This window comes from Mesorhizobium sp. L-8-10, from assembly GCF_016756635.1.
Classification (GTDB): Bacteria; Pseudomonadota; Alphaproteobacteria; order Rhizobiales; family Rhizobiaceae.
Genome location: NZ_AP023263.1, coordinates 5001812 through 5059482, shown reverse-complemented (window position 1 = coordinate 5059482; position 57671 = coordinate 5001812). Strand labels below are relative to the sequence as shown.

The following is a 57671-nucleotide window of genomic DNA, read 5'->3' as shown; positions in this document are numbered from 1 at the left end:
GTCACGTTGAAATTGTCGTCGGGCTCGGGTGGCGTCCGGTTCTTGATGTACTCCACCCACATCTCGTCGGTCACGTTGCCGCTCGTCGCGGCCCAATAGCCCCTGGCCCACAGGTGTTGGCCCCAATAGCGCTTGCGTAATATCCCGAACTCACTCAGCAGCTTATGCGAACTGCGCCCTTTCAGGTGCTGCACCGCACGCGATACCGACAGGCTCGGCGGGACCGACACCAGCATATGCACGTGGTCGCGATTGACCGACCCGGCATGAATGACCATCTCGTGTGCCCGCGCCGTCTCGCGCAACAGTTCCCGGCACCGGTTGCCAACGTCGCCGCCAAGCACCGCGTAGCGCTACTTCGTCACCCACACCAGATGATATTTACAGTCCCAGACCGTGTGGCCGCCGCGCTTGTACGCTTCCATCCGGACAATCTACACCGGAAGTGTCGCCATCCCAGCCGCCTAAAGGCGTGGGGTTTCCTGATCCCCTATCGGGGACTCTAAAAAAACGACGGCCAGCCGTGCACCCGGAATGACCCTTCACTGCTTGAGGTCGCAAGCAACAGATCCGGTTTGAACCGGAAATCACAGAAGGCCTTTGGCGGCTAATGTTGTTCTGGTCGCGTCGTTGAGATCGTAATCTCTCATCTGCTCCGGCCGCACCCAGGCATGGTCCTCGAACTCGTCGTTCAGACGGACATCGCGGTTGCCGGCCTGGCAGTCGAAGATGAGGTAGACCATATAGATCTCCTCCATCGATCCATCCGCATAGGTCTTCTTCCGGATGTCGTCCCTGAACGTCCAAGGGACGACCTTCTCTATTCGAAGCCCCTCGCCCAGCTCTTCGCGGATTTCGCGAAACAGGGCCGCCTCGACTGTCTCGCCCGGTTCGAGGCCGCCACCAGAAAGCGCCCATTGTCCTGGAAATACGCCCCGGTCGCGCGGCATCTTGCACAGGAGGTAGGCGCCCTCGTTCTGAATGAGCGGGCACACGATGACCCTCTGTCTCAATGTTCTTGTCCTTCTGACGGCCCGCTTCCCCGCGACACGAAGGCAGGACGGGATTACTGCCGCAGATCCTGGATGCCGAGTTCCTCCCACATCCATTCGAAACTGTATGTCGCCATGGGGTCGGAAGGATCGGGTCGTCTGGCGTTCTGGTTCTCGAGATATTTGAGCCAGTCGGCAACCTGCCTGCGGCCGCTTGGCGTCTTCACGGCCTGACAAGGATCGGGTCGTCTGGCGTTCTGGTTCTCGAGATATTTGAGCCAGTCGGCAACCTGCCTGCGGCCGCTTGGCGTCTTCACGGCCTGACGGGGCGTCTTGTTGCCCAGCATTTCGACAGGCTCATCGAGCGTTTCGCGATAGTGCCGGTCCAGGAACTGGTGGACGACATCTTCTTCGATCTCAGGCGGAATGGCGGGTGTTTTTGGTTGCGGATTGCCGATGGGCCTCTCCGCCATCATCTGCGCGACGGTTCGAATCTCCGTGAGCGGAGTGCGGACGAGATCTCCGAGAGCCTCCCGGACGATGGCCGTCCCTTTGGCAGCTCGCGCCGACGAATTGGTGGACAGATGCAGCGAGCGGTCCTTCAACTCCAGATAACCCAGGACACACAGACCGCTGTCCATCGCGGTGTCGAGACGCACTCCTTCACCGAGCCTTGTTTCGGTCTGACTTGCTGGTTCGTCCTCCAGCCAATTCCAGAAATTCGCATTCTCCCTCGACAATGCCGGTATGGCATCCAGCCGACCAGCCACGTCCTTCTGCGTCACGCCGGCAGCGAACGGAAAGCGGACGTCGTGAAACTCGATTTCGTCGCCGTCCGAATTTTCAACGGTAGGGTCGGTCAGGACGCGATCGAGTGTGTCCGTCAGCCATGTGAGGGAGAACATCGATGCGGTTGCCCGCAGGTCCTCATCCTCTATGACGGGCAGCTTCTTGCTGTTCCTTTTGCCGAACGCGCGACGCAAGCTGTCCAACAGAATCTCGGTGGCCGTAGGCGTGAAATGCAACAGACCTCCGGCAAGAACGTTCTTCCCCATGACGGGTACGATCCTGGCCGCGAGCTTGTCCCATTGTTTCAAGGATTTGGTTGCCGATCTCTCGCTGACGGCGATCCGCTCGCCGCCTCGAATGAGGTCGCGTGCCATGAAAGATTGCCCCGGAACCACGTCGCTGACTTCGTAAAGGCTCATGACCGAAGAGCGGAGCGATTTCATATAGGCCTTCGATTGCGCGCTTTCCTTCCAGCCGCGGCGCTTCAGATATTCATCGACGATATTAACTCCGGCAACGTCGAAATCCTGGGTGAGGAAATCTTCGAAGGCGCATCCCCAGATCGCCGCGGCCCAGTCCTCGCCAAGGATTTCCGCGAGATCCTCGGCGTCGATCTCACTGACGTCAAGAACCGGCCCGAGATGCTCGTCCAGTATCTCGTCGAAGCATTCGCTCCATTCCTCGCGGCGGAGGAATTTCATCAATCCATCGAGATCATGGCTGGTGGACATGGCGTTTCCCCAGGTTCTGGCGGTTCTCGGCGAGGATGCGCGCAACGGTCGCTTCGACGGCGCTTCGTATTGTGGTCATTTCCGCGCCGGACAGACAAGACGCTCCCGGAGATTTTCGTGCGTTTCTTTGCGCCGAGCTTTCCACGGCGATCCATGAACGGAGCTTGTCCGGGAAAGCCCGCGAAAGAAGCGGGCGCTTCCCGAGTGGTCAAGACGAAGACTACCGCCCCATCGGTGATGATGCGTAGACGTGACCGGTCCGTCTCACCCGGGGACGACCTACGTTTCCCGAGGAAGCTGTCAGCCGACGGCCGCGAGGTCGGCGACAGTCGCCCCCGCGGCAGCCAGCAGTGCCCTGGGCTCGGCGGCGAACACCGCATCATGGGCGCCCGCCGCGGCCCATACGCGGTCGAAGCCCAGCAGCGTCTCGTCGGCAAAGGCGGGGATCGCGATCAGATGACCGATCGGCGAGACCCCGCCGATGGCGAAGCCCGTCACGTCGCGGATATGGCGCGGATCGCCGCGCTTGAGCGGCTCGCCGGCGAGCGAGCCAGCCTTGGCGATATCGAGCTGCCGCGCGCCTGAAACGAGGAAGAGATAGAGCTTGCCGCTCTGCTCTCCCTGGAAAACCAGCGACTTGACGATCTGCGCGACAGTCGAGCCGCATAGGGCGGCTGCTTCTTCCGCTGTCCGGGTCGAGGCGCCCATACGGCGGATCTCGATGTCCAGGCCGGCGTCGCGCGCGGCCTCGCTCACACGCTCGACGCTGCTCGATATCGCCTGTTTCCGGTGCCCGCCGTCATTTCCGTCATTCATAAGGCAGCTCCAAAACCATGCCGTCATAGGCCGGCTCGACATGGTCGGGCGTATCCGAGCGCACCGTTTCGTAGTCGAGCGGTATATGCATATGCGTGAGCACGGCCTTCTTCGGGTCGAGACGGTCGATCCATTCCAGCGATTCGGCAAGGGACAGATGGCTCGGATGCGGCCGGTATTGCAGCGCATCGATAACCAGCAGGTCGAGGCCCTTCAGCCGTTCGGCCGTGGTCGGGGGAAAATTGCTGACATCGGGGCAGTAAGCCAGGCCGCCGACGCGAAAACCCAGCGAGATGATATCGCCATGGATCTGCGGCAACGGCTCCAGCACGAGCGCGCCGCCGGCGCCTGCGATCACCACCGGTTCGTCATGGTCGATCGGATTGGCGCGCAGGATCGGCGGATAGGCGCTGCCGGCCGGTGTCTCGAAGCAATAACCGAAAGCCTCGAACAGGCGATGCGAGGTCGGCCCGTCGGCATAGACGTCCATCAGCCGGCGCTGTTCGAGCACATAGCCCCGCAGGTCGTCGATGCCGTGGATATGGTCGGCATGGGCGTGCGTGTAGACGGCAGCGTCGAGGTTCCTGACACCCGCCATCAGCATCTGCTCGCGGAAATCGGGACCGGTGTCGATGACGATGCGCGTCACGCCTCCCGACGCCGAAACGCGTTCGAGCAGCGCAGACGCCCGTGTGCGACGGTTCCTGGGGTTGGCCGGATCGCACCGCCCCCAGTCGCCCGTGATGCGCGGCGTCCCCGGCGACGAGCCGCAGCCGAGGATGGTGAGGCGGAGGCGGTCGGCGACCACGTTCAGGCGCCTTGTTCCGCAGGGCGCGGCATCTTGTTGAACAGGCGGAAGAAATTGTCGGTGGTGAGACGGGCGATCTCGCCGCTGTCGACGCCGATCGTGTCGGCGAGAACGCCGGCCGTGTGGGCGACGAAGGCCGGCTCGTTGCGCTTCCCCCGGAAAGGCATGGGCGCCAGGTAGGGAGCGTCCGTCTCGACCAGCAGCCGGTCGCGCGGCACGGTCTTCGCCACGGCCCGCAGTTCCTCCGACTTGCGGAAGGTCAGGATGCCGGAGAAGGACACATAGCCGCCGAGCCTCACGCCGGCTTCTGCGAGCTTCCGGCCGGACGAGAAGCAGTGCAGCACGAAGGGAAACGCCCCCTTCCCCGTCTCCTGCTCCAGGATCGCGATCATGTCGTCGTCGGCATCGCGCGAATGGATGACGAGCGGCAGCCCGGTCTCCCTTGCCGCCGCGATGTGCACACGCAGCCCCTTGGCCTGCGCATCGCGCGGCGCACGATCGTAGAAATAGTCGAGGCCGGCCTCGCCGATCGCCACGACCTTCGGATGCTCAGCAAGGCGGATCAGTTCGTCGGTGGTAACGTCGGCCTCCTCGCCGGCATTGTGCGGATGCGTGCCGACGGAGCAATAGACCGGCTCATGTTGTTCGGCGATCGCGCGGATCGCCGGAAAGCGCCGCACCCTCGTCGAAATGGTGACCATGCGGCCCACACCCGCCTCGGCAGCGCGCGCGATGATGGCGTCGCGCTCGCTGTCGAAATCGGGGAAGTCGAGGTGGCAATGACTGTCGACGAGCATGCTTTCTCAGGCCTGTTCCGGCCGCTCCACATAGCGGGGGAACACGCCCTCGGGCGTCGGCAGCGCCGTCCCCGGCGTCAGCGCATGGGCGTCCGAGACATGGGCGAAGTCGCGTTTCCCCGCCGGCACGGCGAGCAGGTCGAGCAGCTTCGCCGCCGAGCCCGGGACGAAGGGCTGGCACAATATGGCCAGCCGCCGCACGAGTTCGGCCGTCGTGTAGAGCACCGACGCCATGCGCGCCGGGTCGGTCTTCTTCAGCGCCCACGGCTCCTGGCCCGCGAAATAGCGATCGCCTTCGGCGACGACGGAGAAGATTCCCGCCAGCGCCAGATGGATGCCCTGCTCCGCCATCGCCTTGCGGGCAGCGACGAGCGCCGCCCCGGTCTGTTCGAGGATCGCCCGGTCGGCATCGGTGACGGCTCCGCGCTCCGGCACGACGCCGCCGCAGTTCTTGGCGATCATCGACAGCGAGCGCTGGGCCAGATTGCCGATGCCGTTGGCAAGGTCGGCGTTTGTCCGGTTGACGATCGCCTCATGGCTGTAGTTTCCGTCCTGGCCGAACGGCACCTCCCGGAGCATGAAATAGCGCACCTGGTCGAGCCCGTAGTGGTCGACCAGGGCGAAGGGATCGATGACGTTGCCGACCGACTTCGACATCTTCTCGCCGCGGTTGAAGACGAAGCCATGGCCGAACACGCGCTTCGGCAACTCGATGCCCGCGGACATCAGGAATGCCGGCCAATAGACGGCGTGGAATCGCACGATGTCCTTGCCGATGACATGTATGTCGGCCGGCCAGTAGCGCCAGCGCTCGGCCTTCTCGTCGGGGTAACCGACGCCGGTGATGTAGTTGGTCAGCGCATCCACCCAGACATACATCACATGCTTCTCGTCGCCTGGAACCGGCACGCCCCAGTCGAACGTCGTGCGCGACATCGACAGGTCCTTCAGGCCTGATTTGACGAAGCTGATCACCTCGTTGCGACGTTCCGCGGGACGGATGAAGCCGGGATGCTTCTCATAGAGCTCAAGCAGCCGGTCGCCATAGGCCGAGAGCCGGAAGAAGTAACTTTCCTCTTCCACCCACTCCACAGGCGTGCCCTGTGGGCCGCAGCGCACGCCGTCGTCGCGCAGCTCCGTCTCCTCCTCGCCGTAATAGGCCTCGTCGCGCACCGAATACCAGCCGGCATAGCCGCCCTTGTAGATGTCGCCATTGGCCGCCATCGCCTTCCAGATCGCCTGGCTGGCGGCATAGTGGCGTTCTTCCGTCGTGCGGATGAAGTCGTCGTTGGAGATATCGAGCACGCCGGCCATGCGCTTGAACTCGGCGGCGTTGCGCGTCGCGAGCTCGCGCGGCGTGAGGCCTTCCTTGCGGGCCGTCTGCACCATTTTCATGCCGTGCTCGTCCGTGCCGGTCAGGAAGAACACGTCCTTGCCGTCATGGCGCTGGAAGCGCGCGAGCGCATCGGTAGCGATCATCTCATAGGCGTGGCCGATATGCGGCTTGCCGTTCGGATAGGAAATAGCGGTCGTGATATAGAATTTTTCGCGTGACATGTGTGAAGCCGTTGGCAGGGCGGTCAATCGATCGGGCGGGAGATAGCGCATCGGGACGGCCATAGCCATCCCGCGCCGGAAGCGGCGTCACATTCGGAGCGTGTCGTGCAGGCGAAAGATCATGTTCAGCGCGTGTTGTTTCCGGTCGAGATTGTAAGTGTCGGCCTCGCTCATCGCAATGCGCAAATCCTGCCAGGCCTGCGAAAATCTCTCCGCCCGCTCGATTTCCCCATCCCGCGCGGCGGCGGTGGCCGCCGTCGCGACCACTTCCAGGGCGTGGTCGTTGAACAGCGAGAAGGCAATGGCCTGGTCGCGCGCAGCCACCGCTTCGGCAAGCTTGTGCGCCTGCGCGACCGGAACTCTCGGCTCGCGCAACAACTGGTCGAGCGCGCCGGCGATCTCCAGCCCGCCATACTGGGTGAGGAGAATCGCGGTGCGCGGGCTGCCGGACGCGTTGGCCAGGAGCTCGGTTCGCTCGGTCTCCGAAGCCGGCAGGCCCGTATCGAAGCCGCCGAGCACCGCCAGCACCTCGTTGTCGGCAAGCGGGTTGAACCTCACGATCTGGCAGCGCGAGCGGATGGTCGGCAGCAGTCGTCCGAGCGAATGGGCGATGAGCACGAAAAGCGTGCGCGCCGGCGGCTCTTCTAGATTCTTCAACAAGGCGTTGGCGGCATTGGTGTTCATGTCGTCGGCCGGATCGACGATGACGACGCGGTAGCCGCCGTCATGCGAGGTCAGCGACAGGAAGCGGCTCACCTTGCGGATCTCGTCCACGGTCACCGCGCTCTTGTAGCTCTTGGTCTTGTCGTTGAGCGGCCGCGTCAGGTGCAGGATCGACGGATGTGCGCCGTTGGCGATCTGCCGGAATAGGGACGAAGAGACGTCCGGCGAGACCAGCCGCTTTGGCGCAAGGCGGTGGTCGACATGGCTGAGCAGATGATAGGCGAAGTGGAAGGCGAACGTCGCCTTGCCGATGCCCTGCGGGCCGACGAAGAGCAAGGCATGCGGAAGCTTGCCGGCGTGATAGGCCGACGCCAGCGCGTCGCGCGCCTCGTGGTGGCCGACGAGCACCGGGTTCTCCGCGGGTTCGGGGATGCCGTCCAGCGTGTCATGCTGTTCCGGAGCTATCCGTTCGAACATCAGGCCTCCACCGCCGCCTTGCCCTCGCCCTGCGCCTCCAGCCTGGCGAATACCGTCGCAGCGACAGCCGCCTCCACCTCGTCCGCGCTTCCGCCGGCGTCGATCACCACGCAGCGCTCCGGCTCGGCCTCGGCGATCGCGAGATAGGCGTCGCGCCGCTTGCGGTGCACGTCGAGCGTCTCCTTCTCGTACCGGTCGACCTCCCCCTGCCCGCGCCGCGCCGCGGCACGCTTCAGCCCATCTTCCGGATCAAGGTCGAGGATCAATGTCAGATCCGGCATCATGCCGTTGATCGCCACCGCTTCCAGCCTGGCCATGAAGGCCTGGTCGAGGTCGTTGGAGGCGCCCTGATAGACCCGTGAGGAGTCGAGGAACCGGTCGCAGAGCACGATCGCGCCGTTGCCGACCGCAGGCCGGATCACCTGCTCGACATGGTCCGAGCGAGCGGCCGCAAACAAGAACGCTTCCATGATCGGACCGAAGGCCTCGGCAGCGCCCGACAACAGCACATGGCGCACGGCCTCGGCCCCGGGCGAGCCGCCCGGCTCGCGAGTGACCAGCACCGCATGGCCGCAGCCGCGCAGCCTCTCGGCGAGCCGTGCGATCTGGGTGGACTTGCCGGCCCCTTCCCCGCCCTCGAAAGTAATGAAGAAACCTCGCGCCAAGGCGGCCTTCCCGTTCATGCCGGTCGGCTTCCGCCGCGTGGGGCGGTAGCCAGCTTCGATGCGGAGCGGCCCGCTCGTGACGGGGCGCCCTTCCGATCGTGGTGTCTTAGTTGGATGAGGCCAAAAGGTCCACGGTCGATCTGATCGCACACCGTCGAGGCGACGATCGGAGCGCGCCCCGACGGCGCGCCACCCTACCGAATCCAACCAATGGCCAGTTCGGCGATCGCATCGAGGGCGCGCCGATGGAGCGACCCCAGCCCCACCGCTTCGGCGGTATAGAGCGGCGTTTCCTGGCTGAGACTGTCGCCGATCCAGACTTTCAGCGAGCCGACCCGGACGCCCGGCCCGACGGGCGCCGCAAGCGGGCCCTCATAGACGATGCGCGCAATGATCTTGTCGCGGTTCGCGATCGGCACCAGGATCGCGACGGGCCCCCTGGCCTTGAGCGGCACCGTGGATTTCTCGCCGCCATAGACCTGCGCCTCGCCGACCACCTCGCCATCATCGAATATCTGATTGCGCTCGAAGGCGTCGATGCCCCAATCGAGCAGTTTGCGGGCTTCCTCGGCGCGTTCACGATCGCTGCTCATGCCGCTCATGGCCGCGAAGACGCGGCGGCCGCCGCGGCTGACCGCGCCAACGATCGCGTAGCCCGACTCTTCCGTATAGCCGGTCTTCAGACCGTCGGCGCCGATGTCCATGGCCAGCAGCGGGTTGCGGTTGCGCTGAAAGATCTTGTTCCAGGTAAAATCCCGCTGGGAATAGTATCTGTAATATTCCGGATAGGTGCTCCAGATGTGGAGGGCGAGTTGCGTCAGCTCGCGAACCGTCACCACCTGGCCCTCCGCCGGCAGACCCGTGGAATTCTTGAACACCGAGGTCTTCAGGCCGAGGGTCCGCGCTCGCTCGGTCATCATGGCGGCGAAGTTCTCCTCCGAGCCGGCCATGCCCTCCGCGATGATGATGCAGCCGTCATTGGCCGACTGCACGATCACGCCCTGGATCAGATCCTCCAGCCTGACCGACGATTTCAGCGCCGCGAACATCGTGGAGGTGCCGGACGGAGCGCCGCCCGTGCGCCACGCATGCTCGCCGACGACAAAGCTGTCTTCGAGTTTGTAACGCCCCGACTTCAGCGCATCGAACGTGACTTCCATCGTCATCAGCTTGGCAAGGGAGGCTGGCGGTATCGGCTTGTCGGGGTCCTTGGAAAACAGGATGGTGCCTGTGTCGGCATCGATCATGAAGGCCTGGGTGGCGCGCGTCTCGAAGAGCTGCGCCCTGACCGGCGCGAGGAGCAGAAGCGACACGAGAAGAACAGCCAGCGCCCGGGACGCGACGATCCTGAAGAATGCCATGCGAAGTCGTGTCCTGCCCGTCGATAGACTGATAGCCCGCGCCATGTCAGGCTGGCAAGCGTGACGCGCGGATCAACGTCTTGTGGCGACGGCTCCCAGGCTTGGTCCGACGCCGGCGAGATGGTTGCCCGGATCCCGGGCCAGGGCTCGGATCAGTTGCGGATCGTCATCGCATCCGGGGCCCCGTTGGCCCATGCCGCCTCGAGCAGATCGTCTAGCGACGCCCGGCCGTCGGCATAGAGGTTGACCGTATACCAGGCGCGGCCATCGAGCTCCGACGTCTCCAGCGAAGCGCGACCATGGGCCGAGAGGGCCTTCGTCAACCTGTCCGCTTCGCCCTGGGATGCGAAGGTGCCGACCGCGACATAGGCCGCATGCCTGCCCTCGCCAGCCGCTGCACCGCTCTGCATCTTCCACGACGCAACGATCCGGTCGTTCGATGGGCCGCTGCCATCGAGCCTTGCAAATGCCTGGCTCGCCGCCTTCACCCGTTCGTCGGCATAGGACATCACGGCGAAGGCGACCTGCGTCTGCGGCTCGGCCGCGGCATCGTACGGCCGCTCGGGCGCGATCGGGCCATGATCCGGCAAGGCGAGGCCGATAGCGGCGGGCTCCTGGAGCGCGGCCAGCGCCTGCTGCGGCGCGGCGTCGGTCAGCGTTCCGGGGAAGGCCGCCGTCGAGCCGCCCGCGCCGCTCGGCGTCGTGCCGTTCATCGCGATCATGACGCCGGTCGGCAGGCCCTCGGACGGATCAGGCGCCTTGTTGCCGGGCCGGTAGGAAGCCATGAGGTACCGCTCGTCCTGGCCGTCGAGCGGAGCACGGCCGACATATTCGACCTTCACCTTGGCGATGCCGGCATGGTTGTAGTCGAGCATCTCGGCGGCGCGCCGGGAAAGATCGATGATGCGGCCGCTGTGATAGGGCCCGCGATCGTTGACGCGCACGATGACCGAGCTGCCGTTCTTCATGTTGGTGACGCGGGCATAGCTCGGCAGCGGCATGGTCGGATGGGCCGCCGTCAGGTGGGTCTGGTCGTAGATCTCGCCATTGGCCGTCAGCCTTCCGTGGAAGGCGTCGCCGTACCAGGAGGCGCCGCCGACCTTCTTGTAACTCTTGTCTTCCTTGGGATAGTACCAGACGCCGCGCACCTTGTATGGCCGGCCGAGCTGATCGCGGCCGCCGCCGCGTGGAAGGCGCGAGCGCTTGTCGGTCACGCGCGGGCTGGCCTTCACGCCATATTCGGTTTCGGAGAAGTACTCCTTCGAACGCTTGGTGTTGGTCATGCTCTTCGTCGTGGACGCAGCACACCCGGCCAGGAAGGCCGCGGAAACCGCAAATACGATGACAGACGAAGTGCGGTAGAAACGCCCGCGCGTCGATGGAATCATGCCGAAAACGTCCCCGGGCATTTCCCTTGGCGCAACCGCGAACGCGGTCCAACTCGAACACAAGCTCCTGCTGCTTGCGCTCACCCCATCTCTCTTGATGCGCAGGAATTGTTTAGCAGCCTATTAATCGACTATGGCGGGAAACCGGCAAGAATGTGGCAAGTATCGCCGCAATTGCTCCAGCCTGCCCGCGGCGACGATCCGGCGGAGGGCGCCCGCTTTTCGGCTCGCCCGAATCCAGGCGTGAAACCCGGGCTGACTACTTCGCGGTCATGCGCATATGGGCAGACAAGGTCAGGAGCTTTTTCTTGATCTCCTCGAGGTCGGACAAGGCACGCTTGGTATTGCCTTGCTTGATTGCCCTTTCGCAATTGCCGAGTTCCCTTTCGACAATGCCCTGGATCTGGTTCGACAGGAAAATAGCGTCCAATGTTCATCCTTTCGATGAATCGCCTGCCTTTCCCCTTGAAAATAACGTATGACTGTCATGTCCTTCTGTCCATGCACTATCTGCTCTATCGCCTCTGAAGAGCATGGTTTTTGCTTCGATCCTACGTCTTGGGGCCGGCATATTTCATTCGATTCATCAAAAATCTCCAAAAACGACATGCAACGCGGCGACCAAAGCAGCCTGTTAGTTGCATAAGGCACTGCGCCCAAAGCCCCATGCGTCCCGGCGCGATTCGCCCTTCACCGCTCGGATTGCAGACAGATTGCGCGACGGACCGACGCCGACGGTTGACGAAGCAATCGGGCGGGCGCTAAAGCCGAGGCCACGAGGTGCCTCGAAGGCAGACGGACATCGAGCCGACTTTGCTTCGTGTCCATGCAGCACGCGGATGACACCTTGGAGGGATGGCCGAGCGGTTTAAGGCACCGGTCTTGAAAACCGGCGTGGGGGGCGACCCCACCGTGGGTTCGAATCCCACTCCCTCCGCCACTTCAGTCCGCTTCTGGGCACGCCAGCGGCCGCCGACTGCCGCACTTGGCCAGCAGCAAGCGTCCTTAGCAGTTCCGTCTTCGATCCCATGATGCGGATCGCGTCGTCCGCGACTTCGACACGTTGCGCCAAGGCGCGCAGATGATCCCGCCGATAGCCCCCTTCGCTGCCCCGGATGCGCTCGCGGGCACGGCGGGCAAAGCCCAGGATCATCGTCGGGGTGATGGCGCTATGGCCGGGACTGTCGAGCAGCGCCTGTGCCCGGTCGGCATCGGCTCGCGCCTGATCGCGGATGACCTTGAGGCTGGCGATGCGCTCCTTGAGCGCCGGGTCGTCGAGATCGGCAACGCCGGCCTCTATGGCGTCGTAGAGGCGCTTGAGGCGCATGTCCGATTCGACCGCCCGCCGCTCCAGTTCGGCGATGTGCTGCCGGCGTCGGTCGGCCTGATCCTCACGGCGGCCGAGGACGGTCCCAAGCAGCTTCTCCAGCCGGTCGGGATCGAGCAAGCGGTCCTCGATGGCCGCCGTTGCGGATGGCGCGCAACAGCCGGTCCTGATCGTCGACGGCGAGTTCGGCCCCTACGGAGAGGAGCGTCGAGAGGCCGGCGGCCTTGGCGAGATCCCACCAGTGATAGTCGACGCCATCTTCAAGCCCGGCATAGCCCTGCGTGTCGGTGCCGGGCTGGCGTTCGAGCACGATGGAGCGGCCGTTGGGCAGAATGAGCCTGTTCCAGACGAGCAGGACACGGCGCTGCCCGAACTGCACGTTGTTGTCGTACTGGCCGATGATACGTGTGCCCTGCGGCACGAGCAGAATGCGCCCCGTGGGGCTGTCGTAGATATGTTCCGTGACCTGCGCGGTGATCTGGCCGGAAAGTCGGAACGGATGCCGGTGATGAGCGCGGCCGATATGACCGCCCCGGCCTGAAGCACGAAGGGCGATGCCGGCGGCGTGACGCGATCGGGCGTGACTGTGCGCCGGTCGGTCGCGGCGTTGAGGAAGGCGAGCTGCCTGTCCTGCGCCGTGGGTTGGGCCTGCGGCCCACCGAGATCAAACCCGGGAAGGCCCGGAATGGCGGTTCCATTGGTTCCGACTGGCGCGGGTGCCTGCCCGGTCTCCGAGAGTTTGTTGAGACGCCGCATCGTCGCTCACCCGAACCGCGCGAGCGAAAGGCTCCAGCAACTTTTACCGAAGCAGGATCGCGGGAGCCTTTCCTGGGAGGCGTAGGGGTGGGGTTCGCTCTCCAAGGATTCGATCGCCTTCAGCGTGCGAGTGTCGCCACGCGGTCTAGGGCGGTGCCGAACCCTTGGAGCGAGATGGAGAACGGCGCGGTCTCGCCATCGGCGGCGGCGCGAAACGGCAGGCCCTTGCTCGCGGCCAGCTCGCCGCCGGTGCGTTCGATCTCCCGCGCGCGCAGCTTAGCGAGAAGATTGCGCCGATAGAACGTCCCGCCGTTGGGGCCGGGCGTAGCGTCACCCCGGTCGATATGATGCGCACGGCGGCGGTCGATCGCGTCGCGCACCTGCTGGCCGAATCCGGTCGGCGCAAGGTCGGACGTTTCCGCTGACATGAGCCGCCGGTCGAGCCAGGTCGCGCCGTCCGCGCCGATCTGCTGCTCGAGCCGGGCGACCGATAGGATGCGGATATTGGCCTGCCGGTTGCGACCGGCATCATACGCAGCGGCGCGGTTCTCGAAGTCCTTGGGGATGCGCCATTGGTCGGCGTCGATCCGCTCGACGATCCCGGCGCGGCGCAAGGCTTCGAGCCGGCGCACATGCGCATCGACATAGCCTTCATAGTCGCCGCCGGAACGCGGCCCTCGAACTTTGCCTGTTCAAGATGGCGGCTCGGTCGATAGACGCCGCCCTCGGCGATGCCCGCGATGGTGCGGTCGGACGGGCGGCTCGCGTTCTCGGCCGGGCCGATCTCGACGACGCTGCCGATCCGCGCATCCTCGACGCGGGCCGGGTCGAGGCCGGCGACATAATGAGTGCGCCCGTCGATGCCGTCGACCACGACGGTCAGGTTCTCGCCCAGCTCGTCGGTCAGATATTTGTCGACGACGCGGCCGGTGATCGGGACTTCGGGCGCGGCATCGTGAATCTGGAAGGTCATCGGATCGCGCTCCGTGCCGTCGGCCTTCAGCGCCTTGTGCATGTTTCGGATGATGTCGCCGCGCTCGCCCAGCTCGCGCAGCGCCGGTTCCATCCGCTCGCTGAGTTCCCAGACGCCTGGCGCGTGCTCGGTGGCGAGCCCCATCTTCTCCAGCTTGGCGAGACGGCGCGGGCGAAGCGTCCGGTCGAACTGGCGACGATGATCGGCCAGCTCATGGCGCAGGTCGAGGAAGCGGTCCTCGGCTTCCCCGGTCATGGCGCGGTCGATGTGCGTGTAGCGGTCCTGACCGATCTCGGCCGAGAGCTTGCGGCTCTGCTCGATCTCGGTGACGGGGCCGAGTTCAAGCGTCGCCAGATCGCTCGCCCGCTCGCGGATGCCGTTGGCGAGATAGTCGCCGTTGATGACGAGGTTCTGGCCCAGCTCGTCCACGCCGCGCACGATGACATGGACATGCGGATGGCCGGTGTTGTGGTGATTGACCGCAACCCAATCGAGCTTCGTGCCGAGATCGGTTTCCACCTGGGCCATGAGGTCGCGTGTATAGGCGGTGAGGTCGGACAGGTCCGCGCCGTCCTCGGGCGAGACGATGAAGCGGAACTGGTGGCGATCGTCCACGCCGCGCTCGACGAAGGCAACGCCATAATGCATTTGCCGCATAAACATTGCCAGTTTATGCTCTTCATTCATGAACATTCAGGATATTCAAGCGTTTGTTGCGGTGGCAGAGACGGGTTCGGTCAATCGTGCTGCGGTCCGCCTCAATCTGACGCAGCCAGCAACAACGCGACGTATTCAGAATTTTGAGGCCGCCCTCGGCGGAGACCCTTTATTCGATCGCTCGGTGAAGCCAGCGATTCTGACAGCGTATGGGAACCACGTGCTCGAATATTGTCGGCGTGTTCTCGTCGCTGTCGCGGAGCTGGAGGCGTGCGCGACAAGCGCCACCAATCCTGCCGGCGAACTGAGGGTGGGCGTGGCTCACGGGTTGGCCGAAATGGTTCTGACGTCTCCGCTCGATGCCGTGCGGCGATCGTTCTCCCTGATTCGGATGCAGGTCAGCTCAAACTGGAGCGTCGGTTTGATCGAGGAAGTCCGCGGCGGCGCGATCGATTGCGCCGTTGGATTGTTGACGGACGCACATACGGTGCCAACCAGCCTGTTGCGCGTTTCCCTGGGGAGCGAGCTGGTGGTCGTCGTCTCTTCTTCGAGAACCTCGAACAGGCGAGACGGCAGCCCCTGGCGGCTGCGTGATTTGTCGGAAGAGGGCTGGTTCCTCAATCCCCGCGGATGCGGCTGCCGTGCCGCGCTGGAGCGGGCGTTTGACAGGCACAACCTCCTCATTCAGGTAGCGGCTGAAGTCTTCGGCGAAGACCTCCAGCTGTCGCTCCTTGCCCACGGTGGCGGGCTGGGGCTCGTGCCATACCGGCAATTTGAACGAAGCCCATACCGGACCCACCTGCAGGCCCTCAACGTGGCGGACTTCCAAGTATCCGCGACGGTGACATTGATCCGGAACGCGGTTCCTGGTCGCTTCGACCCAGCGATCGAGCTGCTGGCGAAGGAGATGAAGGCCAAGCTCGATCATAATTGAAGAACATAATCATAATCTGCAATATGCATTTGATTGATGCCTTTCTGCCCCCCAATAGTGCGCTTGTTGCGCAGGGAGGCGGTCTAGATCGCGACGACGCGAGCCCGCGCTTTCACTTCGTTTGCAGAGGCTAATGTTCCATGATCGTCGCAGTCTTTCGATCCCGTCTCAACGCGCAGGCTCAAGAAGAATACGGCGTGATGGCAAAGCGCATGGGTGAACTGGCGCGCACCGTTCCCGGCTACGTGTCTCACAAAGGGTTTGTCGGGGAGGACGGTGAAAGAGTGACCATCGTGGAGTTCGAATCCGAGGAGGCGCTTCGCGAATGGAAAAGCCATCCCGAGCACATCGAAGCCAAAAGGCTTGGCTTCACGAAGTTCTTCAGCAGCTTCAACTATCAAATATGCAACGTTCTTCATGCCCGCGCATGGGAAAGTAAGGTCGGCGAGAAATGACGCTCTCGCCTCACGCATCGAGTGCTTCGGGTATCCGTCGGCCAATCACCGCTTCAGGCTTGATCGACTGTCACCGTCGTCTGGCTGACGATGCGCGAGATGATGCGATCCATCGAGCCATCGGACAGGGCATGCTCAAGCTGCTGCCCTGCATGCCGCGAAAGCTCGCAAGCCGCACGAAAGGGAGTCTCCATTGCAACTCGACCACCTGACAATCATTGCCCCCACCCTGGAAGCAGGCGCTGAGCATGTCCGCAATCTGCTTGGTGTAGACATGCCGTTCGGAGGCAACCATCCAGAGATGGGAACCCATAATCTGCTCGTGCGCTTGGGCGATGATGTGTTCCTGGAGGTCATAGCCATTGATCCGGCTGCGGAAGGTCCCGGACGCGCTCGTTGGTTTGACTTGAGCGATCCGGCCGTTGTCAAACATGCGTGGGATGCCGGGCATCGTCTTCGAGGATGGGTCGTCCGGACGAGTAACATCGACACAGTCCTTTCTGCTCATGGAGCTATCCTTGGGCAGAAAATACGAGTGTCGCGCGGGGGGCGTATCTGGTCCTTCTCGATGCCTTCTGACGGATCATTGCCGATGGACGGCGTCGCACCATCAGTTATCGATTGGGGGGCGCGAGGACATCCTGCCATGACGATGACGAACCTCGACCTGACACTTGTCGAGTTCGTGATCGAGCACCCGGATCCGACTGCGGTCAAAACCCTCTATCAACGGCTTGGCCTCCAAAACCCGCCGCGTATTCGGAAGGGGGAGCAGCATCGCTACCGAGCCGTGATCAAGACCTCCGCCGGGTTGCGAGAGTTGTATTAGCCATCGCGAGGCTGTTCGGAGATGGTTTCCTCTCGCTATCGGACAGAGCTTCGACCGAGAGTCCCGGCCGTCCACGTCATCTCCTGCGCGCGACGATGTAGGGCCGGCCGTCGCTACTCCCGGTTGCGTGGCTTTCAACAGCGAGGATGTCGAAGCCCGCGTCAAGCAAGAGCTGATCCAGTTCCGTCGCCCGGAAGATGCTTACATGAGGCGCCTTTCCGATCGCTCGCATCGCGGGCAACAGGACGAGCCGGATGAGCGGGTTCATGTCCCCGAGGCACGGCGTCTTGGAAATGAACAGGCCTTCCGGCGCAAGCAGTGCATGGATGCTGCGCAGCGTGCCCGGCACGTCGCGCACCAGATGGAGATAGTTGAAGCCCAGAACCGCATCGAACCGGTGCACCTCATGCGCAAGCGCCTCTGCGGTCGCAACGCGGAAGGCAAGCCCGGCGACAGCGCCGGAAGCGTTTTTCTCTTCGGCTATCTCGATCATTCCGGCAGAAATATCCGTCGCAACATAGCTTTGCACGCTGCCTGCAAGACGGAGCGCCGTCGTGCCCGTTCCGCAACCCAGTTCCAGCACCCGGTCATCCGGTCCCAGGAAGGCGCGGGTCCGCTCCAGCGTGCGTTCATATCCGGCCTGATCCTTGATCGCAGCCTTGGCGTATTTTCCTGAAGACCGGTCCCAGAAACGGGCGTCGCTCGCTGTGCTCATGGTGAAATGCTCCTTGCTGAGCGGCTTACCATATGCACATAAGAAGAAAATTGCCGAAAATCGCACCAATGATATACGAAAACGCATGAAAGTCATCGACTGGAACCACATTCGCGCATTCCACGCGACCGCCACGGCCGGATCCCTGTCGGCTGCGGCACGCGAGCTCGGCTTGACCCAACCTACGCTGTCGCGGCAGGTCCTGGCGCTCGAGGCCGATCTTGGCGTGCCCCTGTTTGAAAGGCGCGGCCGCAAGCTCGTGTTGACGCAGACCGGGCTGGAACTGCTCGATCATGTCCGCGTCATGAGTGACGCCGCGGACTCCGTTGCCCTGGCCGCAAGCGGTCGGGTGCAGGAGATCAGCGGGCGGGTCTGCATTTCCGCAACCGATACCTACGCCGCCTACATTCTTCCCCCGATCGTCGAGCGCATCAGGTCGGAAGCGCCGCAGATCACGATCGCGATCGTCGCCTCAAATGGGCTCAGCAACCTGCACCGCGGGGAAGCGGACATCGCTATCCGTCATGTGCGGCCCGATCGGTCCGGCCTGGTCGGCCACCATGTCCGCGATACGCTGGCGTGCTTCTATGCGTCCGAAGGCTGGGTTGCCCGAAACGGCTTGCCGGAAGGCCCGGCCGATCTGGCCAGGGCGGGACTGATCGGATTCGACGACGCTGTGCGCTTTTCCGGCTACCTTCGCGAGATCGGCATTCCGGTTGAAGCCGCCGATTTCAGGCTGGTCTCGGATTCTTCGGTTGCTGTGTGGGAAATGGTCAGGCGGGGCATTGGCGTGGCGGCGATGCTGCGCGAAGTGGCGGAACGGACGCCTGGAGTGGTGAGGCTCCTGCCTGATATGACGCCGGTTCCCGTGCCGATCTGGCTTGTTACCCACCAGGAACTGCAACCCAGCCCCCGCATCCGCGTCGTCCAGAAAATTCTGGCCGAGGAACTGGCGCGCATCTAGCATCACGAGCCGGGCGGCCGACACCGCCCGACTCGGCCGGCGGATGGGCGGGGTCAGAACACGCTCGGCACGACGTTGCGGGCGGTCGTGTTCGCGACGAAGTCGTCCGGGCGCTTCTGGCGCTTGCCAAGCTTCGGCTCGTCGAACTTGATCCGCTTGTAGGGAATCGACTTCAGGATGTGGGTGATGCAGTTGATCCGCGCCGACTTCTTGTCGTTGGAGTCCACGATCCACCAAGGTGCATGCGGCGAATCGGTCGCGCGGATCATCTCGTCGTAGGCCCTAGTGTAGTCCCACCAGCGACGGTAGCTCTCGATGTCCATCGGGCTCAGCTTCCACTGGCGAACAGGGTCGTCGATACGCTGGCGGAAGCGCCGCTCCTGCTCCTCCTCGCTGACGTCGAGAAAGTACTTCAGGAGCATGATGCCGCCTTCGACGATCAGTCCCTCGAGGTGCGGGACCTCCTGGAGGAACCGGGTGATCTTGTCCTGGGGGGTAAAGCCCATCACCCGCTCCACGCCGGGGCGGTTGTACCAGGAGCGGTCGAAGATCACCACCTCGCCGGCCGCCGGAAGTTGCGCCATGTACCGCTGGAAGTACATCTGGGTCTTCTCGCGGTCGCTCGGCGAGGGCAGCGCCACCACGCGGAACACCCGCGGACTGACCCGCTCGACGAATCGCTTGATCACTCCGCCCTTGCCGGCCGCGTCGCGGCCCTCGAAGATAATGACGATGCGCGCGCCTGTCTCCTTCACCCAGGCCTGCAGGTGGGCGATCTCGACCTGCAGGCGGGCGATTTCCTTCTCGTAGGCGCGGTTCCGCTCCTTCTTGGTCAGTTCGGCGCCAGTTTCCGCATCCTTGTTCTTCTTGGCCAAAGTCTCCTCCATGTCCGGACGTTTCTTCTACGACGGTTCTATACTACCAGAGGGCAAGCGCTCCCGCGCCCGAAACGCGCGCAAGGCGTCTTCCAGGTCGTCGAAAACCATCGCGGCGCCGATCCTGTCGATCACGCCGGCACGTTCGAGCAACCCGAGCGCTTCGCTGTGGACCTCTGCGAGGCCGAGAGCGAGGCCACGCGCGGCGAACTCGTCGGCGATGCCCGACAGCATGGCGGCGCCGGTGCTGTCGACCTGGGCGATCGCGCTCGCATCCAGCACGAACCACTCGGTTCCGGACGGAAGTTCGGAGGCAATGGCGCGCAGCCGCGCCTTGACGTTGTCGCTGTTGAAGAACAGCAGGCTGCCCTGGACCATGACGAGCGCGAGGCCTGGCTCGGATCGCGCCTCAGGCGAGCGGTGGAGCTTGTAGAAGCCGTCGCGGCCGGGAATGCGCCCAAGCAGCGCGTCGCGGGGATTCGCCCACTTGTAGAGGAGGTAGACGAGGGTTGCGCCGACCGCGATCACGATCCCCTGCAGGACCCCCAGACTGAGCGGGCCAGCCAGGGCGATCATAGCGAACAGGAACTCGATCCGGCTGATCCGCCAGATCTCGCGCAGCGCCTCGACGTCGATAAGGCTGAGGGCCGCCGCCACCAGAATGGCGCCGAGCGCCGGCATGGGCAGGATGCGCAGGGCTGGTCCCAGGAACAGGAGCGCAGCCACGAGCACCGCCGCCGCGACGATCGCTGCGATCTGGCTGCGCCCGCCGACCGTAGAGTTGACGGCAGTCCGGGAATCGGAGGCGGTGACCGGAAACGCGGCGAAGAAGCCAGCGGCGACATTGGCTGCGCCGAACCCTGTCAGTTCGCGGTTAGGGTCGACCTCGTAGCCGCCGCGAGCGCCGAAGCTTCGGGCCGTCACGATGCCCGCGCCGAAGCTGACCAGGAAGATCGAGGCGGCACCGAGCACGATCAGATCGAGCGGGACGCCGGAATAGGCCGGCAGGGCAAGCCGTGGCAGGTCGGTTGGGATGTCCCCGACGACCGCGATTCCGCGTCCTTCGAAATCGAACAGGGCAGACAGCGCGACCGCCAGCACCACGACGACGACCGGTCCGGGCACCGGCAGCTTGCGAAGCTGGACCGCCTGGAGCACGAGGAACATCGCCACGCCGAGCGCAAGCGAGGGCCAATGGATGAGGCTGGCCTTGCCGACGATCTCGAGTATCGGTCGCAGCAGCCCGTCCGACTCGATCTTCACGCCGGTAAGCCGGCCGATCTGGCCGATCATGATCGAGAGCGAGATGCCTGCGAAGAAGCCGGTCAGGATCGGTCGCGAAAGGAAGGTCGCGAGCACGCCCAGCCGCAGCACCCGGGCGATGAGGCAGAGTGCCCCGACGGCGAGCGCCAGCAGTGCGGCCACGGCGACGCGGTCGGCCGTCACCGCCGGCGTCGCAAAGATCGTCGCCAGCACCGCCGCCAGCACCGTCATGGTCGCCGCGTCCGGTCCGACGATGAGTTGTCGCGACGGGCCGAAGACCGCGTAGGCCACCAGCGGCGCGATACTGGCATAGAGACCGGTTTCCGGCGGCAGCCCGGCAATCGCCGGGTAGGCGATGGCGCTCGGCAACCCCACCGCCGCGATGGCGAGCCCCGCAGAAATGTCGCTCCGGAGCCAGGCGGGTCTGTAGCCCTCGAGGCTCGTCAGCACCGGAAGCCGCCACGCTTGTCCGTCGTTGGCCATTATCTGCGGGTCTCCGATCAGTGCCCGCCCAGGACCAGCGTCTGGATCGGCAGGAGAAGCGCCTGCATCCGCAGGATCATCGCATGCACCACGCCGGTGGCGTCGATCGCGTGGAGCACGAAGGCACGAAAGGCGCCGATGTCGGGGTCCTGCAGCGCGTCATGGTTGCTGGTATAGGCGTTGGCGATGCAGCTGCTGCCCTGGGGCAGGTCGTCGAGCTGGCCCGCAAAGAGCGGCTGCATGATGACGGTGATCGTTCCGGGGCGCGCCATTTGCCCGACGTCGACGAGCTGGTCGGTCGGACGGATCTGGCCGCTGGCGATGACGTGCTGGACCTCCGTGACCACCATCGGGACGATAGTCCAGGGCTTGGCGATGCAGGCGACCTCGCCGACCATGCCGGGCCTTATCACCTGCGCCTCGATCTGCCCGAAACCGGCGACGAGGCCCGTGACCTTGCGCTCGGGCACCAGGATGCCGGCGGGCCGGAGCATCGGGTTGACGACATCGCCCGGCCTGAGCGCGAACTGCTGGACGATGCCGTCGGTGCCGGCGACGACGAGGGTCTTTTCGAGATCGACCCGCGCCTGGTGCAGCGCGGCCTCGGCGCTGGCCTTCTGGGCGGGGAGCTGGAAGTCGATCTGCGACACGATGGCCTCCCGGGAGGCTTCGGCGGCGTCCACCAGGCCTTGCTGGGTGTCGACCCTGACCAGCGCCTGCTCGACTTCGCGCTCGGGGATCGCGTTGGGATTGCGCCGGAACAGGTCGGCGCGGGTATCGTACTCGTCCTGCGCCTGCCGCAGAACCCCGCGCGCCTGGGCGATCCGGCCGTCCGCTTCCTTGAGCTGCGACCGGGCGACGACCATGGTGGCGTCGATCTCGGCGATCTGGCGCTTGGCGGTCTCGACGGCCGCCTCCTGCGCGGTGCTGTCCAGCCGGAAGAGGGGCTGGTCCTTTGCCACCTTCTGATTGATCTCGACAAAGGTTTCCGCCACGCGGCCGTTGGTCTCCGGCAGGATGGTGACGGTGCGGAAGATGGAGGTGGCGGCCTTGGTGGAGGGATGGAAATAGAAGATCGTGGTGATCAGGCTGACGGTCAGGATCAGGCAAAGGGTGATCCCCCAGCGCAGTTCATACCAGACGGAGAACAAGGTGATCTCGCGGCCGATCCGCTTGCCCTGCACGAAACGGCGGTAGAGGAAGTCCGGCAGGATCGTCAGTATCGAACAGAGGGTGAGTTCCAGCATGGCTCAGGCCCTCTTCTGCTCGAGCGGCAGTGGCTCGGCCGCTGCGGCCGCCGGAACGGCGGGTTCGTCGGCTTGCGCAGGCACGTCAGGCTCGCGGCGCCCGGCCATCCGCCCCAGCGACTGGGCCATCGAGTTCAGCGGGGTCGAGAAATCAGGCAGCGGGACGAGGGCGAGCAGCAGCGCGGCGATCCAGAACGCATGGTTGTGGGTGAAGAGCGCGATGAGCGCCAGCACCGCGACGATCTCGAACTGCACCTTCTGGCCGCGATGCGCCATCTGCTCGGGAAGCGCATGGAGCTTGAAGTAGAAGATGCCGATACCGACCACGGCGAGCAGCACCACGATGCCCGTCGCCACGAAAAGCACATCGGTCTGCCCGGGTGCCGCGATGAAGAACGGCAGGTGGTGGGGCGCCGCGGGGTTGATCGCTGCTTCGTGTTCCATCAGGCGTCACCCTTCCAAAGAACCGCCTTGGCGCGGTCCCGTGCAGCCCGGCGCGGAATGGTTCATGTCTGAATGATATCAAGAGCCCAAGCATTGATCTTTGTCAAAGGGGCACCGCGGATAGCAGCCTCGACCAGCCGCGGCGCTCCCCGGCTTTCACAATGTGGCACCTGCGCGGGGGTTATCTCTGACGCAGCAGATTGTTTTGTCCTCGGCGGGGCGAGATTTGACGCAAATCAACACCTGGTACGTGGAACGTGATACGCATTGCCTGCTCAGGATCGTTGCCATCAGCGCTTATCGGACGGAGCCGGACGTGAGACGCATATTCGGTGAGGTTCGCGCCACCCCATTGCTTTGGCTCTTGGTGTTCGTTCCGATCGTCTTCGCGGGCGAGCGAGTCTGGCCGGAGCGGCACACCCTGCTGTTCCTGCTCTCGGTCCTCGCCATCATTCCGTTGGCGGCCCTTCTCAGCCGCGCTACGGAATCGGTGGCTGAGCGCACGGGGGATGCGGTCGGGGGGCTGCTGAACGCGACGCTTGGCAACCTGACCGAACTCGTCATCGCCCTGACGGCGCTTCAAGCCGGCCAGCACCTGCTGGTGAAAGCCTCGATCGCCGGAGCCATCGTGACCAACACCCTCTTCATGTTCGGCGGCTCGTTCCTGATCGGCGGCCTCAGGCACCATGAGCAGCAGTTCAACCGCGTAAGCGCCCGCTTTCAGTCGGCTCTGCTGTTCCTCGCCACCGTTGCCCTGCTCGTACCTTCCCTCGTTGCCCAGGTGGATGGCCGGGAGGCGGTCGCCCAACCGCTCAGCCTCGGTCTGGCAGCGCTCCTGATCCTTGCCTACGGTCTCGGGATGGTCTTTTCGCTGAAGACCCACAAGGAGGCCTTCGCAAGCATCGGCCATGGTGAAGCCGGCGAGGCGCCCTGGCCCGTAACGGTTGCACTCGTAACCCTCGCCGTGGTGACACTGCTGGTCGCGCTCGTCAGCGAGATATTCGTGGCGTCAGTGCAGATGGCGGCCGAGACCCTGGGCATGACGCCCGCCTTCGTCGGCTTCGTGGTCGTCGCCCTCGTCGGCGGCGCCGCCGAGATGACGACCGCCTTCGCCGCGGCCGCCAAGGACCGGCTCGACCTCAGCGTGGGCATTGCCCTCGGCAGCGCGGCACAGATCGCGCTCTTTGTGGCGCCGCTGCTTGTGATCCTGAGCTACGTCATCGGGCCGGCGCCGATGAGCCTCCAATTCTGGCCGGGCGCCATCGTGATGATGCTGATCGCGACCATGACGGCGACGCTGATGGCAAACGGGGGACGGTCCGCCTGGTTCGCCGGAGTCATGATCCTGATGGTTTATGCGATCTTCGCGCTGACCCTTTTCCTGCTTCCGCCCGCAGCATAGTGCCGAGGACGCCGACGATCTGGTCTTGGGCCGATCACGACGCTCCCGGGTCCTCAAGTCGAACCCAGGCCACGACGAGTTCGTAGAAGACGGCGAGCACGATCGGTCCGAGAAAGAGACCCACCAGGCCGTATGTGATGGTCCCCCCGATCACGCCGGTCAGGATTACCAGTATCGGTGTGGTCAGGCCGCGCGCGATGAGGATCGGCTTCAGCACGTTGTCGACCAGCATCACCGGCACCAGCACGAGCGTGAGGATCAGGGCCGCGCCCGCGCTCATCGCCGTCCACGCCCATATGATGGTCGGCACGAGGACGGGCGCCGGGCCGATCTGGACAATGCAGAATATCAGGATCCCGAAGGCGAGCAGACCCGCACCCGGAACGCCGGCGACCACCAGAACGATACCTGCCATCAGCGTCTGCAGCAGAGCTACGCCGATGACCCCGCGCGAGACGTTGCGGATGGTGGCTCCGGCGAGGTCCACGAAATGGGCCCCGCGCGGGGCGACCAGCCGGCCGGCGAACGCCCGCGCGCCCTCCGCAAGCCGGGCCCCAGGCCGGAAGAGAAAGCCCATGATCACCACCGAAACCACAAACTTCAGGATGTCGCCGCCGATCGCAGCGATCTTGCCGAGAATCGTCCCGCCGGCGGGAAGCACCGCTGTCCCGTACCTTTTGAGAGCGTCGTCGAGGCTGGTCGAGGCGAGCGCCCAGGCCTCGTGCGCCTGCTCTCCGACCACGGGCCAGTCCGCCACTCCGGCCGGCGGTGGCGGCACCCTGAGCGTCCCCGCCTGCAGCCCGGCCGCGAGCCACTGCACCGTTTCGACGAGGCTCGCGGCGAGCATGCTGACCGGCCCGAGAATGGTGAGGAGCGCGAGTCCGGTGATGATAGCCGCCGCGAGGCTCTGCCGCCCTCCGAGGCGCCGGGCGAGCCATGCATATGCTGGATAGAGTGCCACCGCGAGCAGCACCGCCCAGATCACCACCGGCAGGAACGGTCGCACCAGCTCGATCGACCAGTAGGCGAAGAGTCCCAGGAATGCCAGGCGAATTACCAGGTCGGTCGCCCGCGCTTCCAAAGCCGGCATGCCACCGCCGGCCGCCGTGGCTTTGCTCGCTTGCCTCATTCTTGTCTGGTCTCCAACAACGGTAGCTCGATGAAACCAGCATATGACAAAAGCGTCCAGACATGAGGAAGTGAGAAAGTTCCTTGCGAGCCCGTCGTCTGATGCTGCCATGCGCCCGATTTTGATGCGCTGAGGAAAACTTCCCGCCGTCTTGGTCGGGGTCATAGGTGCTTTCGTTCTTGTTGAAATCGATCGATCGGCCGCGAACGCTCCGGAGGCGCGCCGCTCCCCGGCCCGCGCCTCGGGCGCGACGCTCGGAAGAGGCATAAGACCCGCCTGCCCCGGCGATCGGAGACATTGGTCGAGCGTGTCGGCGGCAATGTCGATGACGTCCTACAAACGGATGGGTGACAGTCTCGGTCAGAAGCCTTTACAGTGAAAAGGCGAACCCGACGTCGGCGATCTGTAGGCCGCAAGACCATAGGCTCGGTGTATTTTTTCGGAGAGATGGGGCAAATCGATATCAATTCCCGGATCTCGCAACATTGGCTCAGCCTCTGCGACGAATGAAGTCTTCACTTTCGCCCCGACGACTTCGACTGACCCGTGGAACTGAGCCGGCCCGTGCCTTCGCCGCCCCGCTCGGGCACGGGCCACTGTTCGCCCCTCCTGAACGCAGGATCAGGAGGCTGTCGAAGGAGCGCTCGCCGCGGGTCCCCCATGATTCATCAGTTCGGAAGAGATCTATGATGCGGTGGGATGCGGGGCGGCGACAAGAGGACTGCCCGAGCCCGGGCCGTGCCCGCCGAAATGCAATGCTGACGCAATCGAACGACCGTCAGATGTCGGCGGCTCAACCGACTCGCGCCGGATGAGAACAGGTCTTGCCCGAACCGCGACTTGATCCGGACTGTCTCATGGAGGCGACATGCGCCGCTTCATCCTCGGAGGATTGCTCCCAATGGCCGTCTGCACTCCCGCTCACCCCTCACCCGAGGCACTACGTGACGAAGAGATCAGGAAGATCCTGTCCGACCGGGTCGACAGCCAGGCGCAGAGCGTCGGCATCGTCGTCGGCATGATCTATCCCTCCGGCCGCCGCATCATTGCCCATGGCAGGCGCGGCCGCGACGACGCACGCGCCGTCGACGGCGGTACCGTGTTCGAAGTCGGCTCCGTCACCAAGGTGTTCACCGCGCTTCTCCTTGCCGACATGCTGGCAAGGCGCGAGGCGGCGCTTTCCGATGCGGCCGCTGTCGATCTGCCTGCGGCGGCCATTTTGCCCGCGCGAAGCGGCAAGACCATCACCCTGGTCGATCTCGCCACCCACACCTCGGGTCTGCCGCGCCTTCCCGACAACCTCGACCCTGCCGACCCTGCAAACCCCTACGCGGACTATTCAGTCGGGCAACTCTATGAGTTCCTGGCCCGGTATGAACTGACCCGTGAGATCGGCGCCGCCTACGAATATTCCAATCTCGGCTACGGCCTGCTCGGCCACGTGTTGGCCATGGGCGCCGGCGCCAGCTACGAGAGCCTGGTCCGCGCGCGTATCACTTCGCCGCTCAACATGCGCAGTACCGCAGTGGCGCTATCGGCCGACATGCGCGACCGGGCCGCCGTCGCGCATGACGCGACCCTGGAGCCTGTCCCGTACTGGGACCTGCCGACCCTTCCGGGCGCCGGCGCCCTGCGCTCGACCGCCGACGACCTCCTGAACTTCCTGGAGGCGGTGCTGGGATTTCGTCATTCCCCGCTCGCCGCCGCCTTCGCCATCATGCCGGACACGCGTCGACCGATCGATGCGAGCGACGTCGAGACGGCGCTTGGCTGGGTGGTCAGCAGGAAGGGCGGGGACGAAATCATCTGGCACAATGGAGGCACGGGCGGCCATATGGCCTTTGTCGGCTATCGCCCGAAAACGCGCACCGGCATCGTCGTGCTCGCCAATGCTGCCGCACCGGCGGGCTTCGACGACATCGGCCTGCATCTGCTCGACGCGGCCCTTCCGCTGGCAGAGCCGAAGCGGCCGCGCAAGGTCGCCAAGGTCGATCCGAAACTGTTCGACTTCTATGTCGGCCGCTATCAACTCGCTCCTGACTTCATCCTGACCGTTACCCGTCGGGATAATCGCCTCTTCGCGCAGGCCACCGGGCAGGTCGAGGCCGAGATATTCCCGCAGGGCGAGAAAGAGTTCTTCTATAAGGTGGTGGACGCCCAGATATCGTTCGAAACCGAAGCCGGGGGGCGAGCTTTCGGCCTGGTGCTACACCAGAACGGTCAACACCTGTCCGCGTCCCGGCTCGACTGAAAAGTGCGGCCCATCCGTCCGCCTGGCTTTCGCGCCAACGGGCTATGACCGCGCAGTCGCGCGGCCCAACGGTCGATCATGTAGGGAAAGCATCGGCCTGAAGATCCGGGGCGATCTTCGGGCCGATGCATGGATCGGTATCCGAGCGAGGCGCGCCTCGTCACACAAGCCGAGATTGCTCCACCGCCGCCTCGATGAAGCTGGCAAACAGCGGATGCGGCTCGAAGGGTCGGCTCTTCAATTCCGGATGGTACTGCACGCCGACGAACCAGGGGTGGTCGGGATACTCCACCGTCTCCGGCAGAACGCCGTCGGGCGACATGCCGGCGAAGACCAGCCCGCATTCCTCGAGCCGGTCCTTGTAGTCGACATTGACCTCGTAGCGGTGGCGGTGGCGCTCCGATATCTGGGTGTCGCCGTAGATCGTCGCGATCCGCGACCCGGCCGAGAGTCTCGCGTCATAGGCGCCGAGGCGCATGGTGCCGCCGAGGTCGCCCGCCGCCTGACGCTTCTCCAACATGTTGCCCTTCAGCCATTCCGTCATCAGACCGACGACTGGCTCCCTGGTCGGGCCGAATTCGGTGGACGAAGCGGCGTCGATGCCGGCCAGCGACCGGGCGGCCTCGATACACGCCATCTGCATGCCGAAGCAGATCCCGAAATAAGGCACCTTGCGCTCGCGAGCGAAGCGGGCGGCAAGGATCTTGCCTTCCGAGCCGCGCTCGCCAAAGCCGCCGGGCACCAGGATGCCGTGCACCTTCTCTAGGAACGGCGCCGGGTCCTCCTTCTCGAAGATCTCGCTTTCGATCCATTCGAGCCTGACGCGGACCCGGTTGGCGATGCCGCCATGGGAAAGCGCCTCGATCAGTGATTTGTAGGCGTCCTTCAGCCCGGTATATTTGCCGACAACGGCGATCGTCACCTCGCCTTCCGGATTGTGGATGCGCGAGGAGACTTCCTGCCAGTGTTCCATGCGCGGCTTGGGCGCCGGATCGATGCCGAAGGCGGCGAGCACTTCGCCGTCCAGCCCTTCTTTGTGGTAGGCCATCGGCACATCGTAGATGTGCGGTACGTCGAGCGCCTGGATGACGGCCGATTCGCGGACGTTGCAGAACAGCGACAGCTTGCGACGCTCTTCCTTGGGAATCGGGCGGTCGGCGCGCACCAGCAATATGTCGGGTGCGATGCCGATGCCGCGCAGTTCCTTGACCGAATGCTGCGTCGGCTTGGTCTTCAGCTCGCCGGCGGTCGGGATGTAGGGCATCAGCGTCAGATGCACATAGACCGCATTGTTGCGCGGCAGGTCGTTGCCCAGTTGGCGAATGGCCTCTAGGAACGGCATCGCCTCGATGTCGCCCACCGTGCCGCCGATCTCGCAGAGTACGAAATCATAGTCGTCGTTTCCGTCGAGGACGAAGTTCTTGATCTCGTCCGTGACGTGCGGAATGACCTGGACGGTCGCGCCGAGATAGTCGCCCCGGCGCTCGCGTTCGATGATGTTCTTGTAGATGCGACCGGTCGTGATGTTGTCGCTCTGGTTGGCCGAGCGCCCCGTGAAGCGTTCATAGTGGCCGAGGTCGAGATCCGTCTCGGCCCCGTCGTCCGTCACGAACACCTCGCCATGCTGGTAAGGCGACATCGTCCCGGGGTCGACATTGAGATAGGGATCGAGTTTTCGCAGACGCACGCGATAGCCGCGTGCCTGCAGGAGTGCCCCAAGGGCTGCCGCAGCGATGCCTTTTCCAAGTGAGGAAACCACGCCGCCAGTGATGAATACATATCGCGCCATGGGAGTCAGGGCTTAGCGCGCCGATTCTGATTCCGCCAGAGAAAAACGATCCGCACCGTCGTTTTCCGCAACCGGCGGAGCCGCGCCCCGCCCCCACACGACAGAAAGGCCGGCGCGAGGCCGGCCTTCGTGGCTGAAATCTGCGGGCAACTACATGACGATGACTTCGGTGCCCATCCTGACGCGGTTGTAGAGGTCCTTGACGTGCTCGTTGACCATGCGGAAGCAGCCGTTCGACGAATTGGTCCCGATCGTCTGCGGCTGGTTGGTGCCGTGGATGCGGATGTGGGTATCCTTCTTGCCCTGATAGAGGTAGATGGCGCGGGCGCCGAGCGGGTTGTCAGGACCGCCGGGCATGCCGTCCTTGTACTGGCCATACTTCTTCGGCTCGCGCTTCTGCATGTCGAGCGTCGGGATCCAGCGCGGCCATTCCTGCTTGTCGCCGACAGTCGCGCTGCCCTTGAACTCGAGCCCTTCGCGACCGACGGCGATGGCGTAGCGGCGTGCGGAAGAGCCGCTTTCCACCAGGTAGAGATAGCGGGTCGAAGTGTCGATAACGATCGTGCCGCGCTTGTAGCCGGACAAGGAGACCTGCTGGGGCTCGAAGTCCGACTTCACCTTGAACTGCTTGCGCGCGTCTCGGGCAGCGAGCGCCGCGTCCAGCGCTCGCGTCTCGGGCAGCAGTTGCTGGCGCGGCTGGCCCCCGAACAGCGTCGAGAAGATGTCGCGGTTCTCGGGCTTCATCTCGCTGCGCAACTCACCGTTGTTGCCGGTGGTAACCACCGCGAGCTGCGGCACTTCCGACCTCGGTTCTACTCTCCCGGCATTGGCGAGCGCCCTCTCGGCCTCGCGCTTTTCCCTGGCCGTCAGCGTCTTCTGAGGCTGGGCCCGCTCCGGCTCGATCCTGCGCATCGGCTTGAAAATGGTCGAGAAGAAGTTCTCCGGCTCGGCCTTGGCCACTTCCGGCTTCCCGGCCGCTCCCCTCTTGTCCTTGGACTTTGCAGTGGCCTTGCTCGTATCCTTCTTCGGATCTTTTGCCTTTGCGGCGTTCTTGCCCTTGGCCGCGTCCTTCGCCTTGGCAGTTCCCTTGCTCCTGCCGCTGTCCTCGGCCTTCGGCTTCTCGGCGGCCATGGCCGCCGTCGTCATCATGTCGAGCCCGCCGCTTTCGGCCGACGCCAAAGAGAATGTGCCGAAAACTAGCGCGGCCCCAAGGCCGAGCGATGCCAAGCTGCGAAGCTTCATGGTCTGCTACCCGAAAATGTTGATGCGAATGCCGCCTCGGCGGCTGGCCGATTCCCAAGCCCCGGCCAAACTGCCTTCACGAAATTTATAAGCCATTAATGCAAAACCACTCAAGCGCGACCACCAAGCGAAGGCAGGCGAAATGCTTGAATCGATTCGCCATTTGCGCCAACTGTGTCCGATTGACAACAGTTTCCGGGTACAGTCGCCGGCACAACTGCCGCACCATAGCAAAAGTGCCCGTAAAGCGGGCACTTGCATTGTCGCTAATCTTTGAGCCGCAACTTTACTGGCTGTTCGGCACGCCGGGCTGCGCTGGTGCCGCGCCGGCAGCCGGCGGTGTCACTGTATTGCCGCCGGCCGACGGAGCTTGTGTATCGGCTCCTCCGAGCTGGTCGAGCACGCCCTGGCCACCGCCAGTGCCCTGCTCACTCTGCTCCGGCACGCGATCGAGGATGTCGATCGGCCGCTCGCTGTAGCGGGCAAAGAGCGACAATCCGAGCGACGTCGCGAAGAAAGCGATCGCCAGGATGCCGGTGGTGCGGGTGAGCGCATTGGCCGCGCCGCGCGCCGTCATGAACCCCGAACCGCCACCGATGCCGAGGCCGCCACCCTCCGAACGCTGCAGGAGCACGACGCCGACGAGCGCGACGACGACCATCAGATGAATGACGATAAGGACGGTTTGCATCAAGCGATCCGGCAAATTCTCGAGAAGCGGGCCGAGCCGGCCCAGTATAGGAGGCGGCTCCTTACACGGGTTTCACGGCATTTCCAAGCCCGTAGCCGGAATATGGGAACGCCGGGACGATTTGCAATCGCCCCCCGTGGAGACCCCCGCCCAGCCGGCGGCTGCACTACCTAGCCGATGGCCCGATAGGCTTCGGCGATCCCAAGGAAATCCGCAGCCTTGAGACTCGCGCCGCCAACCAGCGCTCCGTCGACATTGGCGATGGCGAGCAGCTCGGCGGCATTCGACGGCTTCACCGAGCCGCCGTAGAGGATGCGAATCCTGTCGGCTTCGTCGCCGAGCTTCACGGCGAGTTGCCCGCGGATGTTAGCGTGGGCCTCGGCAACGTCGGCGGCGGTCGGGGTCAAGCCGGTGCCGATGGCCCAGACCGGCTCATAGGCCACGATCGTGGTGGCATGGGTCGCATCTGCGGGCACCGAGCCGGCCACCTGCCGCGACAGGACGTCGAGCGTCGCCCCGCTTTCGCGCTCGGCCCTGGTTTCGCCGATGCAGACGACGGCGACGAGCCCGGCCCGCCACGCCGCTTCTGCCTTGGCGAGCACCACGGCATCGGTTTCGCCGTGATCGATGCGCCGCTCCGAATGGCCGACGATGACATGACTGGCGCCCGCGTCCTTCAGCATCTCGGCGGAAACGTCGCCGGTATGGGCACCGCTCGCCACGGTATGGCAATCCTGCCCGCCGAGCCTGACCGGGGTGCGCCCGCCGATCGCTTCGGCCGCCCTTGCCAGCAGCGTGGCGGGCACGCAGACCAGCGCTTCGGTCTCGGCATCGAGACCGCCGAGAAATCCGTTTCCGATGGCCAGAAGCTCAGGCAGCGAGGCGGATGTGCCGTTCATTTTCCAGTTGCCGGCGACCAGGGGGCGAATACCGGGTGTCATCGATGAAAGTCCTCCATGCGGGTTGCCGATGCCGCCTCACTACCAAAAACCGGGCACAAAGCAATCGACACTGGCCGCCAAGGGCGCTATTGCCGTCCATTCGCAAACGGCGCTAAGAGCGAGGCGCCAAACCGGATTTGACCATGCTTGACACCTTGAGAAGTGCCGCCGGAACCTGGGTCGCGAAGCTGCTTCTTCTGCTGCTCGTGGTAAGCTTTGCCATATGGGGTATCTCAGGGCAGCTGATCCAGGGTGTCGGCAGCGGCAATGTCCTGACGGTCGGCGACACTTCCGTTTCGGCCAAGGACTACCGGCTGGCCTATGATCGCCAGCTCAATGTCTGGGGCCAGCAGCTCGGTCAGCGGCTCACCCGCGAGCAGGCGACCGCCTTCGGCGTCGACCAGCAGGTTCTGTCGCAGCTGATCGCCGGTGCCGTGCTGGACGAGCAGGCGCGCAAGCTCGGCCTCGGCCTGTCGAAGGACCGCCTCGCCTCCCTGACGCGGGAGGATCCCGCCTTCGCTGGTCCCGACGGCAGGTTCGACCGCCAGCGCTTCGACTTTGTCCTGCGCGAGGTCGGAATGACGCCGGAGGACTATCTGCGAAACCGCCAGGACGTGGCGGTGCGCGAGCAGATCGTCGAGGCGGTGTCCGACGGGCTGAAGGCGCCGGCAGCGTTTCTCAATGCGGCCGCTCTCTACAGCGGCGAGGACCGGACGGTCGACTACCTCGTCCCGCCGAAATCGTTGGTCGAGCCCATCGAGGACCCCTCCGACGCCGTCCTGCCGAGTTGGTTCGAGGGGCGCAAGGCAAACTACGCCGCGCCGGAATACCGCAGGATTTCCTACGTCAAACTCGAGCCCGAGGACATCGCCGACACATCGGCAATCAGCGACGACCAGGTCGCCAAGGACTACGAAGCGAACAAGGCGCGCTACACGACGCCGGAACGCCGGACGATCGAGCAGATCGTGTTCAAGAGCGAAGACGCCGCCAGCAAGGCGCGCGCGGCGATCGATGCCGGCTCGACCTTCGACGACATCGCCAGGGCCGAAGGCAAGACCGCAGCCGACATGCAGCTCGGCACGCTCGCCAGGGACCGCATCCCCGACCCTGCCGTCGCCCAGGCCGCTTTCGCGCTCGACGCCAACCAGGTGAGCGGTGTCGTCAAGGGCGCCTTCGGCCCCGTGCTCGTGCGGGTAACGACGGTCGAGCCCGAAGTGGTCAGGCCGCTCGACCAGGTGAAGGAGGAGATCCGCAAGTCGCTCGCCGCCGACGAGGCGAGCCGAATCCTTCTCGACGTTCACGATGCCTATGAGGATGCGCGCGCCGGTGGCGCTTCGATGCGCGAGGCCGCCGAGAAGCTGAAGCTCAAGGTCGTCACCGTCGAGGCCATCGACCGCACCGCCTTGCGTCCCGACGGCACGATCGTGTCCGACCTGCCGCAGTCGCGCGATCTCATCCGCGCGGCCTTCGAAGCCGAGGCCAATACCGAAAACGCGCCGCTCAACATCGGCACGGATGGCTTCCTCTTCTACGAGGTGGACTCGGTAACAACCGCACGGGATCGGGCGCTGGACGAGGTGCGCGCGAAGGTGATCGCGGACTGGAAGGCCGACCAGGCCGGACAGCGGCTTGCGGCCAAGGCCGCCGAGATCGAGAAGCGCGTCAGGGACGGCGCGACGCTCGACGCAATCGCGACCGAGCTTTCGCTCGTCAAGCAGACAAAGCGCGGACTGAAGCGTGAGGCCGACGACGCCGATTTCGGCAAGACCGGCGTCGCCGCCGTCTTCGGCGTGGCGCCGAACGGTATCGGAACGACACCCGCACCCGACGGCGGCGCGCAGATCGTGTTCAAGGTCACGGAAGTCTTCGAGCCGGCCGCTTCCGGCCCCGATGCCCTGCCCGAGCAAGTGCGCGCCAATTTCACCACGGCTTACGGCAACGACCTGCTCGAGCAGATGGCGGCGATGCTGCAGGCAGAATATGGCGTGAGCGTCGATCGCGGGGCGATCGCGCAGGCACTGGCCTTCTGAGACCCGATCGATGAGCGAGCTCAAATCCCATATCGCCCATGTCGCCGCGGGCAAGGTCTTGACCTTCGACCAGGCCAGGGCCGCTTTCAACATCATCATGTCGGGCGAAGCCACGCCCAGCCAGATCGGCGGCTTCCTGATGGCGCTGCGCATGCGCGGAGAGACCGTCGACGAGATCTCCGGCGCGGTCGCCACCATGCGCGAAAAGATGCTGCGCGTCGACGCGCCCGTCGGCGCCATCGATATCGTCGGCACTGGCGGCGACGGCTCGCACAGCGTCAACATCTCGACCGCATCGGCATTCGTGATCGCCGGAGCAGGCGTGCCCGTGGCCAAGCACGGCAATCGTGGCCTCTCCTCCCAGACCGGCGCCGCCGACGTATTGATGGCGCTGGGCGTGAAGATCGACAAGTCGCCCGAGGCGATCAGCCACCTCATCCACGAGGCGGGCGTCGGTTTCATGTTCGCGCCCGCCCACCATCCCGCCATGAAGCATGTCGGGCCGACCCGCGTGGAGCTCGGCACCCGTACGATCTTCAACCTGCTCGGCCCGCTGTCCAACCCGGCCGGCGTCAAGCGGCAGATGGTCGGCGTGTTCGCCCCCGAATGGGTGGAGCCGCTGGCCGAGACCTTGAGAAATCTCGGCGCCGAGCATGTCTGGGTCGTGCACGGCGACGGCTTCGACGAGATCACCACGACGGGCGAGACCCAGGTCGCGGAACTGTGCGAAGGCAAGGTGCGCAGTTTTTCCATCGACCCGGAATCGGTCGGGCTGAAGCGCCACGCCCGCGAGGAGTTGCGCGGCGGCGATGCCGCCTTCAACGCCGCCGCCCTGCGCGCCGTGCTCGAGGGAAAGCCGGGCGCCTATCGCGACACTGTGCTGATGAATGCCGGGGCGGGATTGGTCGTAGCCGGCCGGGCCCCGACACTTGCCGACGGCGTGGCGATTGCCGCACGCGCGATCGACGACGGCGACGCGCTGCGGGTGCTCGACAAGCTCGTCCTCATCTCCAACGAGTAGGGTCATGGCCGACATACTGAAGAAGATCGAGGCCTATAAGCGCGACGAGATCGCCGCCGCCAAGGCTCGCCTGCCGCTGTCGGAGCTGAAGGCGCGCCTCGGCGACGCCGATGAGCCGCGCGGTTTCTTCTCCGCCTTGTCGGCAAGGCGCGCACAAGGCGAATTCGCACTGATCGCCGAGATCAAGAAAGCCAGCCCCTCCAAGGGGCTGATACGGGCCGACTTCGACCCGCCGGCGCTCGCCCGCGCATATGCGGAAGGCGGCGCTGCCTGCCTCTCGGTGCTGACCGATACGCCTTCCTTCCAGGGCGCTCCCGATTTCCTCGTCGCGGCCCGCAAGGCCGCCGCCCTGCCGGCGCTGCGCAAGGACTTCATGTTCGAGCCCTACCAGGTCTACGAGGCGCGCGACTGGGGGGCGGACGCCATCCTGGTGATCATGGCGAGCCTTTCCGACGATGAGGCGCTCGCGCTCGAGGAGACCGCCTTCGAACTTGATATGGACGTGCTGGTGGAGGTGCATGACGAAGCCGAGATGGAACGGGCGCTGAAGCTGTCGTCGCGGTTGATCGGCATCAACAACCGCAATCTGAGGACCTTCGAGACGAGCCTGGAGACCTCGGAGCGACTGGCCGGAATGGTGCCGGCTGACCGGCTGCTGGTCGGCGAAAGCGGCATCTTCACCCATGACGACTGCCGGCGCCTCGCGCGACACGGTATCGGCACCTTCCTCGTCGGCGAAAGCCTGATGCGCCAGGCCGACGTGACTGGAGCGACGCGCGTCCTGCTGCGCGGCGACGCAGCCGTGACGGCCGGCTGAGACATGGCCGACAAGTCCGGACTCACCCATATCGGCGCCTCCGGCGAGGCGCATATGGTCGATGTCGGGCAGAAGGCGGTAACCGAGCGGACCGCGGTGGCCGAAGGCACCGTCACCATGCAGCCCGACACCTTGCGCCTGATCCTCGCCGGCAATGCCCGCAAGGGCGACGTGCTCGGCACGGCGCGCATCGCCGGCATCATGGCTGCCAAGCGCACCCATGAGTTGATTCCGCTGTGTCACCCCCTGCTTTTGACCAAGGTGTCGGTCGACATCGATGCGGACGAGGCGCTTCCGGGCCTGCGGGTCCGGGCGCTTGCCCGCGTGACCGGCAAGACGGGCGTCGAGATGGAAGCCCTGACGGCCGCCTCCGTTGCCTGCCTCACCATCTACGACATGGCCAAGGCGGTCGATCGCGGCATGGTGATCGGCGGCATTCGCCTCGTCGAGAAGACCGGCGGCAAGTCCGGCGACTATCGCGCAGGCGAGAACCGGCCATGACCCTACTTCCGGTCGCCGACGCGCTTGAACGGTTGCTGGATGGGGCGGAGGCCGGACCGGCAGAGACGATCCCGCTGCACGAGGCGGCGGGGCGGGTGCTCGCCGCGCCGTTGAGGGCGCTGCGCACCCAGCCGCCCTTCCCTGCCTCGGCCATGGACGGCTATGCGCTGCGCGCCGCCGACATCGCGGCGGCGCCGGTTCGCCTGCGGGTCATCGGCCAGGCGCCGGCTGGAAAGCTGTTCGACGGAAAGGTCGGCGCCGGCGAAGCCGTTCGCATCTTCACCGGGGCCCCCGTGCCCGAAGGCGCGGACACGATCCTGATCCAGGAGAACGCGCGAAGGCTGGACGACGATACCGTCGAGGCGCTGGAGCCCGCGGCGGCCGGACGACACATCCGCCGCAAGGGGCTCGACTTCACCGAGGGCGACGTGCTGCTCGAAACAGGCCGCGTGCTCGACCCCGCGGCACTCTCGCTCGCCGCCTCCGCCAACCATCCGGCGATCGCCGTCGTGAAGCGGCCGCTCGTCGCGATCGTCGCTACCGGCGACGAACTGCTCCCCCCGGGAAGCACGCCCGGACCTGACCAGATCATTGCGTCCAACGCCTATGGCGTGGCGGCGGTGGCGAAGTCGGCCGGCGCAGAGGCCCTCGATCTCGGCATCGCGCCCGACCGCAAGGAAGCGATAGCCGCTTTGGTCAGACAAGCGCTCGACGCCGGCGCCGACGTCGTCGTGACCCTCGGCGGCGCGTCAGTCGGGGAACATGACCTCGTGCACGACGTGCTGACCGGCGAAGGCATGACGCTCGACTTCTGGAAGATCGCGATGCGCCCCGGCAAGCCGCTGATGTTCGGCCGGCGCGGCCCGACGCGCTTCATCGGCCTGCCCGGCAATCCGGTCGCCAGCCTGGTCTGCTCGCACCTTTTCCTGAAACCACTGCTGGCGCGGCTCGGCGGCCTGCCCCACCGATCCGACGTCGGCGAGGCCGTGCTCGGCGCCGCCATGGCCGCCAACGACACCAGGCAGGACTATGTGCGCGCCAGCGTGAGCACCGCCGAAGACGGCCGGCCCGTGGCAACGCCGTTCCCCGTCCAGGATTCCTCGATGCTGCGAACGCTCGCCGCTTCCAACGCGCTCATCGTTCGCGAGCCGCACGCGCCGGCGGCGGCGAAGGGCGACGCCTGCCGGGTGCTTTATCTCAGAGGGTGAGCGGCCACACTCGCATTGCCACCATGTCAGCCGAACAGTGCCTTCAGTCCGCTTCGCAGGCCCTTCGGTCGCCATGATCGGGGCGCCACGACCAAGTCGACCCAGCCCCGCCCATTTCGGTCTAAGGATTCGACATAGGAGACAAAGTGTTCGGCTTGATCTGGAGAGATCGTATGCGAAAGGAGTGTGGACACAGCAGGGTAGTTGTAGGCAATGCGTTCCGGATACTCGGCCACGAGATAGTCGGCTGACAGGGAACGGGCAAGCTCTGCGGGGTCCGTCCCCTGGGACTTCAGCCACATCGGGGCGAATTCCATCTTGATGATCCAATCGGATCGGCTTCGCATGGTGGTCGCAAAACCTTCCAAGACATGTTTTTCATGGCCTTGAGTGTCTACCTTGAGGAAGGTCTTGCCCTCGATGCCCCGATCCTTGAACAGATCATCCAACGCAATCTGCGGTACCGAAACCTTGGCCCAGCCGTCCATCGCTACGCGGTTATCCAAGGTGGATTTCGGGTTGAGAGAAAACGAGCCGCCGGCATCGGTCTTCGCGCTCGCGATGGCATGGATCAGTTCCGGCTCATTGAGCCCGTTGAGGGCGAAGTTGCCGGGGATGATCTCGACTAGTCGTTGGTCGGCTTCGATCGCGACTATGCGAAGGTCCGGAGCGGAGCGGCGAGCAAATACGGAAACCATGCCACTGTTTGCGCCGACATCGATGAAGTTTCGGAAATGTTCCTGAGCGAGCAGCCGATACAGACCTGACGCCATCTCTTCGAATTGCCGGCGCTGCCGGTACCAGTCGGCGTCCTGCGGCAATGTGTGCAGCCTGACCGGACCGATCGCAACTTCTGACAGGCTCATCTCGTCGGATCCCTCGCTTGAGCGAGTTCCTTCTTCCATCCCCGAAAGAAAATGTCCATGCACAGTAATCTGCGGAAGCTCTGAAACTCGTCCTGAAACATGAAGGCTGGCACAGCGATTATCGCATCGCACCAGGCGCAGCGACGATTAAGGGCGTAACAAGATGGTATCCTTTGAGTAGTCGGCGGCGTCGACCGCCGCGCTCTTTGGGATTGGATCGGGAAGGCGGCATGCCCGACAGGGAAGCCAGAAGCACCGCAAAGCGAGAAAGCCTGCGATCCTTGCGCCACCCCATGTCTATCCTCCGGTCTAACCGGCGCACCGAGCCATCCAGTATCGTCGGCCCTGTGCTACGGGATCGTTTACGCCCCTTCGGTGCGCTTGACACTTGCCCCAGCTGTGATGGTGAGGCCGCTTGGCAAGCAGCGCTAGAGTCGAATGGAGAGCCAGCCGACAACGTCAGCGTAATCGATTGCAATAGGACCGAACCGGGCGCCGAATGACGGGGACCGCCGCCGGCGCTGCTCGCAGTTCACCCGAATTTAGCCAGTTGCGGAACACAACTGGAACAGATAGTGTTTGTTCTGGTTTTGTTTATGATCTGATTCCTTGAGGAACGGCATGCTGACGCGCAAGCAACATGAACTGCTTCTGTTCATCCATGAACGGCTCAAGGAAGCGGGCATCCCGCCGTCGTTCGACGAAATGAAGGAGGCGCTCGACCTCGCTTCCAAATCGGGAATTCACCGGCTGATCACCGCGCTCGAGGAGCGGGGCTTCATTCGCCGGTTGCCGAACAGGGCCCGGGCGCTCGAGGTCATCCGACTGCCCGATTCGATCGCGCCGGGGCTTGGCGGCGCGCGCAAGTTCTCGCCGAGCGTCATAGAAGGCAGCCTGGGCAAGAAACCCGCGCCCCCTGCCCGTCTTCCCGCCGCCGGCAACGACGACGAAGCGACTGTGGCGGTCGCCATACCTGTGATGGGCCGGATTGCGGCCGGCGTGCCGATCGAGGCGATACAGCACAAGACCCACTCGATCTCCGTTCCACCGGAGATGATCGCCGGCGGCGAGCACTATGCGCTCGAGGTCAAGGGGGACTCCATGATCGAAGCCGGTATCTTCGACGGAGACACGGTCATCATCCGCAATGCCAGCACGGCCAGCCCCGGAGAGATCGTCGTGGCGCTGGTCGACGACGAAGAGGCGACGTTGAAGCGCTTCCGCCGCAGGGGCGCGTCGATCGCGCTCGAAGCGGCCAATCCCGCCTACGAGACACGAATCTTCGGACCCGACAGGGTGAAGGTGCAGGGAAGACTGGTCGGCCTGATCCGCAGATACTGATACCGACGGCGCATCCGGCATTCGTGTGGGACGGATCGTTGTCACCGGCACGGCGGGTCTGGTCGGTTCCGCGATCGCGGCCGCGTTGCGCAGAACGGCGGAAGTCGTCGGCGTCGATATCAGGCCGGGCGCCCAGGTCGATGTGCTGGCGGATGTTGCCTGTCGCAGCGACGAGCTTTCGCGCGCCTTTGAGAATGTGGAGGCGGTGGTTCACACTGCGGCGCTGCATGCGCCTCATGTCGGCTCGATCGACGAGGCACGGTTCTGGAAGGTCAATGCGGAGGGCACGGCGCGCCTCGTCGATCTGGCGGTCGCCCACGGCGCCAGCCACTTCGTCTTTACCAGTTCCACATCCGTCTACGGACATGCATTGGTTGCCGAGGGACGCGCAGCCTGGATCGATGAAAGCGTCACGCCGGAACCGCGCGACATCTACGATGTGACGAAGCGCGCGGCCGAGGAGCATGTGCTGGCCGCGGCGTCCGGAATCCGGGCGACCATCCTGCGCATGGGCCGCTGCTTTTCCGAACCCTCGCCAGACATGGCGCTCTGGCGCTTGTATCGCGGCATCGACCGGCGTGACGTGGTCGATGCCCATCTCGCTGCGCTGCGGCGCAAAGGCCCGCGCGGCGAAGTCTATGTGATCTCCTCCTCGTCGCCGTTCCTGCCCGACGATGCCGAAGCCTTGTGGAACGACGCGCGCGGCGTCATCGAAGCCCGCGCGCCGGATTTCGCCCACGCCTTCCGGCGGGCGGGGTATCGTCTGCCGGCACGGATCGATCGTATCTATGCCACGGAGAAGGCTCGCAGGGGATTGGGCTTCCAACCGCGATACGACGGTCTGGCCGTCCTTGCAGGCGACTGCGATCCTTCGCCATTGCCTAGTCCGGCATCGTGACCGCAGACTTCCGCGCCTTCGGCCGGAACGGCGGCAGTCCGCGCGCCTCCCGCGAGAATTGCCGATGCGCGTGCCATGGCCGATAGGGCTCCGCCAAGGTGAATCTGACGATCGGCCTCTCGCCGGACAGCGATATTTGTGCGGTTCCCTGGCGCGCCAGATGCCGCTTCGTGATCACGAGCGAGCTGTCGTGCGGGCACGGGTTCTCAGCGGTCGCATCGTCGATCACGATGAGTGCGGCGAAGCCGCAGGCAGCCAGAGCCGCCTCGGCCGTCTCAGCATGAGCCACGAAGACGTCGGGCGCCTGTCGCCCAAGGCACAGGCCCCCGCCGCAGAGAAAGCCGACGGTCACCGGCAGGTCGCCGTGCCGCAGCAACCTTGCAGGAGACACGCCGACCGGGCCGGACGCACCCTCTTGGGTCCGTCCGGCTTTCGCCCCTTCCGGTGCGGCGGCGCCCGATCCCGTCCGGCTGGGCTTCGCCAAGGCCCCCGTTCCTGTAGCGCGTTGCCAATCCTCTACCGTAAAGCCGTTCGGACGGGAGCGGTTGACGGCGAGCCGGCCATCCTGGAGCGGCATCCCGACCAGGCGCGCATCCTCGGAGACGAGCACGTCGGGCGAAGAGCGCGTTGCGACCAGGGCGAGGCCGGCGACCACGAACGGCAGCGACAGTGCGCGCAGCCAGGTGGAGGCGAGCGTCGCAATGACGAGTGCTGCCGTGATCGACACCACCGCTGCGACCGGGACGGTTCCGACGGCGTCCAGGGGCGAGCGGTCGGAGAACCAATCGGCGACCGAGACCATGACCGCCAGCCCCCGGCCCATCGTGTCGAGGAATATCCCGTCGAGGCCGAAAGGCATGGCCGCCATCGCCACCACCGCGCACGGCATCACGATGACAGACACGATCGGCATCGCGGCCAGGTTGGCAACGATGCTGAGCGGAGAAACCCGCTGGAAATGGTAGACGCCGTAGACACTGGTCGCGAGCCCGGCGATCATCGACACCATGACGAGGCCGGCGAGATTGCGCGTCACGCCCCTTGCGAGGCGCATCACGATCGAAGCATCCGCCGGCGGTGCCGTGGCGGGACGGCTTGCCCGCCGCTCCGCCCACCAGCCATAGGCGCCAATCAGCGCGGCGGTCGCAGCAAAGGACATCTGGAAGCTCGGCCCCACGACCTCATGGGGTGAAAGCGCGATCACTGCAATCGCCGCGATCGCAAGGTTGCGCATGGTGAGAGCCGCGCGATCGACCATGACGGCAAGGAGCATCACGGCCAGCATGATGAAGCTGCGCTCGGCGGCGACCGCCGACCCCGAGATGAAGAGATAGACGGCAGTCGCGGCAAGCGCGACGACAGCCGCATATTTCTTGACCGGCCTGCGTGAGGCGAAGCCAGGGAAGAGCGCGAAGCCGAGGCGCAGGGCGGTCATGATCGTAACTGCCACCAAGGCCATGTGCAGCCCGGAGATCGACAGGACATGCGCCAGGCCGGTGCGGCGCAGAGCCTCGTTCACCTCCTCCGGGATACCGGCGCGCGTGCCGGCGATCAGCGCCGCCGCGATCTCGCCTTCGGGCCCGCCTATCCGGCTGCGGATGCGTTGGGCAAGTGCGGTACGGGCGTTCTCGACCATGGCATGAAAGCGGGCTTCGAGCGGCACCGGCGCCGAGACTGATGTCGTCACCTCGGGGTCCTTCAGGAAGAAACCGTTGGCGCCAATGCCGTCGAGGAAACTCTCGAAGGAGAAGTCGTAGCTGCCGGGACGGAGGGGCCCGGACGGCGGGAACAACCGGGCGACGCCGGTCACCACCGATCCGGCGACGAGATCGGCCGGGACGCCCCTGGCGGAGACGCGGACGCGCTCGGGCGCATAGCGAAGCTTCGGGCGAGCCGTATCGAGCACGTCAAGCGTCAGCCGGACACGACCGTTCGCCTGGTGTTCGATCGCGGCGACACGGCCCGTCAACACCGTCGATATCTCGCTGCCGAGCACCCTCGTTCCCGCCCGGCGGGTCTCGACCGAGCCAAAGAGCATGCCGAGAAGGATGAGCAGCAGCGCCACCACGGCCAGTTGCAGCAGCGGACGTGTCCTGGCAAGCAGGCTCGCGGCACAGAGAATCGCGACGCCTCCCGCCAGGGAGGAAAGGCTCGGCTCCGTCTCGACAGAATAATAGGCGATGGCCCCCGCCGCCAGGAATACCGGGATGAAGAGGAAGGCGGTGCCGCGCTCCCATTCGGTGACGAGGGCCTCACCGATCGCGGTTCCGAGTTCGGGCAGGCGCAAACCCAACGGGAGGCGGCGGCGGATGGCACCTGGCGGTCGAGCGGATATGCCGCCACGATCGTTCTCTTCGACTGGATCGGCTGGAGCGCCGCCGGGATGATCGCGGGCAGCCGGCCGCATCGCGAAAAGCGACGTTTCGCTTGCGATCTCCCCCGCCCTGCCCTCACTCATACGGGCGCCCCTTGCACGCTCGACCGCCTATGCTACATGAGCCTTCGATCGAATGCCACGCGCAGGCCGCCGCCTCCCGCCCGACCGGGCCGCGCAAACCCCGGAAACGAATGTCATGTCCAAACCCGTCGTCACGCGCTTTGCTCCTTCGCCGACCGGCTACCTGCATATCGGCGGCGGCCGCACTGCGCTCTTCAACTGGCTCTACGCCCGCCACACGGGCGGCACGATGCTGCTGCGCATCGAGGACACGGACAGGGAGCGCTCGACCGACGCCGCGACCGCGGCGATCCTCGACGGCCTGACCTGGCTCGGCCTGCATTGGGATGGCGAACCGATCTCCCAGTTCGGCCGCGTCGCGCGCCACCGCGAGGTGGCCGAGGAACTGGTGCGCCGCGGCAACGCATATTATTGCTACGCGACTCCGGCTGAACTCGAGGAGATGCGCGAGAAGGCGCGTGCCGAGGGCCGACCGCCTCGCTATGACGGCCGCTGGCGCGACAAGGATCCGTCAGAGGCGCCGTTTGGGGTGAAACCCGCGATCCGCATCAAGGCGCCGACCGAGGGCGAGACGGTGGTGTACGACCGCGTGCAGGGCGACGTACGTTTCCCCAACAAGGACCTGGACGATTTCATCATCCTGCGCTCGGACGGCACGCCGACCTATATGCACGCCGTCGTGGTCGACGATCACGACATGGGCGTCACGCACATCATCCGCGGCGACGACCACCTCACCAATGCCGCGCGCCAGACGGTGATCTATGATGCCATGGGTTGGGAGGTGCCCGTCATGGCGCATATACCGCTGATCCATGGATCGGACGGCGCGAAACTCTCCAAGAGGCACGGCGCGCTCGGCGTCGACGCCTACCGCGCCATGGGCTATCTGCCGGCTGCGCTGCGCAACTATCTGGTCCGCCTCGGCTGGAGCCATGGCGACGACGAGATCATGAGCCTCGACGACATGATTCGATGGTTCGAGATCGAGGACGTCAACAAGGGGGCGGCGCGCTTCGACTTCCAGAAGCTGGAGGCATTGAACGGCGTCTATATGCGTCAGACGCCGGATCAGGAGTTGCTCGACATTTTTGTCGCCACGCTTCCCTATCTGGAGAACGGACCGGCCATCCTCGCCAAGCTGGACGAGACAAAGAAGAAGCAGTTGCTCGCCGCCCTTCCCGGCCTGAAGGAGCGCGCCAAGACGCTGGTCGAACTCGCCGACAGCGCCGGCTATCTCTTTGCCGGGAGGCCGCTGCAACTCGACGAGAAGGCGGCCGCCTTGGCGGCCGGCCCGGCAAAGCAGATCCTGGCCGGCGCAAAGGCGTCGCTGGAGGCAGTCGGCGCCGAGTGGACGGCCGCGACGACGGAGGCCGCGATCCGCGATTTCGCGACCGCTCAGGGTCACAAGCTGGGCGCCGTCGCGCAACCCTTGCGGGCTGCATTGACCGGCAGGAGCACGTCACCCGGCGTGTTCGACGTGCTGGCCGTGCTCGGCCGGGAGGAAAGTCTCGCACGCATCGGAGACCAAATCGATTGAATGCCGACAGCGCCGGATTCCTCCGTTGAATCCGGTCTGTTGCGGTGCAACATTACGGCCCGGGCGAACTTGGCACGCCATCCAAAATGCGATAGCAAAAGCGCGCTTTACGGCTTTTTCAACCCGATGCCATGCAAGTACGGGCCCGTCCGGGCGATTTGAAGCAAAAGGAGTTTGCAATGAGCGATTCGATGGCCAAGCTCGAGTTTGGCGGCAAAACTCTGGAGCTTAAGGTGCGAAGTGGCTCGGTCGGGCCCGACGTGATCGATATCGGCTCATTGTACGGCCAGACCGGTACCTTCACCTACGATCCGGGCTTCACCTCGACCGCGAGCTGCGAGTCCCAGATAACCTTCATCGACGGCGACGAGGGCATCCTGCTGCACCGCGGCTACCCGATCGACCAGCTCGCCGAGCACGGTGATTTCCTCGAAGTCTGCTATCTGCTTCTCTACGGAGAGCTGCCGACGAAGGCGCAGAAGGACGACTTCGACTACCGCGTCACGCGCCACACAATGGTGCATGAGCAGATGTCGCGCTTCTTCACGGGCTTCCGCCGCGACGCCCACCCGATGGCGGTGATGTGCGGCGTGGTCGGCGCCCTCTCGGCCTTCTATCACGACTCGACCGACATCTCGGATCCGCATCAGCGCATGGTCGCCTCGATCCGCCTGATCGCCAAGATGCCGACGATCGCGGCAATGGCCTACAAATACCATGTCGGCCAGCCCTTCATCTATCCGAAGAACGAGCTGAACTTCGCGGCAAACTTCCTGCATATGTGCTTCGCCGTGCCTTGCGAGGAATACAAGGTGAACCCGGTCCTGGCGCGGGCCATGGACCGCATCTTCATCCTCCATGCCGATCACGAGCAGAACGCATCGACCTCGACCGTGCGTCTTGCCGGCTCCTCCGGCGCCAATCCGTTCGCCTGCATCGCGGCCGGCATCGCCTGCCTGTGGGGACCCGCGCATGGCGGCGCCAACGAGGCGGCGCTCAACATGCTGAGCGAGATCGGCACCGTCGATCGTATCCCGGAATTTATCGCCCGGGCCAAGGACAAGAACGATCCGTTCCGACTGATGGGCTTCGGCCACCGCGTCTACAAGAACTACGACCCACGCGCCAAGATCATGCAGAAGACCACGCATGAGGTGCTGGGCGAACTCGGCATCAAGGACGACCCGATGCTCGACGTGGCAATGGAGCTGGAGAAGATCGCTCTGACCGACGACTATTTCATCGAAAAGAAACTCTACCCCAACATCGACTTCTATTCCGGCATCACGCTGAAGGCGCTCGGCTTCCCGACCACCATGTTCACCGTGCTGTTCGCGCTGGCACGCACCGTCGGCTGGATCGCACAGTGGAAGGAGATGATCGAGGATCCGCACCAGAAGATCGGTCGTCCGCGCCAGCTCTACACCGGCGCGACGGAGCGCGACTACGTTCCGATCGCCAAGCGCTGATCGGCCCCGCCACCTGGTCCCAAAGGCGCCTCCGGGCGCCTTTTCTGTTTCCACGGGGTGCTTCCGGCGCGGTTGTACGGAGACGTTCCGAGCGCGGCCTCGCTCGCCGGCACGGCCGATCCGGGTCGCCCGGCTTCGCACCAAAAAGACGTGGGCCACACGGTCACGCGCGTCAGCGGTCGATGTTTTTTTCTTAACCCCTATGGGTTGCGATAGTCTCGATGACAGCGTCGGCGGCGAGCTCGCCCGCCGGGCGATCCGTGGCCATGCGGCGTCGGACCTCGGCAAAGCCGTCCTTCTGCCACACACGCATGCCGCTGTCGCTCAACAGGGCTTCGAGCTGGCGGGCGAGGTTCTCGGGCTTCACATAGGGATCGTAGAATTCCGGCACGACCGGCCGGTCGGCGATCAGGTTGGGCAACGCCGCCGACCATACGGTGATGAAGCGTTGTGCCGGACGCATCACAGGCTCGACGCGATAGCAGGAGACCATCGGGACACCGGAAAGCGCGAGTTCCAGCGAGACCGTGCCCGACGCAATGAGCGCAGCGTCGGCTTCGCCGAAAGCCCGCCACTTGCCTGCCGGATCGACGATGACATCCGGCTTGTGCGTCCAATGGGCGACCGCGTCCTTCACGAGACCGGCGACATGGGGAACCGTGGGCAACAACAGCCGCAACCGGTGACCCCGCTCGCCCAGGATCGTGGCCGTCTTGGCGAAAACATCGATCAGGCCGCGGACCTCGCCGCGGCGAGAGCCGGGAAGCAAAAGCAGCGTCTTTTCGCGATCGGGCGAAAGATCACGGTTCGCCGACTGCGCCTTCGACGCCGCGACGACGCCGGGATCGTTGCTCAGCCGGTGTCCGACATAGGTGCCGGGCGGTCCGCCGAGCCGTTTCAATGCCGCCGGTTCGAAAGGCAACAGGCAGAGCACCCTGTCGATATGCGGACGCATGGCCGGCGCCCTGCCCGGCCGCCAGGCCCAGACGCTCGGACACACATAGTGGACGATAGGGATCGAGGGCGCCAGCGAGCGCACCTTCTTTGCCACACGAAGCGTGAAATCCGGGCCGTCGATCGTGATGAGGCAGTCCGGCTTCTGGTCCGCCACGAAGCGGGCCGTCTGGCCGATACGCTTGACCAGCCGCGGCAGATCCTTCAGCACCGCCATCAGGCCCATCAATGCGATGTCGCCGGGATCGAAAAGCGGCTTCAGCCCCAGTTCCTGGAGGTGGCGGCCGCCCACGCCCGTCAGTTCGACGCTGCGGCGCGATTTCGCGGCAAGCGCCCGCACGAGGTCGGCACCGAGCAGGTCACCGGACTCTTCTCCTGCGACGATCGCGATCCTCAGCGGAGCGTCAGCGGCCGTCATCGCGCGTCCGATGAAAGACCGACGACGAAGAGGCCGAGCGCGTCGGCGCGCGCGATCATCGCGCCATGATCGAGGATCAGCGATCTTCCCGCTTCCACGCCCACTCCGGCGAGCCCGGCCGCATGGGCCCCATCGATGGTCGCGGGACCGATCGCCGGCAAGTCCGCGCGCAGTTCCTGGCCCGGCTTCGCGCATTTGACCAGGACGCCCCGTTTCGCCGAAGCCAGTCGGCCATGGCTGCGCAACGCCTTCGTCCGTTCCAGAAGCCCGTCCGTGCCTTCGATGCCTTCGAGCGCGATAACACGCCCGCCGATCGCGATCGCGCCCTGGCCGATATCGAGCGCGCCGATCGCCTGCGCCGCGACCCAGGCCGCGTCAAGATCGCGCCTGTCGGCGGCGGTCGGCCCGGCCCGGGTCAGCCGGCCTTCGGGGGTGAGCAGGTCGGGTACGATCTCATGAGCGCCGACGACCTTGAACCCCTTGCCCTCGAAGGCGCGGACAATCGTCCGCAGCAGGCCGTCGTCGCCTCGCGACAGGCCATAAAGCGCCTTCGCCGCGACCGACAGGAATGCCGGCGTTATCCGCATGCGCCACCAGCTCGGACGCCGGCCGATGCCGCCCGCCATGACGACATGCGTGACGCGGTTGGCTTTCAGAAGCGAAACCAGCCCACCGAAATTCTCCAGCTCGAGCGTGGCATGGTCGTGGGCCGTAAGACGCGGATCGTCGTCGGCCTCGCCTCCGATCAGCACCACGAAAGGCTCGTGGCCTGACGCGGCCAGACCTTCGATCACATTGACCGGCAGACGACCGCTACCGGCGAGTACCGCCACGCGGTCGGTTGGAGCGAGCCTGATGGTGGGATCAGTCCTCGTCATCGCCGCCGTCGTCGCCGGCACCGAGAGGGGGCGTCAGGAAATAGCGCTTGCCGCGTTCCGACAGGAACGAGACCAGGCTCATGGCGACGGCCGAGTCCGCGAAATCGCGGCGGGCGATATCGAGATTCTCGCCGACGGTCCGCGTACGGTCGAAAATGGTGCGATAGGCCCGGCGCACGACCTGTATGTCGGCCTTGGACATGCCGGTCCGACGCATGCCGACCACGTTGAGGCCACGCAGCTTGGCAAGGTTGCCGCGGGCCAGCCCGAACGGGATCACGTCGCCCGGTATCGCCGAACAGCCCGAGAGGAAGGCATTGTTGCCGATCCGGGTGAACTGGTGAACGGCGGTCAATCCGCCGATGACGACGTTGTCACCGATGTCGCAATGCCCGGCCAGGGTCGCGCCGTTGGCGAAGGTGACGTTGTCGCCAACCGTGCAGTCATGGGCCACATGTGAGTAGCCCATGAAATAGCCGTTCGAGCCGACGATGGTCGCGCCACGACTGGTGTCCGAGCCGACATGCATCGTCACACCTTCGCGGATGATGGTGTTGCGGCCGATGGTAAGCGTGGTGCGCGCGCCGGAGTGCTTCAGGTTCTGAGGTGCGCCGCCGAGGGTAGCCTGGGGAAATACGCGGCAGCCGTCGCCGAGGGTGGTGGCCCCCATGACCGATACATGGCTGACGAGTTCGACGTTCCGGCCGAGCACCGCATCCTTGCCGACATGGCAGAACGGACCGACGCGGCTGCCCTCGCCGATCACCGCTCCGTCTTCGACGACGGCGCTCGGATGAATCATCACGTTCTGCATCCCGGTCAAGATCTGTCTATTCCGCTACCTTGGGCGACATCATCGCCGAAATTTCGGCCTCGGCCGCCTTGGCGCCGTCGACGGTCGCCTCGCAGCCGAAGCGCCATATATTGCCGCGCTGCTTGAGTTTGGTGACGCGGATTTCCAAGCGGTCGCCGGGCACGACCGGCCGGCGGAACTTCGCATTGTCGATGGTCATGAAATAGACCAGCGAAGGCCTGTCGCCCGCCGTGCTGTTGATGCAGATCGCGCCCGCCGTCTGCGCCATCGCCTCGATGATCAGCACACCCGGCATCACGGGGTGCCCGGGGAAATGTCCCTGGAAATGCGGCTCGTTGACGGTCACGTTCTTAATCCCGACAGCCGACTTGTCGCCGTCGACCTCGATGATCCTGTCGACCAGCAGGAAAGGATAGCGATGCGGCAGCAGCTTCATCAGCCGCATGATGTCCATGGCCTCGAGAGTTGCTCCGGCCGTGTCAGCCATTATTGTCCCCCTTCGATGACTTCGGCTTCATCAGGCTTCGGATCGCCGCGACTTCCTTGAAGAACTCCCGCATCGGACGCGCCGGCGAGCCCGCCCACCTTTCGCCCGATGGCACGTCGTGCATCAAGCCGGACGACGCCGCGATCTGCGCCCTCGAGCCAATGGTAATGTGGTCGGCGATACCGACCCGGCCGCCAAGCATGACGAAATCGCCCACGGTCACGGAACCGGACAGGCCGCAATGCCCCGCGATCACGCAGCCACGGCCGATGCGGACATTGTGGGCGATCTGCACCAGATTGTCGATCTTCGTGCCCTCGCCGATGATGGTGTCGGCCATCGCTCCCCTGTCGACGGTGGTGTTGGCGCCGATCTCGACATCGTTCTGCATGATGACGCGACCGATCTGCGGAATGCGCTCCGGCCCCGCCGGGCCCGGCACGAAGCCGAAGCCGTCCTGACCGATCTGGGCGCCCCCATGAACAAAGACTCGATCCCCAAGCAAGGCGTACTGCACCGAGACGTTGGGCCCGATATAGCAATCGCGGCCGATCTGGCACATCGCGCCGATCACGGCATTCGGCGCCACCACGGTGCCGCGCCCGACTGCTGCCTCTTCGCCGATCACGGCGCCGGCCTCGACGACGGCGCCCTCCTCGATCCTTGCGGACTTCGCGACATGCGCTGCAGGCGATATGCCCGTCTCGCCGGTCAGCGGACGAGACGCGACGGAGGTCGGATAAAGGACCCGGCTCACCAGTGCGAAAGCATATTGAGGGCGCGGCGTTATCAGCCGCGCGATCCCGGCCGGCACCTGCCCGCTGAGTTCAGCGGTGCATAGAATGGCGGCCGCCGCGAGGCCTTCAAGAAGGCTCGCATTGCGCTTGCCTTCGACGAAGACGAGCTTGCCGACGCCCCCCTGCGTTGCCGGAGCTATGCCGGTCACCGCCACGGAAGCGGCGTCGCCGTCAAGGAGTTGCGCGCCGGTCAGGGCGGCAATCTCAGCGGCTGTATACCGGCGTGACGGCGCGAAGAAGACCGGATCTGTCATATATGCCTTTTCTTCCGGGCCGGAACGGCCCGGAAGCGTCGCCCGCCGCTATCAGAAGCGGGTCGACATGCCGAAATTGAAATTCTGGACCTGGTCCGAGTCCTGCTTCATGACCGGGACGGCGTAGTCGACGCGAAGCGGCCCGAACGGTGACGCCCAGATCAAGCTGGCGCCGACCGAAGCGCGCCATTCCATGCCCCTCGAAACGTCGGCGGAGTAGGACCCGTCGTCGTTCCGAATGTTGTTGCCATAGAGCGTCGCGGCATCGGCGAAGAAGGCACCCTTGAGCCCGTAGCTCTCCGGGATGACCGGGAGCGGGAACTGCGCTTCCGCCGTGGCGTTGAAATAGGTCGTGCCGCCGAGTTGTTCGAAGGTTCCATCGGGAAGCTGATCCGCCGGGCCGATGCCGTTGTATTCGAAGCCGCGGATCATGCGGTCGCTGCTCTTGAACATGTCGAACACGCGAAGGTCGTTGCCGGTCGAGGCGACATAGCCGCCGCCCACCACCAGCAGGCCCACGACATCGAGTTCTTCCGACAGGGTCTTGTAGTAGTTGCCGCGCGCCGAGAACTTCACAAACTGGGCGTCACCGCCCAGGCCGGCAAACTCGGTCGTGGCAGTCGCATAGAAGCCGTCATGCGGATTCTTGATGTCATCGATCGTGTTGTAGAGCAGCGTGGCGCTGACCGAGGACTTGATCCATGGACTCGTCTCGATACCATTCAGGATCGCTTGGGAGATGTAACAATTTCCATTGGGAGTGGCGTCAGTTATGGGAATGCAATCGTCGTCGAGCGCGTAGTTCTCTCGCGACAGATTGTAGGCCAACTGCGTGGTCAGAGCCTCGGTGATCGGCAAGCCGAAGCGGATCGTACCGCCCGTGAGCTCGCTGTCGTAATTGGTGTAGTAGCGGGTCTGGCGATAGATGTCGAAGCCCGCCGAGATACGACGTCCTAGGAAGTAAGGCTCGGTGAAGGAGAGCGTGAAATCGCGCGCATTCGCGCCGCCCGCCGCCGACAGCTTGATATACTGACCACGTCCGAGGAAGTTTCGCTCCGTGATAGAGCCTTCCACATTGACGCCTTCGTTCTCACCGCCCGTCGAATAGCCGGCACCGATCGAGAACTCGCCCGTCGACTTCTCGACGAGATCCACCACCAGAATGACTTGGTCCGGCTCCGAACCCGGAGCGGTCGCAATCTCGACCTTCTCGAAATAATCGAGTTTCTCCAGCCGGCGCTTGGCGCGCTGGACCAGCACCTGGTTGAAGGCGTCGCCCTCGCTGACGTCGAACTCGCGACGGATCACATAGTCGCGCGTGCGGCTGTTGCCGCGAATCTCGATGCGCTCGACATAGGTGCGCGGGCCCTCGTCCACGGTATAGACGACCGAGATCGTACGGTTCTCGAAATTGCGGTCGCCGCGCGGCGTCACCTGGGCGAAAGCGTAGCCCCTGCCGGCCACCTGCTCGGTGATCGCGATGATCGTGTCCTCGACGTTCTTGGCGCTGTAGGTATCGCCCGTACGGGTCTCGATCAGCGAGTTCAGCGACTGCGCGTCGACACCTTCGATCGTGCTCTCCACGCTGACGTCGCCGAAGGTGTATTTCTCACCCTCCTCGACGGTGATGGTGATCACATATTCGTTGTTGGCTTCGTTCAGTTCGCCGGTGGACGAGATGACTTGGAAGTCCGCGTAGCCGCGATTGTAATAAAAGCGGCGCAGCGCTTCTTCGTCGGCGCGCAAGCGCTGTTCGTCATAGATGTCGTTGCGGAACAGGAACGACAGGATGGTGGACTCCTTCGTCGAGATGACGTCCGAAAGACGGCGGTCGCCGAAGGCTTCATTACCCACAAAGTTGATGGTCGCGATCTTGGTGCGGCCGCCTTCGTTGACCTCGAAGACGACGTTGACGCGATTGTCGCCAAGATCGACGACCTGCGTCGTGACCTGCGCGTCCTCGCGACCGATGCGGCGGTAGGCGCCGCGCACGGTCTCTGCGTCGGCCTCGAGCTGCGACTGCGAGAAGGTCGCGCGCGGCTTCAGCTGGATGTTGGCAGCGAGTTCGGCGTCCTTGATCTTCTTGTTGCCCTGGAAGAGCACCTGGTTGACGATCGCATATTCATCAACCTCGACGACCAGCGTGCCGCCCGCCTGGTTGATGCGAACGTCGGAGAACAGGCCCGTCCCGAACAGGCGCTTGACGGCCTCGTCGATGTCGACATTGGAAAACTGCTGGCCCGGCGCGATGCCGACATAGCTGCGAATCGTTTCGGCATCGACGCGCTGGTTGCCACGCACCTCGATACGACTGACGACGGCGGCCTCGGCCGCGGACACAGTAATGAACTGGACGGCCACCGCACCCGGAACAACCAGACCCGCGGACAAAGCCACCGCCGAAGCGGCGCTCATAAACTTCAATGCTGCCTTCATCGGGCTGTAGAACCTTTTTCTCGTAGTCCCCACGGCGAGAAATCCGGACGTCGCGGCGTCAAACTCGATACCGTAATAGCCGGATTTTCCCTACACGCAAGGCTTCTGGTTAATTTGAATTTACTAAACCGGCGAGCGTGGCTTTCGCGTCACGCCTATTCCGCCGGATGGTAAATGCAATCTCAATTCGGCTTCCCCCGAAGCCAATTTCCTCATGATTTCAACAGCCGAACAGATCGTTCCAGAAAACGAATCCCATGAACACCAGTACCAGAAAAAATCCGGCGCGATAGACGAATTCCATCACGCGCTCCGACACGGGTCGACCGGTCGCAGCCTCGACGGCATAGAAGACCAGATGACCTCCGTCCAGAGGCGGAATTGGCAGAAGGTTCAGGATTCCGATGCCGACGGACAGGAGCGCCACGAGTTGCACGAGCCACTCGAATCCCAGCTTGGCGGCCTTGCCCGCCATGTCGGCAATTTTCACCGGGCCACCGAGCTGGCACTTGTCCTCGCGCCCGACGACGAAACGCTTCAGGAATTGTCCGGTCCGGGCGATGATACGCCCGGTTTCGATCACAGCCTCGCCAAACGCCTGGGGCGGCGAGTAGCTGATCACGCGGGGCTGCCCCATCGCCTGATTGTTGACGACCCCGATGATGCCGACTTTTATGGCATTGCCGAGCGCGTCCGTCTGCTCGCTGACCTCGGGCGTCGCCTGGAGCGTCACCTCCTTGCCGTCGCGCAACATGACGAAGCGGATCGGATCCCCCGCCCGACCTGAAACGAGCCGCTGGACATCGGCGAAAGTCTCCACCTTGGCGCCGTCGACGCTGACGAAGCGGTCACCCGGCAGGAAACCGGCCTCGGCGGCCGGGCTGCCGGGCCTGACCTCGGCAACAGTAGGTTCGGTGACGAAGCGGCCGTAGAGGGAGAACATCACGGCGAAGACGGCAATGGTGAGCAGGAAATTGAACAGCGGCCCGGCAAAGACGGTCGCCGCGCGCTTCCAGACGGGCTGGGTGTGGAAAGCCACCTTGCGCAGCCCTTCCGGCAGCGCGTCGGCTTCCGCCTTGTCCGGCTGGCTGGTCACGGTCATGTCGCCCACGAACTTCACATAGCCGCCGAGCGGAATGGCCGAGAGCTTCCAGCGCGTGCCGTGGCGATCGTTGAAGCCGATCAATTCGGGTCCGAATCCGATCGAGAAGGCGGTAGCGCCGATGCCGCACCAGCGGCCAACGAGATAGTGGCCCATCTCATGCACGAAGACGACCACGGTGAGCACGAACAGGAACGGCACGATCGTGCCGAGGAGGACGTTGTCCGTGCTGAAGATAGAGGAGAAAAGCTCGGTCAAGTCAGGTCCTCGGCAGTGCGTCCGCGGCCGAAGCCGCGGCTCGAAATGTCATGTGAAAACGGGCGAATCCGTGACGCTGGAGTTTGACCTTCGCAGGAAGACCTGTCACGGGGCTTACGCGTTCCGGCGGGCGGATCCGCTCGGGGCACGGCGGCGCCTCCCTCACAGGACGAACAGGCCATGGGCGGGCCGGTCCGCACCGCCGAGCAGAGCGCCGATCAGGTACAGCACGAAGGCCGCCGCCACGAGCCCGTCGACGCGGTCCATCACGCCGCCGTGCCCGGGGATCAGCCCGCTGGAATCCTTCACGCCGTGGCGCCGCTTGACCCACGATTCGAAAAGATCGCCGACCTGCGAGACAACCGACAGCAGCAACGCCGTCACCAGCAGCGCGGGACCTCCATGACCGGTGACGGCTGCCACCGCTCCCCCGGCAAGGACGCCTCCGGCAGCCCCGCCGATCGCCCCGCTCCAGGTCTTGCCGGGAGAGATGGCGGGGGCGAGCCGCGGCCCGCCCAGCGCCCGCCCGACGAAATAGGCCATGATGTCGGTCGCCCATACGGTCGCGAACAGGAAAAGCATCGCCATCAAGCCTTCACGGTCGTCGTCGCGCAGCAGCGCAAGCGATATGCCGGAGAGCGCGGCATAGGCCAGCCCGACCGTCGTGCCCGCTTGCTGACCGCGCAACCTGGAGTCCAGAGCGCAGAGCGCGACCGCGCCGGCCGCGGCGCCGAAGACGAGAGCGGCGGAAGGCTGCGCAAGGAACACGAGCAGCACCACGGCGAGCAACGCCGCCGCGACCATCTGGTGCGGGGCTATGCCTGCGGGTCGCGACATCCTGGTCCACTCATAGAAGATCGCCGCCGCAATCACCGCGCAAAGCAGCCTGAAAGCCGCCCCGCCGAGCCAGGTGAGCGCCAGAACGACAATGCCCAGCACGACCGCCGATATGATCCGCATCTGCAGGTTGCTCAACCGCCCGGCGGGCTTGGTCGCGCCATTGGTCATAAGGCGATGTCGCTTGCGATGACGCCGCCGAATCGCCTTTCACGCGAAGCAAAGCTGCGCAAGGCCTCGGCGAGGTCAGCTCGTCCGAAATCCGGCCAATAGCACGGCAGGAACACCAGTTCGGCATAGGCTGCCTGCCAGAGCAGGAAGTTCGACAGGCGCAACTCGCCGCTCGTCCGGATGATGAGATCGGGGTCGGGAATTCCTGCCGTATCGAGGAAGCCGGCGAACGACTCCGCGGTGATCGAATCGGCGTCGATCTGGCCGGACTTGACCGCCATCGCCACATTGCGGGCCGCTCGCGCAATCTCGTCCCGGGAGCCGTAGTTGAAGGCGATCACCAGATTGAGCGAGCGGTTGGAACGGGTGAGGTCTTCCGCCTCTTCGAGCAGCGCCCGGATATCCGGGGCGAGATTTTCCCGCTCGCCGATCACGCGGACGCGCACGCCGTTCCGGTGAAGTTCCGCCAGGTCGCGTCGGATGAACAGCTTCAGCAAACCCATCAGGTCGCTGACCTCGGATTTCGGCCGAGACCAGTTCTCTGACGAAAAGGCATAGACCGTCAGCCAGCTGATCCCCATCTCGCCGGCGGCGCGCACCGTCTGGCGCAACGCCTCGACGCCGGCGCGGTGTCCAGCGACGCGCGGCAAGCCGCGCGCCTTGGCCCAGCGACCGTTGCCGTCCATAATGATCGCGACATGCGCGGGCGTCGTCATTTCGTGCCTACCGCCTTCTCGCCGACCGCGCCGCCACGGTCAGACCTGCATGATCTCGGCTTCCTTCTCGGCGAGCATGCTGTCGATCTGGGCGATGGTATCATCGGTCAGCTTCTGGACGCGGTCGGACTGGACACGCGATTCGTCCTGGCCGATCTCGCCGTCCTTCTCGGCCTTCTTGGCATGCTCCATGCCGTCACGGCGAACGTGGCGCGCCGCGACGCGCGCATGCTCGGCATATTGATGCGCGATCTTGACCAATTCCTTGCGGCGCTGCTCGTTGAGCTCCGGCAGAGGAATGCGCAGCGTCGTGCCGTCGACGATCGGGTTGAAGCCGAGATTGGATTCCCGGATGGCACGGTCGACGGCGCCGACGAGTTGCTTGTCCCACACCGATACGGAGATCATGCGCGGCTCCGGCACGGAGACCGTCGCGACCTGGTTGATCGGCATCGGCGAGCCGTAGGCCTGGACGTGGATGGGGTCGAGCAGGTTGCTCGACGCGCGTCCCGTGCGCAGCGATGCGAGGTCGTGGTGGAAGGCGGCCACCGCCCCGTCCATGCGCCTTTGCAGATCCTTGAAATCAACCCCGTTGCTCATCCTGAAGTCTCCTTCCACCCGCGATGCGGAAACCGAACCGCCTGCCCGTGTGGCCATCTTAGCATTTCATCTGGCGCTCGCGCCCGGAACGTCAAACCCGGACCCGCCGGTTTCACCAAACCGTCTCCGCCGGAACTCGCTTCCAGCATGAGTGCAGCGTGATCCCCGATCGCGGCACCCGCAGCATGCTGTGTGAAGAAGGTTCACGCAACATGCTGCGGGTAATTGACTTTGCGCATGTCGCCATCCCGAAACCGGGCCCCCTTTCGAGCGACATGCCCTAATCCGTGACGACGGTGCAGTGTCCGCCGCCCCTGAGGATCGCACCGAAGCCGCCCGCTTCATGTATCGAATAGACGATTATCGGAATGTGGTTTTCCCGCGCA

The 57671-nt window shown here is 64.7% G+C and carries 49 protein-coding genes, 1 tRNA gene and 4 pseudogenes (2 of these 54 running past the window's edge); 16 read left to right on the top strand and 38 right to left on the bottom strand.

All coding sequences use genetic code 11. From position 1 onward, the window contains the following. From tnpA to JN280_RS23360, 12 genes and pseudogenes are all read right to left on the bottom strand, one after another. Nucleotides 1–425, bottom strand: a pseudogene (gene tnpA / locus JN280_RS23415) (IS200/IS605 family transposase) (it extends 4 nt beyond the left edge of the window). Nucleotides 426–587: 162 nt separating this feature from the next. Then, on the bottom strand, nucleotides 588–1013 hold the full coding sequence (gene nudI, locus JN280_RS23410; RefSeq protein ID WP_244741962.1) for a nucleoside triphosphatase NudI: 426 nt from the start codon (nucleotides 1011–1013) through the stop codon (nucleotides 588–590). Nucleotides 1014–1066: 53 nt separating this feature from the next. Beyond that, nucleotides 1067–2512, bottom strand: coding sequence for a hypothetical protein (locus JN280_RS23405; RefSeq protein WP_202305760.1), 1446 nt, complete (start codon nucleotides 2510–2512; stop codon nucleotides 1067–1069). Nucleotides 2513–2812: 300 nt separating this feature from the next. Further along, on the bottom strand, nucleotides 2813–3328 hold the full coding sequence (locus JN280_RS23400) for a YbaK/EbsC family protein (protein WP_244741957.1): 516 nt from the start codon (nucleotides 3326–3328) through the stop codon (nucleotides 2813–2815). Beyond that, nucleotides 3321–4136, bottom strand: a complete 816-nt coding sequence (locus tag JN280_RS23395; RefSeq protein ID WP_202305758.1) for an MBL fold metallo-hydrolase — start codon at nucleotides 4134–4136, stop codon at nucleotides 3321–3323. Before JN280_RS23395 ends, JN280_RS23400 begins: the two co-directional genes overlap by 8 nt. Nucleotides 4137–4138: 2 nt before the next feature. Continuing rightward, nucleotides 4139–4933 (bottom strand): TatD family hydrolase, encoded by a 795-nt coding sequence (locus JN280_RS23390; RefSeq protein WP_202305757.1) that lies wholly within the window; start codon nucleotides 4931–4933, stop codon nucleotides 4139–4141. Between the two features lie 6 nt (nucleotides 4934–4939). Further along, nucleotides 4940–6490: a methionine--tRNA ligase gene (metG, locus tag JN280_RS23385; RefSeq protein WP_202305756.1), complete on the bottom strand. Its 1551-nt coding sequence runs from the start codon at nucleotides 6488–6490 to the stop codon at nucleotides 4940–4942. A gap of 87 nt (nucleotides 6491–6577) precedes the next feature. Next, nucleotides 6578–7633 carry a DNA polymerase III subunit delta' gene (locus JN280_RS23380; protein WP_202314996.1) on the bottom strand — a complete coding sequence of 352 codons (1056 nt, stop codon included), beginning with the start codon at nucleotides 7631–7633 and terminating at the stop codon, nucleotides 6578–6580. Then, on the bottom strand, nucleotides 7630–8295 hold the full coding sequence (tmk, locus tag JN280_RS23375) for a dTMP kinase (protein WP_202314995.1): 666 nt from the start codon (nucleotides 8293–8295) through the stop codon (nucleotides 7630–7632). The genes JN280_RS23380 and tmk overlap by 4 nt, the downstream gene beginning before the upstream one ends. A 194-nt stretch (nucleotides 8296–8489) precedes the next feature. Further along, entirely contained in the window at nucleotides 8490–9656 is a 1167-nt protein-coding gene (locus JN280_RS23370) for a D-alanyl-D-alanine carboxypeptidase family protein (protein ID WP_202305755.1), read from the bottom strand. A gap of 152 nt (nucleotides 9657–9808) precedes the next feature. After that, a complete protein-coding gene (locus JN280_RS23365) occupies nucleotides 9809–11044 on the bottom strand; it encodes a septal ring lytic transglycosylase RlpA family protein (protein ID WP_202305754.1) in 1236 nt (411 codons plus the stop codon). A 259-nt stretch (nucleotides 11045–11303) separates the two neighbouring features. Next, nucleotides 11304–11474: a hypothetical protein gene (locus JN280_RS23360; RefSeq protein WP_202305753.1), complete on the bottom strand. Its 171-nt coding sequence runs from the start codon at nucleotides 11472–11474 to the stop codon at nucleotides 11304–11306. Between the two features lie 419 nt (nucleotides 11475–11893). On the opposite strand from JN280_RS23360, the gene JN280_RS23355 reads away from it, so the two are divergent. Beyond that, a tRNA-Ser gene (locus tag JN280_RS23355) sits at nucleotides 11894–11984 on the top strand. 520 nt (nucleotides 11985–12504) lie between these two features. On the opposite strand, the pseudogene JN280_RS23350 reads toward JN280_RS23355, so the two are convergent. The 3 pseudogenes from JN280_RS23350 to JN280_RS40330 form a co-directional block, all read right to left on the bottom strand. Then, nucleotides 12505–13067: pseudogene (locus JN280_RS23350) on the bottom strand (TrbI/VirB10 family protein); the annotation flags it as partial. 248 nt (nucleotides 13068–13315) lie between these two features. Next, nucleotides 13316–13759: pseudogene (locus JN280_RS40335) on the bottom strand (DUF3363 domain-containing protein); the annotation flags it as partial. A 101-nt stretch (nucleotides 13760–13860) separates the two neighbouring features. After that, nucleotides 13861–14748, bottom strand: a pseudogene (locus JN280_RS40330) (DUF3363 domain-containing protein); the annotation flags it as partial. Between the two features lie 37 nt (nucleotides 14749–14785). Here JN280_RS40330 and JN280_RS23340 point away from each other — a divergent pair. The 3 genes from JN280_RS23340 (at nucleotide 14786) to JN280_RS23330 (ending at nucleotide 16975) form a co-directional block, all read left to right on the top strand. After that, nucleotides 14786–15691, top strand: coding sequence for a LysR family transcriptional regulator (locus JN280_RS23340; protein WP_202305745.1), 906 nt, complete (start codon nucleotides 14786–14788; stop codon nucleotides 15689–15691). A 140-nt stretch (nucleotides 15692–15831) separates the two neighbouring features. Next, nucleotides 15832–16146: an antibiotic biosynthesis monooxygenase family protein gene (locus tag JN280_RS23335; protein ID WP_202305744.1), complete on the top strand. Its 315-nt coding sequence runs from the start codon at nucleotides 15832–15834 to the stop codon at nucleotides 16144–16146. Between the two features lie 193 nt (nucleotides 16147–16339). Then, nucleotides 16340–16975, top strand: coding sequence for a VOC family protein (locus JN280_RS23330; protein WP_202305743.1), 636 nt, complete (start codon nucleotides 16340–16342; stop codon nucleotides 16973–16975). Between the two features lie 76 nt (nucleotides 16976–17051). On the opposite strand, the gene JN280_RS23325 is transcribed toward JN280_RS23330, so the two are convergent. Continuing rightward, complete coding sequence (locus JN280_RS23325; RefSeq protein ID WP_202305742.1) at nucleotides 17052–17690, bottom strand: class I SAM-dependent methyltransferase; 639 nt, start codon at nucleotides 17688–17690, stop codon at nucleotides 17052–17054. An 85-nt stretch (nucleotides 17691–17775) separates the two neighbouring features. Here JN280_RS23325 and JN280_RS23320 point away from each other — a divergent pair, with 85 nt between their 5' ends. Beyond that, nucleotides 17776–18654, top strand: coding sequence for a LysR family transcriptional regulator (locus JN280_RS23320; RefSeq protein ID WP_202305740.1), 879 nt, complete (start codon nucleotides 17776–17778; stop codon nucleotides 18652–18654). Between the two features lie 53 nt (nucleotides 18655–18707). On the opposite strand, the gene ppk2 is transcribed toward JN280_RS23320, so the two are convergent. The 4 genes from ppk2 to JN280_RS23300 are packed head-to-tail and all read right to left on the bottom strand — an operon-like array spanning nucleotide 18708 to nucleotide 22966. Further along, nucleotides 18708–19541, bottom strand: a complete 834-nt coding sequence (gene ppk2, locus JN280_RS23315) for a polyphosphate kinase 2 (RefSeq protein ID WP_202305739.1) — start codon at nucleotides 19539–19541, stop codon at nucleotides 18708–18710. A 15-nt stretch (nucleotides 19542–19556) separates the two neighbouring features. Continuing rightward, entirely contained in the window at nucleotides 19557–21275 is a 1719-nt protein-coding gene (locus JN280_RS23310; RefSeq protein WP_202305738.1) for a SulP family inorganic anion transporter, read from the bottom strand. Nucleotides 21276–21292: 17 nt separating this feature from the next. After that, a complete protein-coding gene (locus tag JN280_RS23305) occupies nucleotides 21293–22522 on the bottom strand; it encodes an HlyD family secretion protein (RefSeq protein ID WP_202305737.1) in 1230 nt (409 codons plus the stop codon). Nucleotides 22523–22525: 3 nt separating this feature from the next. Then, nucleotides 22526–22966 (bottom strand): hypothetical protein, encoded by a 441-nt coding sequence (locus tag JN280_RS23300; protein WP_202305736.1) that lies wholly within the window; start codon nucleotides 22964–22966, stop codon nucleotides 22526–22528. A 316-nt stretch (nucleotides 22967–23282) separates the two neighbouring features. Here JN280_RS23300 and cax point away from each other — a divergent pair, with 316 nt between their 5' ends. After that, complete coding sequence (gene cax / locus JN280_RS23295) at nucleotides 23283–24368, top strand: calcium/proton exchanger (protein ID WP_244741952.1); 1086 nt, start codon at nucleotides 23283–23285, stop codon at nucleotides 24366–24368. Between the two features lie 34 nt (nucleotides 24369–24402). Here cax and JN280_RS23290 read toward each other — a convergent pair whose 3' ends face one another. After that, entirely contained in the window at nucleotides 24403–25497 is a 1095-nt protein-coding gene (locus JN280_RS23290) for an AI-2E family transporter (protein WP_202305735.1), read from the bottom strand. 901 nt (nucleotides 25498–26398) lie between these two features. On the opposite strand from JN280_RS23290, the gene JN280_RS23285 reads away from it, so the two are divergent. Beyond that, nucleotides 26399–27748: a serine hydrolase gene (locus JN280_RS23285; protein ID WP_202305733.1), complete on the top strand. Its 1350-nt coding sequence runs from the start codon at nucleotides 26399–26401 to the stop codon at nucleotides 27746–27748. A 160-nt stretch (nucleotides 27749–27908) separates the two neighbouring features. Here JN280_RS23285 and JN280_RS23280 read toward each other — a convergent pair whose 3' ends face one another. The 4 genes from JN280_RS23280 to tpiA form a co-directional block, all read right to left on the bottom strand. Continuing rightward, nucleotides 27909–29537 carry a CTP synthase gene (locus tag JN280_RS23280; protein WP_202305731.1) on the bottom strand — a complete coding sequence of 543 codons (1629 nt, stop codon included), beginning with the start codon at nucleotides 29535–29537 and terminating at the stop codon, nucleotides 27909–27911. Between the two features lie 150 nt (nucleotides 29538–29687). Beyond that, a complete protein-coding gene (locus tag JN280_RS23275; protein ID WP_202305730.1) occupies nucleotides 29688–30779 on the bottom strand; it encodes a L,D-transpeptidase in 1092 nt (363 codons plus the stop codon). Nucleotides 30780–31065: 286 nt separating this feature from the next. Further along, complete coding sequence (secG, locus tag JN280_RS23270; RefSeq protein ID WP_202305729.1) at nucleotides 31066–31470, bottom strand: preprotein translocase subunit SecG; 405 nt, start codon at nucleotides 31468–31470, stop codon at nucleotides 31066–31068. 170 nt (nucleotides 31471–31640) lie between these two features. Continuing rightward, nucleotides 31641–32411 (bottom strand): triose-phosphate isomerase, encoded by a 771-nt coding sequence (gene tpiA, locus JN280_RS23265; RefSeq protein WP_202305728.1) that lies wholly within the window; start codon nucleotides 32409–32411, stop codon nucleotides 31641–31643. Nucleotides 32412–32554: 143 nt separating this feature from the next. Here tpiA and JN280_RS23260 point away from each other — a divergent pair, with 143 nt between their 5' ends. The 5 genes from JN280_RS23260 to JN280_RS23240 are packed head-to-tail and all read left to right on the top strand — an operon-like array spanning nucleotide 32555 to nucleotide 37991. Further along, nucleotides 32555–34444, top strand: a complete 1890-nt coding sequence (locus JN280_RS23260) for a SurA N-terminal domain-containing protein (protein ID WP_202305727.1) — start codon at nucleotides 32555–32557, stop codon at nucleotides 34442–34444. 10 nt (nucleotides 34445–34454) lie between these two features. After that, nucleotides 34455–35465 carry an anthranilate phosphoribosyltransferase gene (gene trpD, locus JN280_RS23255; protein ID WP_202305726.1) on the top strand — a complete coding sequence of 337 codons (1011 nt, stop codon included), beginning with the start codon at nucleotides 34455–34457 and terminating at the stop codon, nucleotides 35463–35465. A 4-nt stretch (nucleotides 35466–35469) separates the two neighbouring features. Beyond that, nucleotides 35470–36282: an indole-3-glycerol phosphate synthase TrpC gene (gene trpC / locus JN280_RS23250; RefSeq protein WP_202305724.1), complete on the top strand. Its 813-nt coding sequence runs from the start codon at nucleotides 35470–35472 to the stop codon at nucleotides 36280–36282. 3 nt (nucleotides 36283–36285) lie between these two features. Continuing rightward, nucleotides 36286–36783 (top strand): cyclic pyranopterin monophosphate synthase MoaC, encoded by a 498-nt coding sequence (moaC, locus tag JN280_RS23245; protein WP_202305722.1) that lies wholly within the window; start codon nucleotides 36286–36288, stop codon nucleotides 36781–36783. Next, the gene (locus tag JN280_RS23240; protein WP_202305721.1) at nucleotides 36780–37991 is read left to right on the top strand and encodes a molybdopterin molybdotransferase MoeA; all 1212 of its coding nucleotides are present in this window, start codon (nucleotides 36780–36782) and stop codon (nucleotides 37989–37991) included. Before moaC ends, JN280_RS23240 begins: the two co-directional genes overlap by 4 nt. 26 nt (nucleotides 37992–38017) lie before the next feature. Here JN280_RS23240 and JN280_RS23235 read toward each other — a convergent pair whose 3' ends face one another. Continuing rightward, nucleotides 38018–38857 carry an FkbM family methyltransferase gene (locus JN280_RS23235; protein ID WP_202305720.1) on the bottom strand — a complete coding sequence of 280 codons (840 nt, stop codon included), beginning with the start codon at nucleotides 38855–38857 and terminating at the stop codon, nucleotides 38018–38020. 621 nt (nucleotides 38858–39478) lie between these two features. On the opposite strand from JN280_RS23235, the gene lexA reads away from it, so the two are divergent. Both lexA and JN280_RS23225 read left to right on the top strand, forming a co-directional pair. Further along, nucleotides 39479–40198: a transcriptional repressor LexA gene (lexA, locus tag JN280_RS23230; RefSeq protein WP_202305719.1), complete on the top strand. Its 720-nt coding sequence runs from the start codon at nucleotides 39479–39481 to the stop codon at nucleotides 40196–40198. A gap of 25 nt (nucleotides 40199–40223) precedes the next feature. Continuing rightward, nucleotides 40224–41096, top strand: coding sequence for an NAD-dependent epimerase/dehydratase family protein (locus tag JN280_RS23225; protein WP_202305718.1), 873 nt, complete (start codon nucleotides 40224–40226; stop codon nucleotides 41094–41096). On the opposite strand, the gene JN280_RS23220 is transcribed toward JN280_RS23225, so the two are convergent. Further along, the gene (locus JN280_RS23220; protein ID WP_202305717.1) at nucleotides 41080–43554 is read right to left on the bottom strand and encodes a ComEC/Rec2 family competence protein; all 2475 of its coding nucleotides are present in this window, start codon (nucleotides 43552–43554) and stop codon (nucleotides 41080–41082) included. The genes JN280_RS23225 and JN280_RS23220 overlap by 17 nt on opposite strands. 115 nt (nucleotides 43555–43669) lie before the next feature. On the opposite strand from JN280_RS23220, the gene gltX reads away from it, so the two are divergent. After that, nucleotides 43670–45094 carry a glutamate--tRNA ligase gene (gene gltX, locus JN280_RS23215; protein WP_202305715.1) on the top strand — a complete coding sequence of 475 codons (1425 nt, stop codon included), beginning with the start codon at nucleotides 43670–43672 and terminating at the stop codon, nucleotides 45092–45094. A 179-nt stretch (nucleotides 45095–45273) separates the two neighbouring features. Then, nucleotides 45274–46563, top strand: a complete 1290-nt coding sequence (gene gltA / locus JN280_RS23210) for a citrate synthase (RefSeq protein WP_202305714.1) — start codon at nucleotides 45274–45276, stop codon at nucleotides 46561–46563. A gap of 193 nt (nucleotides 46564–46756) precedes the next feature. On the opposite strand, the gene lpxB is transcribed toward gltA, so the two are convergent. The 11 genes from lpxB to pyrH form a co-directional block, all read right to left on the bottom strand. Continuing rightward, nucleotides 46757–47935: a lipid-A-disaccharide synthase gene (gene lpxB / locus JN280_RS23205; RefSeq protein WP_202305712.1), complete on the bottom strand. Its 1179-nt coding sequence runs from the start codon at nucleotides 47933–47935 to the stop codon at nucleotides 46757–46759. Continuing rightward, nucleotides 47932–48813, bottom strand: coding sequence for an LpxI family protein (locus tag JN280_RS23200; protein WP_202305710.1), 882 nt, complete (start codon nucleotides 48811–48813; stop codon nucleotides 47932–47934). The genes lpxB and JN280_RS23200 overlap by 4 nt, the downstream gene beginning before the upstream one ends. Then, nucleotides 48800–49615 (bottom strand): acyl-ACP--UDP-N-acetylglucosamine O-acyltransferase, encoded by an 816-nt coding sequence (lpxA, locus tag JN280_RS23195; protein ID WP_244741947.1) that lies wholly within the window; start codon nucleotides 49613–49615, stop codon nucleotides 48800–48802. Before lpxA ends, JN280_RS23200 begins: the two co-directional genes overlap by 14 nt. Nucleotides 49616–49643: 28 nt before the next feature. After that, nucleotides 49644–50114 carry a 3-hydroxyacyl-ACP dehydratase FabZ gene (gene fabZ, locus JN280_RS23190; RefSeq protein WP_202305708.1) on the bottom strand — a complete coding sequence of 157 codons (471 nt, stop codon included), beginning with the start codon at nucleotides 50112–50114 and terminating at the stop codon, nucleotides 49644–49646. After that, entirely contained in the window at nucleotides 50107–51165 is a 1059-nt protein-coding gene (gene lpxD / locus JN280_RS23185) for a UDP-3-O-(3-hydroxymyristoyl)glucosamine N-acyltransferase (protein WP_202305706.1), read from the bottom strand. Before lpxD ends, fabZ begins: the two co-directional genes overlap by 8 nt. Before the next feature lie 51 nt (nucleotides 51166–51216). Further along, complete coding sequence (bamA, locus tag JN280_RS23180) at nucleotides 51217–53601, bottom strand: outer membrane protein assembly factor BamA (protein WP_202305705.1); 2385 nt, start codon at nucleotides 53599–53601, stop codon at nucleotides 51217–51219. A gap of 220 nt (nucleotides 53602–53821) precedes the next feature. Next, nucleotides 53822–54961, bottom strand: coding sequence for an RIP metalloprotease RseP (rseP, locus tag JN280_RS23175; protein ID WP_202305704.1), 1140 nt, complete (start codon nucleotides 54959–54961; stop codon nucleotides 53822–53824). Nucleotides 54962–55123: 162 nt separating this feature from the next. Continuing rightward, nucleotides 55124–55936: a phosphatidate cytidylyltransferase gene (locus tag JN280_RS23170; protein ID WP_202314992.1), complete on the bottom strand. Its 813-nt coding sequence runs from the start codon at nucleotides 55934–55936 to the stop codon at nucleotides 55124–55126. A gap of 29 nt (nucleotides 55937–55965) precedes the next feature. Further along, nucleotides 55966–56685 (bottom strand): isoprenyl transferase, encoded by a 720-nt coding sequence (locus tag JN280_RS23165; RefSeq protein ID WP_202305703.1) that lies wholly within the window; start codon nucleotides 56683–56685, stop codon nucleotides 55966–55968. A gap of 39 nt (nucleotides 56686–56724) precedes the next feature. Next, nucleotides 56725–57285, bottom strand: coding sequence for a ribosome recycling factor (gene frr, locus JN280_RS23160; RefSeq protein ID WP_202305702.1), 561 nt, complete (start codon nucleotides 57283–57285; stop codon nucleotides 56725–56727). A 280-nt stretch (nucleotides 57286–57565) separates the two neighbouring features. Beyond that, nucleotides 57566–57671 carry the 3' portion of a UMP kinase gene (gene pyrH / locus JN280_RS23155; protein WP_202305701.1) on the bottom strand. The gene runs 614 nt beyond the window's last position, so only the last 106 of its 720 coding nucleotides appear in the window; its start codon lies off the right edge, out of view — the gene reads right to left on this strand; the stop codon is at nucleotides 57566–57568.

Excerpts from the sequence above, each read along its gene's own strand:
- JN280_RS23405 (WP_202305760.1), bottom strand. The coding sequence starts at position 2,512 with ATGTCCACCAGCCATGATCTCGATGGATTGATGAAATTCCTCCGCCGC.
- JN280_RS23400 (WP_244741957.1), bottom strand. The coding sequence starts at position 3,328 with ATGAATGACGGAAATGACGGCGGGCACCGGAAACAGGCGATATCGAGC.
- JN280_RS23390 (WP_202305757.1), bottom strand. The coding sequence starts at position 4,933 with ATGCTCGTCGACAGTCATTGCCACCTCGACTTCCCCGATTTCGACAGC.
- metG (WP_202305756.1), bottom strand. The coding sequence starts at position 6,490 with ATGTCACGCGAAAAATTCTATATCACGACCGCTATTTCCTATCCGAAC.
- JN280_RS23370 (WP_202305755.1), bottom strand. The coding sequence starts at position 9,656 with ATGGCATTCTTCAGGATCGTCGCGTCCCGGGCGCTGGCTGTTCTTCTC.
- JN280_RS23365 (WP_202305754.1), bottom strand. The coding sequence starts at position 11,044 with ATGATTCCATCGACGCGCGGGCGTTTCTACCGCACTTCGTCTGTCATC.
- JN280_RS23340 (WP_202305745.1), top strand. The coding sequence starts at position 14,786 with ATGAACATTCAGGATATTCAAGCGTTTGTTGCGGTGGCAGAGACGGGT.
- JN280_RS23335 (WP_202305744.1), top strand. The coding sequence starts at position 15,832 with ATGATCGTCGCAGTCTTTCGATCCCGTCTCAACGCGCAGGCTCAAGAA.
- JN280_RS23325 (WP_202305742.1), bottom strand. The coding sequence starts at position 17,690 with ATGAGCACAGCGAGCGACGCCCGTTTCTGGGACCGGTCTTCAGGAAAA.
- JN280_RS23320 (WP_202305740.1), top strand. The coding sequence starts at position 17,776 with ATGAAAGTCATCGACTGGAACCACATTCGCGCATTCCACGCGACCGCC.
- ppk2 (WP_202305739.1), bottom strand. The coding sequence starts at position 19,541 with ATGGAGGAGACTTTGGCCAAGAAGAACAAGGATGCGGAAACTGGCGCC.
- JN280_RS23310 (WP_202305738.1), bottom strand. The coding sequence starts at position 21,275 with ATGGCCAACGACGGACAAGCGTGGCGGCTTCCGGTGCTGACGAGCCTC.
- JN280_RS23305 (WP_202305737.1), bottom strand. The coding sequence starts at position 22,522 with ATGCTGGAACTCACCCTCTGTTCGATACTGACGATCCTGCCGGACTTC.
- JN280_RS23300 (WP_202305736.1), bottom strand. The coding sequence starts at position 22,966 with ATGGAACACGAAGCAGCGATCAACCCCGCGGCGCCCCACCACCTGCCG.
- JN280_RS23290 (WP_202305735.1), bottom strand. The coding sequence starts at position 25,497 with ATGAGGCAAGCGAGCAAAGCCACGGCGGCCGGCGGTGGCATGCCGGCT.
- JN280_RS23285 (WP_202305733.1), top strand. The coding sequence starts at position 26,399 with ATGGCCGTCTGCACTCCCGCTCACCCCTCACCCGAGGCACTACGTGAC.
- JN280_RS23280 (WP_202305731.1), bottom strand. The coding sequence starts at position 29,537 with ATGGCGCGATATGTATTCATCACTGGCGGCGTGGTTTCCTCACTTGGA.
- JN280_RS23275 (WP_202305730.1), bottom strand. The coding sequence starts at position 30,779 with ATGAAGCTTCGCAGCTTGGCATCGCTCGGCCTTGGGGCCGCGCTAGTT.
- secG (WP_202305729.1), bottom strand. The coding sequence starts at position 31,470 with ATGCAAACCGTCCTTATCGTCATTCATCTGATGGTCGTCGTCGCGCTC.
- tpiA (WP_202305728.1), bottom strand. The coding sequence starts at position 32,411 with ATGACACCCGGTATTCGCCCCCTGGTCGCCGGCAACTGGAAAATGAAC.
- JN280_RS23260 (WP_202305727.1), top strand. The coding sequence starts at position 32,555 with ATGCTTGACACCTTGAGAAGTGCCGCCGGAACCTGGGTCGCGAAGCTG.
- trpD (WP_202305726.1), top strand. The coding sequence starts at position 34,455 with ATGAGCGAGCTCAAATCCCATATCGCCCATGTCGCCGCGGGCAAGGTC.
- trpC (WP_202305724.1), top strand. The coding sequence starts at position 35,470 with ATGGCCGACATACTGAAGAAGATCGAGGCCTATAAGCGCGACGAGATC.
- moaC (WP_202305722.1), top strand. The coding sequence starts at position 36,286 with ATGGCCGACAAGTCCGGACTCACCCATATCGGCGCCTCCGGCGAGGCG.
- JN280_RS23240 (WP_202305721.1), top strand. The coding sequence starts at position 36,780 with ATGACCCTACTTCCGGTCGCCGACGCGCTTGAACGGTTGCTGGATGGG.
- JN280_RS23235 (WP_202305720.1), bottom strand. The coding sequence starts at position 38,857 with ATGAGCCTGTCAGAAGTTGCGATCGGTCCGGTCAGGCTGCACACATTG.
- lexA (WP_202305719.1), top strand. The coding sequence starts at position 39,479 with ATGCTGACGCGCAAGCAACATGAACTGCTTCTGTTCATCCATGAACGG.
- JN280_RS23220 (WP_202305717.1), bottom strand. The coding sequence starts at position 43,554 with ATGAGTGAGGGCAGGGCGGGGGAGATCGCAAGCGAAACGTCGCTTTTC.
- gltX (WP_202305715.1), top strand. The coding sequence starts at position 43,670 with ATGTCCAAACCCGTCGTCACGCGCTTTGCTCCTTCGCCGACCGGCTAC.
- gltA (WP_202305714.1), top strand. The coding sequence starts at position 45,274 with ATGAGCGATTCGATGGCCAAGCTCGAGTTTGGCGGCAAAACTCTGGAG.
- lpxB (WP_202305712.1), bottom strand. The coding sequence starts at position 47,935 with ATGACGGCCGCTGACGCTCCGCTGAGGATCGCGATCGTCGCAGGAGAA.
- JN280_RS23200 (WP_202305710.1), bottom strand. The coding sequence starts at position 48,813 with ATGACGAGGACTGATCCCACCATCAGGCTCGCTCCAACCGACCGCGTG.
- lpxA (WP_244741947.1), bottom strand. The coding sequence starts at position 49,615 with ATGATTCATCCGAGCGCCGTCGTCGAAGACGGAGCGGTGATCGGCGAG.
- fabZ (WP_202305708.1), bottom strand. The coding sequence starts at position 50,114 with ATGGCTGACACGGCCGGAGCAACTCTCGAGGCCATGGACATCATGCGG.
- lpxD (WP_202305706.1), bottom strand. The coding sequence starts at position 51,165 with ATGACAGATCCGGTCTTCTTCGCGCCGTCACGCCGGTATACAGCCGCT.
- bamA (WP_202305705.1), bottom strand. The coding sequence starts at position 53,601 with ATGAAGGCAGCATTGAAGTTTATGAGCGCCGCTTCGGCGGTGGCTTTG.
- JN280_RS23165 (WP_202305703.1), bottom strand. The coding sequence starts at position 56,685 with ATGACGACGCCCGCGCATGTCGCGATCATTATGGACGGCAACGGTCGC.
- frr (WP_202305702.1), bottom strand. The coding sequence starts at position 57,285 with ATGAGCAACGGGGTTGATTTCAAGGATCTGCAAAGGCGCATGGACGGG.